Origin of the sequence: Streptomyces mutabilis (assembly GCF_046628145.1) — a bacterium.
Taxonomy (GTDB): domain Bacteria; phylum Actinomycetota; class Actinomycetes; order Streptomycetales; family Streptomycetaceae; genus Streptomyces; species Streptomyces mutabilis.
This window is the reverse complement of record NZ_CP176874.1, coordinates 2,883,847-2,939,647: the sequence shown is the minus strand read 5'-3', so window position 1 is coordinate 2,939,647 and position 55,801 is coordinate 2,883,847. Positions and strand designations below refer to the sequence as shown.

The following is a 55,801-nucleotide window of genomic DNA, read 5'->3' as shown; positions in this document are numbered from 1 at the left end:
GCAGATGCGCGGCCTCGAAGCTGTCCAGCAGGGGATGGTCCGCGGGGTTGTGGATGTACGTCATGGTGACTGCCTTTCTCGGTGCTCGGCGTTACAGGGCGAATGTCGTCAGGGCCTGCCCGAAGCCGAACGTCTGCATGACCGGACCGTGCGACGAGATCCGCCGGCTGGTGACGGTCCGCAGGAACGTGCGGCGGCCGGCGGCGAGGTCCTGGAGGTCGCGGTAACGGATCCGGACGACATGGGTGGGCGCCGCGTCCGTCACGGCTCCCTGCGGGTCCAGCGTGAGCTCGACCTCCGGGTCGGACACGACGAAGCGGACGGTCGCGCCCGCGGCCTGCCAGGCCGGGGAATCCTTCGCAGCCGCGGACAGCGAGCGCGAGACCTCTTCAGCCGATATCGGCATGCGTTTTTCCTTCGCTCAGTAAGAGAGGGCCGAGGTGACCGATCGCCGTCCCGTAGGTAAAAAGTGCGGGAATTCACGCGGAGGCCGGCCTGTTCTGGCGGCGCCGTCTTTCTTGTTCCCGGCGATCGAACACGTGTGAATCTATCGACCGCATCAGCCCCTGTCCATGAAGTCATATACCCTTCCTCGACCGAGGAAGCGGGTGATCAATGGACGGTAATCGACTGTCCTTTCGGTGGCATACGGATATCCCCCGCCCGCTCCCCGGGACGCCTCCGGGCCGCCCCGCGAGGGCGGCGATACGGAGGTGCCGGCAACGAAAAACGGGCTCGCAGCGAAGTATGCTGCGAGCCCATTCGGTGAATCTGAAACTAATTATGGTGACGCGATTTTCCGGCCGGTCCGGATTGGGAAACGAGTCAGGACGCGGCGGCGGCCGCACCAGGGGTGCGCGTCAGGCTCCGCAGAACGAGGGCGAGCACGATGGCGACGGCGGAGCAGATGGCCAGGGCGAGGAAGCCGCTCGCGACCCCCTCGCCGGTGGCCGCGGCGACGGTGTCTCCGGCTGCGCGGCGGCTGTCGACGGAGGTGGCGAGGACGGTTCCGATCACGGCGATGCCGAGGGCGGCCCCGGTCTCGTTGAAGGTGTTCAAGAGGCCGGAGCCGACGCCGGACTCCTCCACCTTGACGTGTGAGGTGCCGATGCCGAAGAGCGGGACGAAGCAGGCGGGCAGGCCCGCACCGATGACGGCCAGCGCGACGATGGTCAGTGTGACGCTGTCGGTGCCGACGGCCAGCACCCCCGCGCCCGCGAGTTGGAGCGCGGTGCCGGTGACGTACATCCCGCCGAGTCCGAGGACGTTGGCGACCGAAGGGGCGGCCAGGGCCACGACCAGTGCGGCCAGGCCCATGGGGAGCAGCGCGAGGCCGGTGGCGAAGGCGCTCATGTCGTGGACGCGCTGGAAGTACATGCTGCCCAGGTAGGTGCTGCTGATCATCACGGACGCGACCAGGAGCAGTCCGATGCTGGAGAGCCAGTAGGTGGGCTTGCGCAGCAGATGCAGCGGCAGCAGCGGGTCGTCCTGGCCGAGTTCCATGAAGGTGACCACGGCGAGCAGGGCGGCGGCGACGGCGATGCTGACCCAAGCGGCCGTGTCGCCGAAGCCCTCGTGCAGGCGGATCAGGCCGTAGGACAGGCTCGCGAGGCCCGCGGTGGACACGAGAGCGGAGGGCAGACGCAGCTTGCGTCCGATGCCGGCGTTGAGCGCGGGCATGCTGCGCAGAGCACCCGCGAACGCGGCGATGCACACCGGGATGTTGATGAGGAAGGCCCAGCGCCAGCTGATCGCTGTGACGATCAGGCCGCCGAGCACGACGCCGATGGTCGCCCCGATCACGCCGAGGCCGCTCCACGCGGTCAGTGCGATCTTGCGCTGCGCCTCGTCCTGGTAGACGGCCAGGATGATGGACAGGGCCGCCGCGGAGAGCAGCGCGGCCCCCACACCCTGAGCAGCGCGGCCGGCGACGAGGACCTGCTCGTTCGGCGCGATGCCGCACAGGACCGACGCGGCGCCGAAGAGGGACAGCCCGCCGAGGAAGGTGCGCCGCCGGCCGAAGACGTCGGAGACCCGGCCACCGAAGAGCAGCAGACTGCCGAACAGGAGGACGTAGGCGCTGATGGTCCACTGCAGGGCCTCCTGGCCTGCGGGGAGCTGCGTGCTGATCGACGGCAGCGCGACGTTCACCACCGTCGAGTCCAGCATGACCATCAACTGGGCGACGCCGACCACGGCCAGCGTGGTCCACGGTGCCTGGGTCGTGGCCGGTTCCGTCGATTGCCTCTCGGACGTCAGCATGTCCTCGGACACTGTGCCTCCTTCGTCTGGTATGTCCGCGTGAGCGCCTGGATGTGTCGCCCGAGCACCCGAAGCCTTATTCATTCGTATGAATCGATCGCACCCTACATACATGTGCATGGATCGACAAGCGGCCCGGGCCGCCATAGGCTTGGTGGCGTGACTGATACCGCTCTGACTGATCGCTGGCTGACCATGCTCCGTGCCTGCGCGCAGATCTCTCAGGTCGCCGAACGCGAGCTGTCCGAGCGCTACGGCCTCTGCGTCAGCGCCTACGAGATCATGGACGTGATGTCCCAGGACCCCGGATGGGCCCGGGTGGGGGAGCTCAGTGTGCGAGCGGCCCGCAGTCAGCCGCAGGTCTCGCGCCTCCTGGCGCAGATGGTCGACGCCGGGTATGCGGAGCGTAAGCCTTCCCTCACTGACCGTCGGGGCTTCGAGGTGAGGCTCACCCCGGCCGGCGAGCAGGCGTTCGCCCAGGCTGTCGGCACGATGGGCGACGTCCTGCGCGCGGTGGCCGGCGAGAGCGCCGACGTGCGCAGCGCGATGGGTGTGCCCGCTCCCGAGCCGCAGTAGACGGCGGGTGTGCATCCCGCCGGCATGGGGTGATCGATCAGGTTCACGTCAGACGGCTAGGCTGGCCGACGGTGGAGGCTGACCAGAGGGGTGGATGTCCGGCCGGAAGGAGCCGGTACGCGCAGGGCATGAGGTCCTCCCTCCTGCTGGTCACAGGAAGCTTCCGTGCGACGCTCACATGTATGGGGGAAACATGCCTGAACGAGTCTTGCCGCGGGGGGATGCCTACGGCTTCCCGGTCCGCCAGCACTCCGAGCAGCACGACAGACGGCACCCGACGAGGCGCAAGAAACAACCGGACACGACGGCGGTGGCCGGCCTGCCGGTCCGGCGGATGCCGTCTTCCGGCTCGCCGGTCCTGGGGACATCCGAGGGGATGCCCTCACGGCAGAGAATCGCATTCCGCATACTCGGACCACTTGAGATCGTCACCGAGAAGGGCCCTCTGCCTCTTCGCGGAAAGAATCAGCGGGCGGTACTCGCGTATCTCGTCCTGCACGCCAACCAAGTGGTGTCCATCAGCGATCTCATGAACGTGCTGTGGCCGGAAAACGCGCCGCCCACCGCACGAAAGGTCTTGCAGAACGCGATTTCGGCGCTGCGCAAGGTACTCATGCGCCTCGGCACGCCCGGGCAGCCGGCGGCCTCGTTACTTAGCCAGGAACCGGGATACGTCCTGCAGACTTCGTCCGAGAACATAGATGTGACCCGATTCCGGCTGCTCAATCAGCAAGGCCGCATCGCGCTCGAATCCGGCCAACCGGAGAAGGCCGCCCGCGCTCTGAGTGCCGCCTTGGGAATGTGGCGGGGACCGGCTCTGCAGGACCTCGCCGACTCCGGGGTCGACTGGCCCGAACTCTCGGTTCTCGACAGCGCCCGCACCGCCGCGCAGGAGGACTACTTCGAGGCCGAACTGCTCTCGGGAAGACATCAGGAGATAGCTTCCCAGCTCTCGACCGAGGCCGCCAAGAAGCCTTCGAGGGAACGCACCTGCCGACTCCTGATGCTCGCGCTCTACCGCTGCGGCCATCAGGTCGAGGCACTCGACGCGTACGACCGGCTGCGGCAGCAACTGGATGCCGATTTCGGCGTCGAGCCCAGCCGCGCTCTGCAGGATCTGCGCCACGCCATACTCCGGCAGGATCCCGCCCTCGGCCTGCGTGCTGCCACGACCGGCACGACCAGGCCCCCGGCATCCGCGGTGCTGCCACCGGCCGACCCCGAACTCAACCTGCTCCTGTCTCTGCGGGAGCTGGTGCAGAGCCGCCGGCGTCCCCACGTGGTCACGCTCGTCGGCAGTCTGCAGGGGCGGACGGGCCGTCTGATCCCGGACCTGCTGGAGCACCTGAGCCGGGACAGGGAAGTCACGGTGTGGGACGCCCATGCGGGCGCCGACGGCGCAGACCTCGCCGACGACCTGCGAGCCGCACTGCGTCGCGCATCGCCGCACCAGACCCTGGTCGTCACCTGCGTGGATCTTCACCGGACCGGGGGGCCGGTCGCGCGATGCGTCGGCGAGATCGTCCGGGCCGCCGGCGACATACCCCTGCTCATCGTGCTCACCGCCGAGTCCGACCCCGAACACCTCTGGCCCGGCTGGAGCTCCGCCGTCCCACAGTCCACGACGATAACGGTCTGACCTCGGGCCCGCGAAAGAGAGGCAGGTGTCCCGCGCGACGCCTGCGCTCGAGGATCCTTTGCACGCCGGACGTCGACACCGGCGTGCCCTGGCGAAGACCCTGGCGATACACCCGTTCGGCGTACGCCGGCCCCCGCGCAAGATGCGGGGGCCGGTGCCGCGCGGGAGCCTCCAGGTAACTGGAGGTACACGATGGGCTCACTGAAAGTCACTCTCTGTACCGGAGCGGCGGCGGTCGCGGTGCTGGCCCCGATCGCGCCGCTCGCCTCGGCCGCACCCGCCGCCCGCACGGCGGACGGAGGGGGCGTCTCGGTGTCACCGTCCTCCCCGGCGCCCGGCAGCGACGTCAGGCTCCGCGTGCCCGACTGCACCGAGAAGACGGCCGTCGCCGTGTCGGCGGCGTTCGTCTCCGACGCGAAGCTCTCCCTGTCCAGCTCCGACGGCGTCCTCGTCGGGGCCGGCACGGTCCGCTCCACCGTGGAGGCCGGCGCGTACGTCGTGCGGGTCAAGTGCGGCCAGGACGCGCGCGAGGGCACCGTCACCGTCGCCGAGCGACGGCGCCCGGCGGCACCCGCCTCGCCCGTCGCCCCCGTCGACGCGGGCGGCGGCGGCACCGCACGCCTCGCCGCCTCCGACACCCGCGACGAGGCCCGGCCCCAGCCCCCCGGCACGGCGCACACCGTGACCGGCCTGGTGCTCGCGGGCATCGCCGCCGTCGCCGTCGCGCTGCGCGGTGTCCGCAGCCGGAGCCGCGGGACGGACTGACCATGTCCGAACAGGACCAGCGACGCACCGCCGGCTCCGGCCGCCTGGTGACCGGCATCGCCTGGACGGTGCTGCTGCTCGGGCTGTGGCTGTGGGGCCGCGAGGCCACCGACGTGCGCGAGGGCATATCCGTGCCGACCACCGGCGACATGGCGGCGGCCGGCCGACCGCCCGACGTACCGCTGCCGCCCGCCCACGAACCCCTCGACGACGCCCTGCCGCAGCGCCTGGACATCCCCGGACTCGACGTCCGGGCCCCGGTCCTCGCCAGCGGCCTCGACACCAAGGGCGCCATCGAACCACCGCCCTTCGACCGCCCCGGCTCCGTCGGCTGGTACGCGGACGGCGTGACGCCGGGAGCGGCCGGGACCGCGCTCATGGTCGGCCACGTCGACACCGAGACCCGGCCCGCCGTCTTCTACGAGGTCAGCACCCTGGAACCCGGCGAGACGATCCGCGTGGTCCGCGAGGACGCCGAGGTCGCCGAGTTCACCGTCGACGACGTCCAGGTCCTCACCCGCGACGGCTTCGACGCCCAACAGGCCTACGGCCCGCGGGACACCGGCCGCGCCGAACTCCGCCTGATCACCTGCGGCGGCACCTTCGACCCCGCCACGGGCGGCTACACGGCCAACGTGGTCGTCTCGGCGTACCTCACCGGGACGGGCGGCTAGCCCGTTCCCCGGGCCCTCGTGGGTGCCGGAGGCGTATGTCAGGATTGAGCCTCGGAACAGTGCACCCAGGGGGGTTGGATGTACGGCAGCAGGGGGGCCGGAAAGATGTCCACGAGGCGGGCGTCCGCGGTGGTGCTGGGGGCGGCGCTGCTGCTCGCGGGCTGCTCCTCGTCGGGGGACGGGGACGACGAGGGCAAGGCCAAGGACGCGGGGGCCGGGATCACGCAGCAGCCGAAGGAAGCGGACCCGTTCTGGGTCAACCCGGACGGCAACGCGGCCAAGCAGCTGGCGGCCCTGGAGAAGTCCGACAAGAAGGACCAGGCCGAGCAGATCCGCAAGATCGCCCAGCAGCCGACCGGCGAGTGGATCAGCCCGGAGAACCCCGAGGAGCAGGCCCGGGGCTTCACCGAAGCAGCCGACGAGGCGGGCCGCACCGCGCTCCTCGTCCTCTACAACATCCCGCACCGCGACTGCGGCCAGTACTCGGGCGGCGGCGCCGCCGACGGCAACGCCTACCGCGACTTCATCGACGGTGTGGCCAAGGGCATCGGCGACCGTTCCGCCACGGTCATCCTGGAGCCGGACGCGGTGCTCCACCTGGTGGACGGCTGCACCCCGGAGCAGTTCCACGAGGAGCGCTACGACCTCCTCAAGGGAGCCATCGCCAAGCTCTCCGCGCTGAAGAACACCAAGGTCTACCTGGACGCGGGCAACGCCGGCTGGGGCCACCCCGACCAGATCTTCGAGCCGCTGAAGTGGGCGGGCATAGACCAGGCCGACGGCTTCTCGGTCAACGTCTCGAACTTCTACACCACCGAGGACTCCATCGCCTACGGCAAGCAGCTCTCGGCCAAGGTCGGCGGCAAGCACTTCGTCATCGACACCAGCCGCAACGGCAACGGCCCCTACACCGAGGGCGACCCGGGCGAACGCTGGTGCAACCCGCCGGGCCGGGCCCTCGGCGAGACCCCGACCACGAAGACCGCCGACCCCCTGGTCGACGCCTACCTGTGGGTCAAGCGCCCGGGGGAGTCGGACGGCGAGTGCAAGGGCGGTCCCAAGGCCGGCGAATGGTGGCCGGAGTACGCCCTGAAGCTGGCGCAGGGATAAGAAGACCCGGGGGCGCGGGACCTGCGCGACAAGCCACAGCGCTCCCGCACCCCTGGGCACCACCTGCGGGAGCGCTACGGGACGTGCACCCACTCCGCCTTGCTCGGCGTGCCCTCCCCGTCAGTCACGAACATCATGTACCACCCCGACTGAACCAGGTTCTTGTTCTCCGGCACCGTCACCGTCAACTTGTCCCCGTCCGCCTTGAAGTCCAGCGCGATGGACCGCTGGTCGACATCCGTGACATGCGTCGACGCGCTCGGCCTGATCAGCCGCACCTTCTTCACCGACCCCGCCGCCCGGGACGTGAACGTCCCCGACTCACCACGCTCGATGGTCTGCGGCCCTCCGGAGAGGTCCGGCCGGGAGTCCCGGTAGAGATACGGCGGCGTGTAGATCTCGATGCGCTGCTCGAACTTGCCGGGCTTGGTGTTCGCCTTGTCGGCGTAGAGCGAGTCCGACCCGAAGAACATCAGGCGCCCGTCGGGCAGCAGGATCGAACCGGAGTGGTAGTTGCGGCCCACCAGCGGATCGGCGACGCGCTCGAACTCGTTCGTGTCCGGCTGGTACAGCCGGGCCTCGAGGATCTTGGAGTCGCCGCGGCCCCGGTAGTCCTCCGAACCGCCGGAGACCAGCACGCTGTCGTCGGGCAGGATCGAGGCCTGCGGGTACCGCGTGCCCTTGTCCAGCGACGGCCCGTCCACGAACTTCGGGTCGTCGGCCTTCAGATCGACGATCCGGGTCTTCTCGCTGGACAGCTTGGACTCGCCGACCCCGCCGCCGCCGATCACCATGTACTTCTCGTCCTGCGCCGGCGGCAGCAGCACCGTGTTGGCGGTCTCCAGCATGTTGGCGTCGCTCATGCCGGGGACCTTGGTGAACTTGTAGGTGTCCAGGTCCCAGATGCCAGGGTCGCGGCCCACGTCGGCGGGGCCGTAACCGGCGTTCGCGCCCGAGTAGAAGATCTTGCCGTTCTGCATGAGGAACAGCGCCGGGTACGTCGGGAACTGGCGGACCTTGCCGGTGTACTCCCACGTCTTGGTCTCGGGGTCGTAGACCTCGTTCTTGCCCGGAACGATCTGGCCGATCTCGTCGAGGCCGGAGACGCTGAGGATCTTGCCGTCGCTCAGGGTGGTGAGCGTCGGGTACCAGCGGGCCTCGTTCATCGGGTCGACCTTGATGTACTTCTCGGCGACCGGGTCGAACTCGAAGGCGTCCCGGATGCCCTGGAAGTCCTTCTTGTCGAGCGCGAGCTTCTCCGCGATGCCGTACGTGTTGCGCGCGTCGTCGCCCTTCAGCCCCGCGACGGTGTAGTTGTCCTGCGTGCCCGTCTCGTACTTGGCGCCGCTCTTCTCCGCCTCGACGTAGATCCGGCCGAGGCCGGGGTCGTTGCGCAGGAACTTCCCGGTCTCCTTGTCGAAGACCTTTTCGGCCCGGGGCACCAGCACCGGGTCCTTGGAGACGAAGGTCTTGCCGTTCTCCTTGCCGGTGAACTTCGTGCCCGCCGGCAGGGTGATCGGCTTGTCCGGGTTCTCGTTGTGGACGATCATCAGGCCGCCGGCCTTGGTGACGTCACCCTTGAGCTTCTCGTACCGCTTGGTGCCGCCCGCGATCAGCAGATTGCCGTTGGCGAGCTGGGTGTGGCCGGTGCAGAACAGGTCGGTCGGCGTCGGCACCTTCTTGATGGACCCCTTGACCGGGTCCCAGATCCGGGTGTCGTACTGCTTCGCGTCGAAGTTGTCCTGGTTGTTGCCCGACCCCGCGACGAGCAGCACCTTGCCGGTGCGCAGCAGCGCCGCGTGGATGGTGTTCTGCCGGTACTCCTCGGGAAACTCGACGATCTCCCACTTGCCGTTGGCGGCCTTGTACTCCGGCTGATTGATCTTGTACTGGTGGTATTTCTCGGTTCCGAAGCGGTAGAGCCACGGCCCGTTCATCCCGGCCAGCGCGACTACCACCGCCGTGCCTATCGCGAAGCGACGGGCCCGGCGGCGGCCGGCACGGTCCTTCATTCCTTACGTCCCCCAAGTCCACCAAGGGCGATCTGCATGGTCTGGTCGTTGCCCCCGTCGGAGGGGGCCGCCCAGCTGGGCTTCTGCTGCGGCGCGTGCGAGGCGTGCGGCGCATGCGGGCTGTACGCCTGCTCCGGCGCCGACTGCTGCGACGGGACCCGGGGCTCGGGCTCCGCCGCCACGACCGGCGGTTGCTTCTTCGCCTTCCGCAGTTCGTGGCGCCACGCGAACATCGGCGACGCGGTGATCAGCAGCGCGAACGTCGCCCAGATGATCATCGCGGGGTGCGAGTGGCCGAGGACGAAACCGGCCGCGATCGAGGCGCCGAAGATCACGATGAAGTACCAGTGGTACCGGAAGGTCCCGAACCACGTGTCCGGGCTGGCGGAGTCGCCCTTCGGGGTCACCACGAACTTGCTCTTGCGGCGCAGCACCGAGTCGATGAGCGCCTTCGCGTACAGCGGCGCCGAGAGCGCGGACATCACCATGCCGGCCACACCGCCGGAGCCCTCCGGCTCGTGCGGGGACACGTTGTGGCGGCGGTTCCAGACGTACAGGCCGATCTGCAGGGCGGAGGCGTTGCCGTAGAGCATCAGCCAGACCGTCGGGTCGATGTTGACACCCGAGGCGCCGGCGCCGAGGAACAGCGCGCAGCTCAGCGCGGCCAGGATCCAGTTCAGGGCCGACATCGGGTAGAAGATGATCATCATCGTGTAGTTGAAGAGCTTGCTCGGCGGCAGCGAGTACCAGCCCTTCCAGTACTGCTTGAGGATCGTCTCGTACGTCCCTCGCGACCAGCGCATCTGCTGGGTGAAGAAGTCCGTCCAGGCGTTCGGGCCCTCACCGACCGCGAGCACGTCCGGGGTGTAGACCGAGCGCCACTTGCGGCCGGTGGCCGGGTTCTTGTGACGGTGGATCTCGAAGCCGGTCGCCATGTCCTCGGTGATCGAGTCGTACAGACCGCCGATCTGCTTGAGCGCCTTGATGCGCACCGCGTTCGAGGTGCCCACGAACATGGGGGAGCCGTAGCGGTTGCCCGCGCGCTGGATCAGGGCGTGGAAGAGGAACTGCTGCGACTCGGCGGCCTTGGTGATCGGGTTGTCGTAGTTGCCGTAGACCTGCGGGCCGATGACGAAGCCGACGTCCGGGTCGCGGAAGAAGCCGAGCATCCGCTCCAGGTAGTTGGGCAGCGGCACGTGGTCGGTGTCGACGGAGGCGAAGAAGTCGTAGTCGTCGCCGTGCGCGTCCAGCCAGGCGTTGTAGTTGCCGTGCTTGGTCTTGGCGCGGTGCGGGCCCTTGGGCATGTTCCACTTCGCGACGCCCTTGCGGGAGAAGTGGTGCACGCCGAGGCGCTCGCAGACCGCCTTCACCTCGGGGTCGTCGCCCTCGTCGAGGAGCCAGACGTGCATCAGACCGCGGTGGCGGATCTTGACGGCCGCCTCCAGGGTCTTCGTCACCATCTCCAGCGGCTCCTTGCCGGGCACGAAGGAGGTGAGGAAGGCGACCCGGGTGCCGGTCTCGGGCACCACCGGGATCGGGTCCCGGGCGACCAGCGTCGCGTGCGCGTTCGACAGCACGTTCAGGCAGCGGAACAGCTCGATCAGGCCGATCGACACGAGCATCACGATGTCGAGCGTCGGCAGCCAGTCGAAGGCCGGGTAGTCGCGCTCGGTCCAGTGCGTGGGCTGGAGCAGCCAGACCAGCAGCACGACCGACAGCAGCGGGGCGGCGGCCAGCATCAGGGCGACCCGGATGCGGTGCGGCTCCTGCGAGATCAGCGAGCGGTACTGGACCTTGTACGGCTTGTTCGGGTCCGGCTGGGTGAGGGGGCCCGCGAGCCGGCTGTAGTGCTCGTAGTCGTACCTCGGCAGCGTTTTCCGTATCCGGCGGAACGAGCCGGTGTTCCAGGTCCGATGCGCAGGCACTCTGAGCTGCGTGGTCTGGGACGGGTCGTGGTCCTGCCCGGCGCCCGTCGGCGTCGACGTCATGAGTCATCCCCCCACACGCGCGTCACGCGTGTTTCGTCGCTTCCGTCGTCCGCTCGGGTCCCCCTCGACCTTCACGGACGTAACAGTGGTGGGTTGCTGTCACCACGGCATCCACACCTTATATAGACATGGGACAGCGACCCCCGGTTGCATGATGCCCCCCTCGGCATCCATCCCCCGAACCGGACCAGGGTTCTACGGTGTTCGTCATGATCGCAAGACGCCCGTCGGCCGGGTACGCCGAAGGCCCCCCGCGTGCTACGGGGGGCCTTCGACCGTCTGTGCGCCGCCAGGGACTCGAACCCCGGACCCGCTGATTAAGAGTCAGCTGCTCTAACCAACTGAGCTAGCGGCGCCTGCTGACCTGCACAACTCTACCCGATGCCGACCGGTGCTCCGGACCGCGCCGAACGGCCCGGCGGGAGCGCCCGGGCGCCGTGTACATCATTCGGACCGTCAGCATGCGCGTGTGCGGGACAGTTGAGAAACTGTCCGGCATGTACCGAACTGTGCCGTCGCGGAGTTTTTCGCCGGGAGTGTGAGGGGAATCGCATGGAGGCTGCTCCCGTGTTCGAGGAATTCGACCCCCCGGGCGACTGCGACTGTGCCGGCTGCCGCCACTGGCGCCGCGTCCTGCCGCGTTCCCGTACCGGCCGCGCCGGCGCCCACCCGGCGGCCCGCCGTGCGCTGATCGTGGCCACCGCCGCGGCGTCCGCGCTCGGCGCGGGCGGCGTCGTGGCGGTCCCGGCCGCCGCCCACGCGGACCACCGGCCCGGCGTTCCGGCCACGGACGTGCCCGACACCCCGCAGGGGCCGAGGGCGCCACTGTACGGTCCGGCCGGTCTGCCGGTGATGCCCCCGGCCGGTACGCCGCTGGCCGGGATCACCCGCACGGAGATCATCGAACGGGCCCAGACCTGGGTCACCGCGAAGGTGCCCTACAGCCTGACCTCCTACTGGTCCGACGGTTACCGGCAGGACTGCTCGGGTTATGTCTCGATGGCCTGGAAACTGCCCACCAACGAATGGACCGGCAGCCTCGGCACCTTCGCCGACCGCATCACCAAGGAGGAGCTCCAGCCCGGCGACATCCTGCTCTTCCACAACGCGGCCGACCCCCAGACCGGGTCCCACGTGGTGATCTTCGGCGGCTGGACGGACGGTACGCACACCTCCTACCTCGCCTACGAGCAGACCCCGCCGCACACCCGCAAGCAGTCCACGCCCTACGCCTACTGGAGCGATTCGGCCAAGTACCTGCCCTACCGCTACAAGGGCGTCACCGCGACGGCCGCGACCGGCACGCGGGAGCCGGCCCCCGCACCCGGCGCCGCCCCGGCCCCCGCCTCGCACGGGGTGGCCGGCTACCCCGGACGGGCGATGTTCCGGCCGGGCGCGGAGAACCCGTACGTCACCCGGCTCGGCAGGCAGCTGGTGAAGAAGGGATTCGGCACCCACTACACGACCGGACCGGGGCCGCGCTGGGGCGAGGCGGACCGGCGGGGCGTCGAGGCCTTCCAGCGCGCCCAGGGCTGGCGCGGCGGGGCGGCGGACGGCTACCCGGGCCCGGAGACCTGGCGGCGGCTCTTCTCCTGACCGTCCACCCGGTGATCACCCGTCCACGACGTTCATGACGCATCTGGCGCGGAGGCTGGAGCACGCATGAGTACGACCTCTTCCACGAATCCGGACACCATGCCGCCGGCCCCCCAGGGGCCCCCGGAGCCGGGCGGCCCGGCGGAGACCGGCCACCGGTCCGCCCGCCTCATCCACAACGAGGCCACCACCGAGATCCCCGTCCACCTGCTCTTCCGCGACGACCCGGATCCGTCGCCGGTGCCGCTGCGGCCCGCGGTCGTCGCCCGCCGGCAGGGCACGGGCGAGCAGCCCCGTGCGCGCCGCCCGGTCGCCGCGCGCACGGTGCCGGCGGTACGGATCGACCCGGAGCTGACGGAGCGTCCGGCGCGGGTGCTGCCCGGTGCCGCGGGCGTGGCCGCCGGGGCGTGCGGGGCGGCGGGCTGCGCGCTCACCTCCTGGTGGGCCGGGCTCGTGCCGCCGCTCGCGGCCGAGGCGCTGGGGCTGCCGGCGTACGCCGGTGCCGGGCTCGGGCCCGCGCAGTGGGCGGCGTACGCGGCCGCCGGGGCGCTGGGGCTGTTCGGCTTCGGCGGGCTGGCCCGGGGCCGCACCGGGCGGGCCTGGGTGCTCGGCCTGTTCGGCCGCTACCGGGGCACCGTGCGGCGCACCGGCCTGATGTGGGTCAACCCGCTGCTGCTGCGCCGCCGGGTCGACGTGCGGCTGCGGCACTGGCGCAGCGAGCCGATGCCCGCGGCCGACGGCAACGGGGTCGCGCTGAGGGCGGTGACGCTGGTGGTGTGGCGGGTGCGGGACACCGCGAAGGCCACGCTGGGCGTCGAGGACCACGAGGCGTACCTGCGCGAGTGCGTCGAGGCGGCGCTGGCCCGGGTGCCGGTGGAGCCGCCGGGCACGGTCCGCAGCTCGGCCGACGTGGCGGGCGAGACGCTGACCCGGCTGGTGGCGGCGGACGCGGCGCCGGTCGGCCTGGAGGTGTTCTCGGTGCGTCCGGTCCGGGTGGAGTACGCCCCCGAGGTCGCCGCCTCCATGCACCGGCGCCGGATCGCCGCGCTGGACGCCGCGCAGCGGGCCAGCGTGCTCACCTCGGTCGTGGACTCGGTGGAGGACACGGTGACCCGGCTGACCATGCGCGGGCTGGTCGAACTCGACGACTACGAGCGCAAGGTGCTGGTGAAGGACCTGACGGTGGCGTTCTGCGCGGGGCGCCGGGAGGCGGGGGCCTGACCCGGGGACGGGCCGCGACCGGGTTCCGCGATTGGTATGGACATGTTCAACTAACGGCAATAATCTGGGACTTGGTCTAGACCTGCAAGGCTCACTGAACCTCCCCCACGTCACAGGAGCAGCAGCATGCGCACAAGGACCAAGTTGTATGCCGCCGCCGTGGGCATGGCGACCACCGGAGCCCTCGTGCTCTCGTCCGGCGGCGCCAGCGGCCACGGCTACACCGACCTGCCGGTCAGCCGGCAGAAGCTCTGCCAGAACGGCGGGGTCAGCAACTGCGGCGCCATCCAGTGGGAGCCGCAGAGCGTCGAGGGGCCCAAGGGCTTCCCGGCGGCGGGACCGGCCGACGGCCGGATCTGTTCCGCGGGCAACACCGGGTTCGCCCAGCTGGACAGCCCGAAGACGCCGAACGGACAGGCCTGGCCGACCACCAAGGTGAACGGCGGGCAGAGCTACACCTTCCGCTGGCAGTTCACCGCCCGGCACGCCACGACCGACTTCCGGTACTACGTCACCAAGCCGGGCTGGAACCAGAACCACAACCTGGCCCGCTCCGACCTCAACCTCACGCCGTTCTTCACCGTGCCCTACGGCGGCAAGCAGCCCCCCGCCACGCTCTCCCACACCGGCACGCTGCCGTCCGGGCTGAGCGGGCACCACGTGATCCTCGCGGTGTGGACGGTCGCCGACACGGGCAACGCGTTCTACGCGTGCTCGGACGTGACCTTCTGAGCGGGAGCGTCTGAACGGAAGCCTCTGGACGGAAGCCTCCGAACGAGCGGAGGGCCCCCTCGCCTGGGCGAGGGGGCCCTCCTGCTGTGCGCCGCCAGGGACTCGAACCCCGGACCCGCTGATTAAGAGTCAGCTGCTCTAACCAACTGAGCTAGCGGCGCATGACTCCCGCCTTCCGCTTCCCGCGGTCGGCGACGACGAAAATACTACCCGGTCTTCGGGGGTGCTCGTGACCACCGGTGCGGGAGCCCGGAGCCGGCGCCTAGATCGCCAGCGACAGCAGGACCGGCGCCGCGTTCCGGTTCAGCTCGTCCGCGGCCCGGCGCAGCCGGTGGGCGTGCTCGACCGGCAGGGACAGGGCCAGGCAGCCCACCGCGGAACCGGCCGTGATCGGGACGGCCGCGCAGACCGTGCCCACCGCGTACTCCTGGAGGTCCAGCACGGGCACGGTGGGCGGCTGGGACTCCAGCCGGGACAGCAGCAGCTTGTCGCTGGTGATGGTGCGCGAGGTCAGGCGGGCCATCTTGTGCCGGGCGAGGTGGTCGCGGCGGCCCGCGTGGTCCAGCTGGGTCAGCAGGCTCTTGCCGACCGCGGTGGCGTGCGCCGAGACCCGGAAGTCCACCCACTCGTTCACCTTGGGCGTGGCCGGGCTGTCGGCGTACTGGGTGACGCTGACCTCGCCGTCCACGTACCGGCTGATGTAGACGGCGGCGCCCACCGAGTCGCGCAGCCGGTCCAGGGTGCGCTGGAGCTTGTCGCGCAGCGCCTCCTCACGGCCGTGGGTCGAGCCCAGGCGGGCCAGTGCCTCTCCGGTGACGTACGCGCCGTCGGCGCTCTGCTCGACGTAGCCCTCGCGGCGCAGCATGCGCAGGAGCGGGGTCAGTCGCTCCCGGTCCAGGCCGGTGTGCCGGGCGATCTCGGTGTCGGTGACTCCGGTGGAGTGCCGCGCCACGGTCTCCAGGGCGCGCAGGGCGTCCTGGGCAGAGTGGTGCGGCGCGGTCGGCTTGTGCTGCAGCGCCACGGTGGTCTCCCCCTGCGCTTCGCTGATAGGCCCCTGCCCCTGTCCCTGCCTGTGCCCCCGACCGGACAGCGGATGCCTTTCACGATAACCGTCAAAAGGGGCCGTGTGACGGGGTGTTGGCGAACTTCCGGGGGCCCTGGGCTGCGGGGCTGACCCACTGGCATATGCCAAAGGCACGCCCCAGCGCCACGACCTCGGGCGATGGGGCGTGCCTGCGTGCCGTCGGGGTCACAGCACCGCGCTGAGGAATTCCCGCGTCCGATCGTGCTCCGGCTCGCTGAAGATCTTCTCCGGCGGACCGGCCTCGATGACCCGGCCCGAGTCGAACATCAGGACCTGGTCCGAGATGTCCCGCGCGAAGTTCATCTCGTGGGTGACGCAGAGCATGGTGATGTCCGTGCTGCGGGCGATGTCCCGCAGCAGGTCGAGGACGCCCGCGACCAGCTCCGGGTCCAGGGCCGAGGTCACCTCGTCGAGGAGGAGCACCTTCGGCCGCATCGCCAGCGCCCGCGCGATCGCCACGCGCTGCTGCTGGCCGCCGGAGAGCTGGGCCGGACGGGCGTCGCACTTGTCCGCCAGGCCCACCATGTCGAGCAGACCCTCGGCCCGCTCCACCGCCTCGTCCTTGGACATCCCGAGCACCGTGACCGGCGCCTCGGTGATGTTGCGCAGCACGCTCATGTTCGGGAACAGGTTGAACTGCTGGAAGACCATCCCGATCTGCTTGCGGGCCTCGCGGCGCTCCTTCTCGGTCGCCGGGAAGAGCTTCTGCCCGTCCACGGTGATCGTGCCCTCGTCGGGCTTGAGCAGCGTCATCAGCAGCCTGAGGATCGTCGTCTTGCCCGACCCGGAGGGGCCGATCAGGGTGACGTGCTTGCCGGCGTCGACGGAGAAGTCGAGGTGGTCGAGGACGGTGTTGTCCCCGAACCGCTTGGTGACCTGCTCCAGGCGTATCAGCTCGCCGGAGCTGCGCTCGGGGCTCTTCTCGGGATTGGGGAGAGTGTCAGTGGGCAAGGCGTCGCTCCAGGGCTCGCAGGGCAAGGGAGGCCAGGTAGGAGATGACGATGAAGGCCACGCCGATCACCGTCAGGGGCTCGGTGAACTGGAAGTTCTGCTGCGAGAACAGCCGCGCCTCGCCGAGCATCTCCAGCACCGTGATCGCCATCAGCAGCGGCGTGTCCTTCAGCATGGAGATCACGTAGTTGCCGAGGGCGGGCACCACGCGGCGGATCGCCTGCGGCAGGATCACCGCGGTCCACGTCCGCCCCATCGGCAGGTTCAGCGCCGTCGCGGCCTCCCACTGGCCGACCGGCACCGCCTCGATGCCGGCCCGGTAGACCTGCATCGTGTACGTCGAGTAGTGCAGCCCGATGGCGAGCACACCGGTGGTGAGCGCCGAAGCGGTCACACCCCACTCGGGCAGCACGTAGAAGAGGAAGAACAGCTGCACCAGCAGCGGGGTGTTGCGCACGAACTCGGTGACCACCCCGACGGGCCAGGTCACGAAGCGGGACGGCACCCGCATCAGCAGCGCCCACACCAGTCCGAGGACGAACGACACCAGCGACCCCAGGACCAGGATCTGCAGGGTGACCAGCAGACCGTCCCAGAAGTGCGGCATGAAGTCGGAGACCGCGCTCCAGTCCCACTTCATCGGACACCCCCCAACCCGGCCGGCTCAGGAGCGGCGGCCTCGCGCTTCGGCGCCGCCTTCCCCACGCCCGCCTTCAGCTTCTTCTCCAGGCCGCGCATCACCCGCGTCAGCAGGAACGCGATCACGAAGTAGATGAGCAGGATGTACGTGTAGATCTCCGCGCTCTCCTGGAGAGCCAGGCGCACCAGATTGCCGCTGAAGGCCAGGTCGCCCATGCCCATGATCGACACCAGGGCGGTGCCCTTGAGCAGCTCGATCAGCAGGTTGGAGAAGGGCGGGATCATCTCCGGCACGGCCTGCGGCAGCAGGATCAGCTTCATCCGCTGCCAGGGCGTGAAGCTGAGGGCGATGCCGCCCTCCTTCTGCGCCGGGTCGACCGCGGCGAGCGCGCCGCGCACGATCTCGGAGCCGTACGCCCCGTAGGTCAGGCCCAGCGCCAGCGTGCCCGCCCACATGGGTACGAGCTGCCAGCCGAAGGCCGGCGGCAGCACGAAGAACACCCAGAAGATCATCACCAGCGCCGAGGTCCCGCGGAACACCTCGGTGTAGAAGCCCGCCAGGAAGCGGACGATCCACAGCCGGTGGGTGCGGCCGACGCCGACCACGAAGGACACGGCGGTGGCCAGCAGCGCGCTGAAGAAGAGCAGCTGGACGGTGACCCAGACGCCCTGGAGTACGAGTTCCCACAGTCCCGAGGTCATCCGCCGCACAGCTCCTTCGCGGTCAGATCGGTCATCTCGTTCTCGGTGAAACCGAAGGGCTTGAGGATGCGCAGCAGTTCGCCGCTCTTCTTGAGCTTCTGCAACTCGACGTTGAAGGCGTCCCGCAGGTTGGTCTCGGTGGGCCGGAAGGCGAAGCCGCCGCCGTCGACGTGCGGTTCGCCGTCGACGATCGGCGCGAACGCCTCGGTCACCTCGGCCTTGCTGGACTTCTTCACCACTTCGCGGGTGGTCAGGGCCGTGCCCGCGAAGACGTCCACGCGCCCGGACTCGACGGCGTTGAGTCCGGCCACCTGGTCGGGGACGATCAGGATGTCGTCCTCCTTGTACCCGTGCTCCACCGCGTAGGCGATCTCGGCGTAGCCGGTGCCGGTCGCGAACTTGGCCTTCTTCTTGACGACGTCCTCGTAGTTGCGCAGCCCCATCGGATTGCCCTTGCGCACGATGAACGCGTCGAGCATCTGGTAGTCGGGGTCGGAGAAGATGACCTGCTGGCAGCGGTCGGGGTTGATGTACATCCCGGCCGCCACCACGTCGAACTGCTGCGACGCCAGACCCGGGATGAGGGAGCCGAACTCCGTCGGCACCGGCTGCACGCGGTCCACTCCGAGCCGCTTGAAGATGACCTTCGCCAGCTCCGGCGCCTCGCCGGTCAGCTCACCGTTCTTGTCGATGTACCCGAAGGGGATCTCGCCGGCGATGCCGAGCCGGGCCACGCCCTGTGCCTTGAGCCGGTCGAGGAGATCGCCGCCTTCCACGCCGGACCCGGCGGCCACCCGGGAGCAGCCGGCCGCCCCCAGTGCGCCGAGCGCCGCGACCCCCGCGAGCAGCGACCGGCGAGTGGGCCCGGCTGTCCTGGTCCTTTGGTCGGATATGCCCCATGGAGGGGTTCTGTGTGGTGGAGCCATGGGCGCGCAGCTACCCGAAGCCGGTCGGGTTATGCCGATCTTTTTCAGTCCGATACCTCGGCCCGGCGCCCTTGACCGGGGGCCCCGGGGGCACTGCCATGGAGGCATGGCCGATCGCTACATCGAAGTCTCGCTGGTCAAACGCGGAATCACGTGCAGGGCCCAACTGCTGGACGACCGGGCCCCGATCACCTGCGCGGCGGTCTGGGACGCGCTCCCTCTCGGCGGCGACGTGTATCACGCCAAATACGCACGCAACGAGATCTACGCCCTTTTCCCGCCCTTCGCGGCATCCGAACCACCCCTGGAGAACCCGACCGTGACGCCCATCCCGGGCGACCTGTGCTATTTCGCCTTCGCGGGCGCCGAGTTGGGCACCAAGGCGTACGGCTACGACCGCGAGGTCCGCGCGGGCACCACCCTCGTCGACCTCGCCCTGTTCTACGAGCGCAACAACCTGCTCCTCAACGGCGACGTCGGCTGGGTGCCCGGCACCGTCTGGGGCAGCGTCGTCGAGGGCCTCGACGAGATGGCCGAGGCCTGCAACGACCTGTGGCGCACCGGAGCCGCGGGGGAGACCCTCAGCTTCCGGCGGGCCTAGGCGAGGCGGGCACGCCCGCTCCGTACAGCGCGTGCGCGGCCCGCAGGACCAGGTCGTCCCGGTGGCGGGCCGCCACGAGTTGCAGGCCGATCGGCAGCCCGTCCCCGTCGGTGCCGACCGGGACGGTCGCCGCCGGCTGCTGGGTCAGGTTGAACGGATAGGTGAACGGCGTCCACCCCGTCCACCGCCGCAGCCCCGAACCCTTCGGCACCTCGGCGCCGGCCTCGAACGCCGTGATCGGCAACGTCGGCGTCACCAGCAGGTCGTACGCCTCGTGGAATCGGCCCATCCGCCGGCCCAGCTCCATCCGGACGTCCACCGCGGCCAGGTACTCCATCGCCGAGTACCGCGCCCCCGCGCCGACGATGTCCCGCAGCCCCGGGTCGAGCAGTTCCCGCTGCCCCGCCCTGAGGTGCTGCACCACGCGGGCCGCCCCGCTGAACCACAGCGTGTGGAAGGCCTCCACCGGGTCCGTGAAGTCCGGGTCCGCCTCCGTCACGTACGCGCCCAGCTCCGCCAGCCGCTCCACGCCGCGCCGCACCGCCGACGCCACCGCCGGGCGCACCGCCACCTGCCCGCCGAGCGAGGGCGAGTACGCCACCCGCAGCCCCCGCACCCCTTCGGCGAGGGCGTCCGTGTACGACCCGGGCGCCGGGCCCAGCGCCGACCAGTCCCGGGCGTCGGGCGTGCCGATCACGTCCAGCATCAACGCCGCGTCCGCCGCGTCCCGGGTCATCGGGCCGACGTGCGCGAGGGTGCCGAACGCGCTCGCCGGGTACAGCGACACCCGGCCGTACGTCGGTTTCAGGCCGAAGATCCCGCAGAAGGAGGCGGGGATGCGCACGCTGCCCCCGCCGTCCGTACCGAGCGCCAGCGCGCCCGCCCCGCGCGCGACGGCCGCCGCCGCGCCCCCACTGGAGCCGCCCGCCGTGCGGGAGGGGTCGTGCGGGTTGCGGGTGACACCGGACAGCGGCGAGTCCGTGACGCCCTTCCAGCCGAACTCGGGCGTCGTCGTCTTGCCGACGAACACCGCGCCGTGCTCGCGCAGCCGGGCGACGGACGGCGCGTCCTCGTCCCACGGACCGTCCGGCGACACCGCACGGGAGCCGCGCAGGGTCGGGTGACCCCGCATCAGCAGGATGTCCTTCACGGTGACCGGCACCCCGTCCAGCCGTCCGCCCGGCTCCCCGCGCCGCCACCGCTCCTCGGCACCCCGGGCCTGTTCGAGCGCCTCTTCGCCGGTCAGCCGGACGAACGCGTTCAGCTCCGGCTGGATCCGCTCGGCCCGCTCCAGGGCCGCCCGGGTCACCTCGACGGGGCTGAAATCGCCCTTGCGGTAGCCGACGACGAGCTGCACCGCGGTCAGCTCCGTGAGGTCGGTCATGCACCCTCCCGTTTCCAGGGACGTCAGTGTCCGGGCACGTATCCACGCTTCTTGTCGACCACGTTCGCCAGCGGCTCGCCCGCCGCCCAGCTCTCGAACAACTCCACGAACTGCGCGCCCAGTTCGTCGCGCCAGCCGACGGTGTCCCCGCTCATGTGCGGGGAGACGATCAGGTCCGGGACGTCCCACAGCGGGCTGTCGGGCGCGAGGGGCTCGTGGACCAGGACGTCCAGCGCGGCGCCCCCGATCCAGCGCCTGGTCAGGGCCTCGGCGAGGTCGTCCTCGACGACCAGCTGACCGCGCCCCACGTTCACGAAGCGCGCGGAGGGCTGCATCGTCCCGAACCGCCGGGCGTCGAACATGCCGCGCGTGTCGTCGGTCAGCGGCGCCGCCGCGACCACCCAGTCGGCGCGCGCCAGCAGCCGGTCCAACTCGCCGGGCCCGTGGACACCGGGGCGGGCGGTGCGGCCGACCAGCGCGGTCGTGATGCCGAGCGCCTTCAGCGTCCGGGCGATGGCCCTCCCGATCGGTCCGGAACCGACCACGCAGGCACGCGTTCCGGCCACCCGCAGGGACTCGCGGTGCCGCCAGGTCCGCTCGCCCTGCAACCGCAGCGTGGTGGGCAGATCCTTGGCCATCGCCAGGACGAGCGCGGCGACGTACTCGGCGATCGGCTGGTCGAAGACACCGCGCGCGTTGGTCACCACCGTGTCCGACCCGGCCAGCTCCGGGCACATCAGATGGTCCACGCCGGCGCTCGCGGTGTGCACCCACCGCGGGCGCGGGCCGTCACCCGGCCACGCCTCGCGTACGGCGTGCGAGGTGAAGTCCCACACGAGCAGCACGTCGGCGTGCGGCAGCCGCTCGGCGAGGGTCGACTCGTCGGCGTGCTCGATCCGCGCCCGGCCGGTCAGCCGGCCCAGTCGGGGCAGGGGCTCGGCGTCCAGTACGAGCAGGGTCGGCGTGGACGGGGGCGTGGAGGTGGTCATCGGCGGGTTCGTCTCCGGGGGCGCGCGGGGGTGCTCGGAACGGGTTGACGGTGGACTCAACCGGCTGTTGACCTGGTGGTGACGCGGGCGGATTGACCACGCTCGCACCAGAACCTACCTTCGTCAACACGGCCGTGCGTACGGTGCGTTGTCCTCCCCTCTCACAGTGTGAGGTCGGTGCGTGCCATGGACATCTCCTTTCTGGGCGGACCAGCTCCGCAACGCGGGGTCGGCGTGGTCGCCCCGTTCGACTTCGCACTCGATCGCGAGCTGTGGCGATGGGTGCCCGACGAGGTCTCGCTGCACATGACGCGGACCCCTTTCGTGCCCGTCGAGGTCAGTCTGGACCTCGCGCGCATGGTCAGCGAACACGAGACCCTCGGCGAGGCTGTGCGCACCCTCAACGCCATCGCGCCCGAGGTCGTCGCCTACGCCTGCACCTCGGGCAGCTTCGTCGGCGGCGTCGCCGGCGAACGCGCGACGTGCGAGGCGATGACCTGGGCGGGCGCGGTCCCGTCCGTGACCACCTCCGGCGCGCTCCTGGACGCGCTGGCCGAGCTGGGCGTACGCCGGGTCGCGCTGGTGACGCCGTACACCGTGTCGGTGACGCGGGCGCTGGAGGCGTACATCGCCGAGGCCGGCGTCGCGGTCACCGGCTGCGCCTTCATGGGGCTGACCCGGCACATCTGGAAGGTCCCGTACCGGGACGTGGCCGACATGGCGCGCCGGGCGGTACCGGCCGAGGGCGCGGCCGACGCCCTCTTCATCTCCTGCACCAATCTCCCCACCTACGACGTCATCCCGCAGCTGGAGGCCGAGCTGCGGATCCCGGTGATCTCGGCCAACCAAGTGACGATGTGGGCGGCGCTGCGCCGACTGGGTACCCGTGCCGTGGGGCCGTACCAGGCGCTGACCGACCCGTCGGCGCGCACCGGCCCCCTGGTGCCGGGGCCGGCCGACCCCGCGGTGGCGGGTCCGGTCGGTCCGCCGGTGGCGGACATGCCGGGCGTCCCGGAGGCGCCCGACGCGGAACAGCAGCAGGAAGGGTGGACATGACAGCACTGGGATTCCTGTACCCGGGCCACTCCGGCGAGGACGACTATCCACGCATCGAGCAGCTCCTGGGCAGCGACATCCGGGTGGACCTGGTGCACACGGACATCGGCGAGGACGCGCACCGGGTGGACGCGCTGCTGGAGATGGGCTCACCGCGGCGGCTGGCGGCCGGTGTGGAGGAGCTGCGGCTGGCCGGCGCGGACGCGGTGGTGTGGGCCTGCACCAGCGGCAGCTTCGTGCACGGCTGGGAGGGCGCCCAGGAGCAGGTGCGCGCGCTGGCCCGGTCGGCGGGGCTCCCGGCCTCCTCGACCTCCTTCGCCTTCGTGCACGCGGCGAAGGAGATCGGGGCGCGGCGGGTCGCGGTCGGCGCGACCTACCCGGACGACGTGGCGCGGCTCTTCGCGGGCTTCCTCGGCGCCGCCGGCATCGAGGTGACCGACGTCGTCAGCTCCGGGATCATCACGGCCGCGGAGGTCGGCACCTGGACCGAGCCGGAGGTGCTGGCCCTGGCCCGCTCCGCCGACCGTCCGGACGCCGAGGCGGTCCTCCTGCCGGACACGGCCCTGCACACGGTGGCCCACATCCCGGCCCTGGAGAAGGAGCTGGGCAAACCGGTCCTGACCGCCAACCAGGTCACCGTCTGGGAGGGCCTGCGTCTGGCGGACCGCCGGGTCAACGCCCCGGAACTGGGCGCGCTGTTCACGCGGGAGCCGGTGGTGCAGGCCTGAGGCAGGGCCGGGGAGGCCCCGGCCGACACGGAAGAACCCCGGTCCCGCTGAGCGGGGCCGGGGTTCTCGTCGAGCGCTGGGCAGGCCTTGCACCTGCATTTCCCCACGGGAAGTGGGGCGTCTTTCCTTGGACCACCAACGCATTGCCGTTCGCGGGGAGTTGGCCTCCCTGAGCAGCAAGATGATCGTACCGCAGCTCCGGCCGGGGTGCACATCGGCAGGGAGCGCGGGTGGGTGCGTCGGCCAGATGTTCATGTGGAAGAGCCGTGTTCTTCATCGTGAACTTACCTGAACCCTTGTCAGGTCCGGGGGTGGCCCCTATTCTCGCGGCGAGAAAGCGCTTTCCCGCCTGGTCGGATTGACATGATCAGGACAACTAGTTCGTTCCGGCATGTGAAGACGAATGGGGAGACCGAGGATGAGACGACCAGTCGCGCTGCGACTCCACGCCGCGCTGGCCACGATGGCCGTCGCGGCGGCGACCGGTGTGGTGCTGTCGATGCCCGAGGCGGCGGCAGCGGCCAGTGGCGCCACCGGGTACGCGACCCAGAACGGCGGCACGACCGGTGGCGCCGGCGGCCAGACGGTCCGGGCCACCACCGGGACCCAGATCCACCAGGCCCTGTGCGGCCGGGCCAGCAGCAGCACCCCGATCACCATCGAGGTCGAGGGCACCATCAACCACGGCAACACCACCAAGGTGTCCGGGGACAGCTGCAGCACCGCGGCCGACAAGATCGAGCTCAAACAGATCAGCAACGTCACGATCGTCGGTGTCGGAAACGGCGCCGTCTTCGACCAGCTGGGCATCCACATCCGGGAGTCCAGCAACATCATCATCCAGAACGTGACGGTCCGTAACGTCAAGAAGTCCGGCTCGCCCACCTCCAACGGCGGCGACGCCATCGGCATGGAGAGCGGCGTCCGCAACGTCTGGGTCGACCACGCCACCCTGGAGGCGTCGGGCGGCGAGTCGGAGGGCTACGACGGCCTCTTCGACATGAAGGACGACACCAAGTACGTGACCCTGTCCTACAGCACCCTGCGCAACTCCGGCCGCGGCGGCCTGATCGGCTCCAGCGAGAGCGACCGCTCCAACGGCTACGTCACCTTCCACCACAACCTGTACGAGAACATCGACTCCCGCGCCCCCCTCCTGCGCGGCGGGATCGCCCACATGTACAACAACCACTACAAGAGCCTGAACGAGTCCGGCATCAACTCCCGGGCCGGCGCCAAGGCCAAGGTGGACAACAACTACTTCGAGGACTCCAAGGACGTCCTCGGCACCTTCTACACCGACCAGGCCGGCTCCTGGCAGGTCAGCGGCAACATCTACGACAACGTGACCTGGTCCGAGCCGGGCGAGGACAACAACCCGGCGGGCCCTGACCCGCAGTCCAACACCACGGTCTCCATCCCGTACCCCTACACCCTCGACGACGCCTCCTGCGTGCCCGACGTGGTGAGCAGCACGGCGGGCGCGGGCAAGGGTCTGCGGGTCTCCGACGGCAACTGCTCGCCGCAGACGCCGACGCCGGGCCCGAGCGACCCGACGCCGAGCCCCACCGACCCGACGCCGGACCCGACCGACCCGCCGGACCCGACCGACCCTCCCGGCGGGACCAACCTCAGCATCGGGGCCGGCTCCGACGGCACCAGCAAGGCCGACGGCACCAGCTACGGCAACGTCCGGGACGGTGACATGAGCAGCTACTGGTCGCCGGCCGGCTCCACCGGCTCCGTCTCGGTCAAGTGGGGCTCCGCCACCACCGTCTCCAAGATCAACATCCGGGAGGCGGCCGGCTCCGAGGGCACCATCGGCTCCTACCGGGTCGTCGACCACGGCACCGGCGCCGTGCTGGCCTCCGGCAGCGGAGCGGGCGTCATCACCTTCCCGGCGGTCTCCCTGGAGAAGATCACCTTCCAGATCACCGGCGCGTCGGGTACCCCGAAGGTCGCCGAGTTCGAGACCTACGCCGGTTAGCGGCGGCGTTCCTCCTTCCGCGTCCGGCCCGGCGTCCGTCGGGCCGGACGCCCACTTGCGCGGGCGCGGGACAATGGACGGTGGCCCACTCCACCGGGGTGCCCCCGCCCGAGCGGGGAGGGCCGTCGCACCGTACGAGGAGGAGAAGACATGGCGGAGCCCACGCCGCGTCGGAACGAACCGCGGCTACGCCCCGCGCCCCTGCTCTTCGAGCCGGCGGAGGCGTCCGCCGACCCGGAGCACTTCTTCGACCTCGAGTCGATCGACGACCCCCGGGCACTGCTCGACCGGGCCACCGAGCTGACGCAGGCGTTCCGGGTGGCCGCGGACCGGGCGATGGAGTTCCAGGCGATCGCGGCGGCCCAGCTGGCCGACCCGCGCCGCTTCGACCGGCTGACGACCGCGGACATCGCCGCGCGGGCCGAGTGGACCGAGGACTACGCCAAGAAGATGGTGGAGTTCGGGCGGGACCTGATGCGCGGCGACGATCACTCCGACTAGCCCAAGCGCATATGCCGCGCGGGTGGGCAAGATACTCCTCGCCACCTCCTTCTGTCCCGGTTTCCCGCAACCCACAGGAGCCGGATCCTCACGCGGGGTAGATGTATGCGTCATGAGCAGCAGCACGCGCAACGTCACCCTCAACGCCGCACCCCACGCATCGGACGTCACCTCCGACGGCGCCGCCTGGCTGGCCTCGGCGGGCGCGTACCCGCGCAGCACGCTCGCGCTCTGGGAGGAACGGCCCGAGGCTCCGGTCGTCCTGCCCTGCGGCTCCGCCTTCGACGTGGTGAGCGCCCCCGCGATCTTCGGCCGCCGGATGCTGGACCGCCTGTGGGACGAAGGGCCCGGCTCGGGCCCCGTCGCCGAGTTCCGGGGGCGGATGCTCCTGTTCGCCGCGCCCGGCACGGCCCAGCGGCTGCCGTCGCTGCTGGAGTGGGAGGAGTGGGGTGCGCGGGGCCGGGAGGGCGGCCGTACGGGCGCGGTGCCGCCGCTGCTGTGCCACGGCGCCGGCGACGCGGTGACGGTGCCGGCTCCCGCGGGCGAGCCCGCCCGCTCCGGCTCCCGCTGGCTGGTGGCGCCGGACACGCGCCTGCCCTGGCTGCCGGGTCCGGAGATCTTGCTGTGGGCGGCGGTGAGGGCCGCGCGGTCCGCGGTGCGGATTTCGATTTTTCCTCCCGCCGACCAGGATGCTAAGGTCTACGACGTCAGCAGGCGCCGCTAGCTCAGTTGGTTAGAGCAGCTGACTCTTAATCAGCGGGTCCGGGGTTCGAGTCCCTGGCGGCGCACAGACGACGAAAAGGCCCCTCACTCAGGTGAGGGGCCTTTTCGCATGCTCAGGGACAGCCGGACGGGGCGGCTCACCCGGGCGTGACCTGCACCGTCCACGCCCCCGACGCCGTCCGTCCCGCCACCTCGACCCGTACGCCCTCGCCCGGCACCGTGAAGCTCTCGCCGAGGGCGACCGGGGCGTCGGCGAGGGGAGGGTAGACCGACTCCTCCCAGCACGCCTCGGTGTCCGGGTGGGCGTCGACGACCTCGATCGGCCCGTCCCCGGACCGGGCCCCGCCGTGCACCCGGTACACCAGCACCCCCGCCCGGCAGGCGGCGGCGTCGTTGCCGACCGGCCCGCGCGCCTCGAAGGCCAGCACGGTGTCCGTCCCGGTGCGCACCACCGCCAGCTTGGTGCCGCGCCCGAGGCCGAAGGCGGGCGCTCCCGCGGCGCCGGTCACCACCACTCCCGGCCCCGCCCCCAGCGGCTCCAGCGTCAGACGGACCGGCTCGCCGCCCCGCACGCACGCCACCTGCCGGGGCTCCAGCCAGCCGAGCTTCCACTTGTGCCAGCCGAAGAGGTCCGGGGCCAGTCCGAACTGGCTGCCCATCAGGTCCCAGTCGCCGACGTGGGTGTCCCAGTCGCCCTCGTCGTCCTCGGGCCGGTGGTAGAGGTCGGGCAGGTCGAAGACGTGCCCCGTCTCGTGGGCCAGGACCAGCCGGTCCGGCGGATGGTTCTCGAAGACGGTGACGACCCGCCGGATGTCCGTGTCGTCGGCCCGCAGCGGAGTGTTCAGGTTGACGACCTTCGTGGCGTCGGAGTCCACGCCGGGCGCGTCCGGGTCGGCGACGAAGTACACGATGTCGTAGCGGGAGAAGTCGACGTGCCGGTCGGCGGCGTCGAGGGCGTCGCGCAGGTAGGCGGCCCGGTGCTCGGGGCTCCAGTCGCGCTGTATGTCGTACGCCGTCGACGGCCGCGGCATGGAGATCCAGCCGGGCAGCGGGTGCGGACGCAGCGTGAACCTGCCGTAGGAGGCGCGCTGGAAGAAGCGGGTGGTGGCGGGGAAGTGGTCGGCGGCGAGCTCGGCCGGTGCGGTCAGCGGCTGGGAGTCGGGGAAGGACAGGAAGACCATCACCGCGTCCAGGGCCCGTTCGGGCTTCGGGTACGCGGCGTTCCAGGTGCTCAGTCCCTCGGAGTGGTGCACCTCGGTGCGCTGGAGGGCGCAGGGCTGCGGGGAGAAGGGCTCGGCGACCGAGGGTGCGGTGATCAGGGAGGTCGCGGCGAGCGCCGACATCGTGGTGCACACCGCCGCCGTACTGCGCAACCTGGGCCGGGCGGCTCCCGTCACCCTGCGGTCCGCGTCGAGCCCCTCGAGGGCCTCCCGGGGAAGTCGCCTCAAGGGGAGCTGGCGCGGCACATGGACCTCCGGGTGCGGTTGACGGGACACCGCACCCAGCTTGTGGGTGATTGTCGTACTACGCCCTGTTCACGTGCGCCGGATGGGTGAGCCGTCCCGAATTTCGGCGGACGTCGCCGGTGGGGCACTCGGAAGTCACTTACGCAACGTCACAACTGGTCGGGGGCATGAAGAAGTCGTCCAGGTGCGAGCAGAAACGATCTGGCGCGGGCGTCAGCCGGTCGGGAGCGTGGGGCGGCGGCTGGAAGGGCTTCGTGTCAGCCTCTATGATCGGCACACTTTCCTGCACGAACAGAGCACGAACAGAGATCGAGGCACTGCGGGAGCGAGCGGTGAACGGAACCTCCGAAGGGCCGGCGCCCGCGGCAGACTTCGACCGGTCCGCCGTCACGGACAGTGACGCCGAGCTGGCTCCACGTGCGCCGTGCGCGGGGTCCCCGGCCTACCGTTCGGCGTTCACGGCCGCGCCCCTCGCCATGGCCGTCGTCGACACCGAGGGCCTGGTCGTCAGCGCCAACGACACGCTGGGCACCCTGCTGGGCACCGGCCCGCAAGCGCTGGCCGGCCGCCCCGCCGCCGACCTCGTCGACCTCGCATCCGACGCCGGCACCTGGCAGGCGTACCGCGAGGTGCTGGACGGCCGCCGGTCCCGGCTGCGCTGCACCCGGCGCCTGAAGGGAGCCGACGGGCGCTCCCTGTGGGCGCAGGTGACGGTCGAGCCGCTCGCCGAGGCCGAGGGCGCTCCGGGGCTGCTGCTGTCGGTCGCCGACATCAGCGCCCGGCGCGAGCTCCAGGCCCGGCTGCGCCACCTCCAGATGCACGACCCGGTGACCCGGCTGCCCAACCGCGCCCTGTTCTTCGAGCGGCTGACGGCGGCGCTGGAGGCGGAGTCGTACGAGCACGGCGGCACCGGCCGGATCGGCCTCTGCTACCTGGACCTGGACGGCTTCAAGGCCGTCAACGACACCCTCGGCCACCGGGTCGGCGACCGACTGCTGGCCGCTGTGGCCGAACGCCTCACGCGCTGCGCCGAGGAGGCCGCGGACTCCCGGTCCGGCACCCCGCTGGTGGCCCGGCTCGGCGGCGACGAGTTCGCCCTCCTCGTCGAGGACTCCACGGGTACCGACCAGCTCGCCGACCTGGCCGAATCCGTGCTGGCGGCCCTCCAGGCGCCCTTCGAGGTCTCCGACCGCCGCCTCTCGGTCACCGCCTCCGTCGGCGTCGTCGAGCGCCACACCGCCGGTACCACGCCGACCGCCCTGATGCAGGCGGCCGACACGACCCTGTACTGGGCCAAGGCCGACGGCAGGGCCCGCTGGACCCTGTTCGACCCCGAACGCAACGCCAACCGCATGACCCGCCAGGCGCTGGCCGCCACCCTCCGTCCCGCCATCGACCGGGGCGAGTTCGCCCTGGAGTACCAGCCGCTGGTGGGCATGGAGGACGGCCGGGTGCGGGGCGTCGAGGCGCTCATCCGCTGGAATCATCCTCAGTTCGGCGTACTTGCGCCGAATCGGTTCATCGCACTGGCGGAGGAGGACGGTTCGATCGTTCCCCTGGGCCGCTGGATCCTGCGCACGGCCTGCCGGCAGGCGCGGCGCTGGCAGCTGGCCCACCCGGACGACCCGCCGATCTTCGTCAGCGTCAACGTGGCGGTCCGCCAGGTCTGGGACTCCGACCTGGTGGCGGACGTGGCGGCGACGCTGGAGGAGACGGGCCTGGCCCCGGAGCTGCTCCAGCTGGAGCTGACGGAGTCGGCGGTCATGGGCTCCGCGGGCCGTCCGCTCCAGGCCCTCAAGGCGCTCAGCGACATGGGCGTCCACATCGCCATCGACGACTTCGGGACCGGCTACTCGAACCTGGCCTACCTCAGCCGGCTGCCGGTCTCGGTGCTCAAGCTGGACGGCGCCTTCGTACGGGGCTTCCAGTACGACGCGGGCCGGGACGGCGGGGCCTCGGACGCGGGGGCCTCGGACGCCGGGCCTTCGGATGCCGGGGCCTCGGATTCCGGGCCCTCGGACACTGGGCCCGCGGATGCCGGGGCTTCGGACGCCGGGGCGGCCCCCGGGGCCGGCGCGTCCGCGGCGAGCCCGGCCGACGAGGTCATCGTCGAGGCGATGGTCCAGCTCGCCCACCGCCTCGGCCTCACCGTCACCGCCGAGTGCGTGGAGACCTCCGACCAGGCGACCCGCCTGCGCCGCATCGGCTGCGACACAGGTCAGGGCTGGCTGTACTCCCGGCCGGTGGCGCCGGACCGCATCTCGGCCCTGCTGGGCTCCGCCGCCGGGCCCGGCGCGGCCGGGATTCAGGCGGGCGCCGGCAAGCCGTAGGCGTCGGCGATCAGCTCGTAGGAGCGCAGGCGCACGTCGCCGCCGTGGGCGTTGGCGGTGAGCATCAGCTCGTCGGCGCCGGTGCGCTTGCGGAGATCGTCGAGGCCGGCCCGTACCTCCTCCGCGGTCCCGTGGATCACGTTGGAGTTCCAGGACTGGACGAACTCCTGCTCCATCGGGCTGAAGTCGTACGCCTCCGCCTCCTCGGGCGTCGGCACGAGGCCGGGGCGCCCGGTGCGCAGCCGGACCATGTTCAGCGCGGCGGCCAGCACCTGCCGGCGGGCCTCCTTCTCGTCGTCGGTGGCGAGCGCGGAGACGCCGATCAGGGCGTAGGGCGCGTCGAGGACGGCGGAGGGGCGGAAGGACTCCCGGTACAGGTCCAGCGCGGGGATCGTGTTCTGAGCGGAGAAGTGGTGCGCGAAGGCGAAGGGCAGCCCCAGGGTGCCGGCCAGCCGGGCGCTGAAGCCGGAGGAGCCGAGCAGCCACACCGGCGGCCGGTGGGCCGACTGCACGCCACCGGGCGACGTGGCCTGCACGGGGCCGGGCACGGCGTGGATGCGCCGGTACGGATGCCCGTCGGGGAAGTCGTCGTCCAGGAACCGGATCAGCTCGGCGAGCTGCTGCGGGAAGTCGTCGGCGCCCTCGTTGAGGCGGTCGGTGCGGCGCAGGGCGGCGGCAGTGGCGCCGTCGGTGCCGGGGGCGCGGCCGAGGCCGAGGTCGACGCGGCCGGGGGCCATGGCCTCCAGGGTGCCGAACTGCTCCGCGATCACCAGCGGCGCGTGGTTCGGGAGCATGACACCGCCCGAGCCGAGCCGGATGCGGTCGGTGTGGGCCGCCAGGTGGGCCAGGATCACCGCGGGGGAGGAGGAGGCGACGCCGGGCATCGAGTGGTGCTCGGCGACCCAGTACCGGTGGAAGCCGCGCCGCTCCGCGAGGCGCGCGATGTCCACGCTGGTGCGCAGGGCGTCGGTGGCGGTCCGGCCGGCGCCGACGGTCACCAGGTCCAACACGGAGAGGGGGACGGGTGCGGTGCCGTGGGCGGTGCCCCGGATCTCCTCTGCGGCGCCTGCGGCGTCTGGGGCCATGATGGGATGCCTCCTGTGGTTCTGGTGTCACGGTCGCTGTGGTGCGCTGTCGTTCGCTGCGCGACGTAACAGGAGGCAGTCTCCGGTTATTCCCCGGCGGGGGTCCGGCGGGGGCCCGTCCGCCGGACGGTCCCTAGTCGACCGGAGCCACCCTGATCAGGTTGCCGTCGGGGTCCGCGACGACGAAGGTGCGGCCGAAGACCTCGTCGTGCGGCGGTTCGACCACGGTGGCGCCCTTGGCGGTCCACGCGGTGTGGAGGTCGTCGATGGCGGAGGCGGGACCCGGCAGCATCAGGCCGATCTCCGAGGTGCGCGGCGTCTGCGGGCCGAGCCGCTCCTTCTGGCCGCTCCAGAGGGCGAACACCACTCCGGGCGCGACCTCGAACGGGATGTAGCGCGGAGTGACCATGATCGGCTTCATGTCGAACAGATCGGTGTAGAAGGCGGTCGCGCGCTCGGCGTCGGTGACGTAGACGAGGAAGAGGTTGGGTGCGGACGGTGCGGACATGGGTGGCTGGCTCCTTCCGGGCCGGACGGTTCCGGCCGTCGGTGTCAGCCTCGCGTGGGAACATGACAGGACCTGTCCTGTTCGAGGAAGAGTGCGGCTCATGGGGCGACCGCAGCGTTTGATCGAGCTGCTGGCGGCGTTGCAGGCGCGTCCGCGGACCACCGCCGAGGCGTTGGCCGGGGAGCTGGGGGTTTCGAAGCGGACGGTGCTCCGGGATGTGCGGGCGCTGGTCGACGCGGGCATCCCCGTCTTCACCGAGCGGGGCAAGTACGGCGGCATCAGTCTGCTGCCCGGGGACCAGGCCGATCTGTCGAAGCTGACGACCGGCGAGGCGGACCTGCTGCGGGCCGTCGGGCTCGATCCCGACCGGGCCCGCCGGGTCGGCGGCGAGGCGGCCGCCCGCTCGGCGCTGCGCAAGCTCACGCCGCGCCGGTCGCCACCGCCCGCCCGGGATGACCTGCCGCTGTCGCTGGCGGACGTGATCGCGATCGACAACCGGCCCTGGTTCGGGGAGGCCACGCCGCTGCCCGACGTCGCGGCGCTGGTGCGGGACCTGCGGAAGGGGAGGCGGCTGCGCATCGGCTACCGGCCCAGTGGCGCGGCTGCCGCCGAGGACTTCGTGGTCGATCCCTACGGGCTGGTGGAGCGGGCCGGGCGGTGGTACCTCGTGGGCGACCGGGACGGGCGTCCGCGCATGTTCGCCCTCACCCGCCTGCGGGACTGGACGGTGCTGGACGCCGACCGCCGGCTCCGGCCCGGCGCCGATCTCGTCGGTACGGCACGGGAGTTGGGCGAGGCGTTGGAGAGCAGGCAGGACGTCATCGTCACGGCGCGCGTCGATGCCGGGAGCATCGACCTGGCCCGCCGCATCCTGGGCGCCCGGCTCCGGACGGTGGGTGACCGGCTGGACGGGGACGGGCGGGTCGAGATCACCGTGGCGTACGGCGGACTGGACGGAGTGCGGCAACTGCTCCAGTTCAGCGACCACATCGAGGTCGTCGCTCCGGAACCGGCCCGCCGGCTGATCCACCGGCTCGCGGCCCGCATCGCCCACACCCACCGCCCCGCAATCGTGAACACTTCCGCCGAAACTATTCACCCGCCTCTCATGTGAGCCCAAGGACAAATTCGCCGCAAGTGTTCACGTCGTTGCGTGAGGCACCCACCCCCGCGGGCCTCGGTGGCGGCACGCTACGGCGCGACGTCCTCCAGTGTCCGCCCGCTCGTCTCCTCCGCCCCGACCGCAGCCGACAGCGAGCCGACGAGGGCGACGGCGGCCAGGGTCACGAACACCGTGCCGATGGCGCCTCCCGCGTAGATGGCGCCGACGACGATCGGGCCGAGGATGACGCCCAGGCGGTTCATCGCGCCGCCCACGCTGGAGCCGAGCGCCCGGATCCGGGTGGGGAAGAGTTCCGGTGTGTAGAGGTAGAGGCAGATGTTGGAGCCGAAGAGGAAGACCGAGGCCAGGGACGTCCAGGCCAGGACGCCCTCGGCGGAGTCGCCGGCCAGCAGGCCCAGGAGCAGCAGGCAGAGTGCCGCGGCCGCCATGCACCAGATCACGGTGTTGCGGCGGCCGACCCGGTCGACGGTGAGGGCGACGACCAGGCAGCCGGCCAGGCCCGCGCAGCTCGTCACGGTCGAGTAGAGGAGGGCCGTGGACAGGCTGAGGTCGAAGTGGCCCTCGTAGATGGTGGGCAGCCAGGACGTGATGCCGTAGTTGGCGAAGTAGCCGGTGAACCACAGCAGGCCGATGACGAGGGTGCGTTTGCCGTACCTGCCGGTCAGCAACTCGCGCAGGCCGCTCTTGTGCGGCGCGGGCGGGACGGGGCGCGCCGGGGCGGGGTCGGGGAGCGGGGCGCCGGTGATCCTCTCGACCTTCTCCTCGATCGACGCCATCGTCGCCAGGGCCTCGTCGTGCCTGCCGTGGTCGGCGAGCCACCGCGGTGACTCCGGTACCCAGCGAGCGAGGGCGAAGCACAGCAGGCCGGGGACGGCCGCCAGGGCGAACACCCAGCGCCAGCCGAGTACCGGCACCAGCCAGGCGGCCAGGAGGGCGCCCGCGGTGAGGCCGGCCGGGAAGACCAGTTCGTAGAGGAGGACGAAGCGGCCGCGCTGGTGGGCGCGGGTGATCTCCGCGATGAAGGTGGCCGCGATGGGCACCTCGCCGCCGATGGCCATGCCCTGGACGAAGCGGATCGCCATGAACGGTTCGGGGGAGGTGCACAGGGTCAGGGCCAGGTTGCAGATGCCGGACAGCGCGATGCAGCCGGCGATGACCTTCACCCGGCCGATCCGGTCCGCGAGCCTGCCCGAGGCCAGCGCGCCGATCAGCATGCCGATCGAGCCGACCGTCATCAGGGCGGTGACCTGCGTCGTGCCGAGGTGCCACTCGTCGCGCAGGTCGGGCAGGGCGTACGCGATCAGGAGCTGGTCGAACGCCTCGAAGAAGGTGACGGCGCCGACGACGAGCCGGACCATCACCTGCCAGCGGCACAGCGGCAGGCGTTCGAAGCGGGCGCCGATGGAGGCCGCCAGCGCGGCCGAGTCGTCCTGTCGGCCCGGGGTGGCGCGGGCTGCGTCGAGCGTCATGGGTGTGTTCTCCGGTCCGGGACACACGGCACGGCGGAGCAACCGCGTGCCGGGCGGCGATGAGTGCTGGAGAGGTGCGGCGAGGACGAGACGGGAGCGGGCCGGGCGGGCGGTGCCGCCGGTCCCGGTTATGTAGGCGCTGAATGTCTCAGGGCTTAAGTTCTACCGGTAGCCCGCCGAGGTTAGGCAAGCCTTACTCCTGACGTCGCGAAAAATTCATCGGCCGCGGTCCCTTGCGGGCCAATTAATTAAGCCCTTAGATTTCTAGTGCTTAGACACGGCGGCTCGGGCAACGCCCCCGCCCTGTCCGCGAGTTCCCGCACCGTCCCTTTCCGGAGGCCCCCATGCCGCGCATCCCAGCCGACGAGATCCTCATCGCGGGGCGCTGGCGGCGCGGTGGCGGTCTGCCGATCCACACCGTGGACCCGGCCGACGGCAGCCTCATCACCACCGTCCACGCCGCCTCCCCGGCCGACGTGGACGAGGCCGCGCACACCGCCGCCGAGGCCGCCGCCGCACCCGAGTGGCGGGACCTTCCGCCCCACCGGCGGGCCCGCGTCCTGTACCGGATCGGCGACCTGATCGAGGAGCACGCCGACGCGCTGTCCGCCCTCCAGACCGCCGACACCGGCAAGACCCTCGGCGAGACCCGCGCCCTCGCGCTGAGCGCCGCGGGCACCTTCCGCTACACGGCCGCCGCCCTGGAGACGGCCGAGGACGCGCTCACACCCCCGCGCGGCCCCTACGTCACGATGAGCACGTACGAACCGATCGGTGTCGTCGGCGCCGTCAACCCCTGGAACTCGCCGATCGCCTCCGACGCCCAGAAGGCCGCCCCCGCCCTGGCCGGCGGCAACGCGGTCCTGCTCAAGCCCGCCGAGTGGACCCCGCTGGTCTCCCTCGCCTTCGGGCGCCTGGTCCACCGGGTCCTCACCGAGGAGCGGTTGCCCACCGCGCTGCTCGCGGTGCTTCCGGGCAAGGGCCGCATCGTGGGCGACGCGATCGTCCGGCACCCGCTGGTCGGCCGGATCGGCTTCACGGGCGGCACCACCACCGGCCGCGCCATCGCCCGTGCGGCCGCCGACAAACTCGTCCCCGCCTCGCTCGAACTGGGCGGGAAGTCCCCGACGATCGTGCGCGAGGACGCCGACACCGAACAGGCCCTCGCGGGCGTGATGTACGGGATCTTCTCCTCCAGCGGCCAGTCCTGCATCGCCGGTTCACGGCTGTTCGTCCACGCCTCGCGCTACGACGCCTTCGTCGGCGAACTCGTCGAACGGGTGCGCAAGCTGCGTGTCGGGCCGGGCACGTCCCCCGGCACGCAGGTCGCGCCGCTCGTGCACCACGCGCACCGCGACGCCGTCGCGGCGGCGGTCGACCTCGCCCGGAAGGAGGGCGGCAGGGTCCTGTGCGGCGGCTCCGCGCCCGAGGGCGAGCGCTACGCGAAGGGTGCCTACTACCTGCCGACCGTGATCGACTCCCTGCCGAACTCGGCCCGCGCCTGCCAGGAAGAGATCTTCGGCCCGGTGCTCGTAGCGCTCCCCTACGAGGACGAGGACGAACTCGTCGCCCAGGCCAACGACTCCGTCTACGGGCTCGCCTGCGGTATCTGGACCCGCGACGCGCGGGCCGCCTGGCGGCTCGGACGGCGGATCGAGGCCGGGACCGTCTGGATCAACACCTACAAGCAGTTCTCCATCTCGACCCCCTTCGGCGGGATGAAGGACTCCGGGCTCGGCATCGAGAAGGGCCGCGACCTGATCCGCGCCTACCAGCGGCAGAAGTCCCTGTACTGGGGCACCGACTCCACGCCCCTGCCCTGGGCCAACTGACCCACCCCTCGGGAGATTCCGCCATGAACCACCCCCCGACCGACTCCGCCACGACCCACCCCCCGATCGGCCGGCTGCGCGCCCTGCGCTCGGTCGAACTGCTCACCCCGAACTTCGCCGACGCCGTCGACTTCTACGAGGAGGTCTGGGGCCTCCAGGTCGTCGAGGCCGAGCACAGCGCGAGCTGGCTGCGGGGCACCGGCGAGGAGCACCACGCCCTGCGCCTGACCCGCTCCGACCGGATCGGCCTGGGCCGCCTCGTCTTCGCCCTCGCCACCCCCGCCGAGATCGACGAGGCCGCCCGCCGCCTCCGGGCCCGCGGCATCGCCCTCGTCACCGAACCCGGCCCCCTCGACCAGGTCGGCGGCGGTTACGGCCTGCGCTTCCACGACCTCGACGGACGGCTCGTCGAACTCTCCGCCGACACCTGGGCGGTCACCGAACGCAACCGGGACGTCTCCCTGCCCGTCGGCGTCACCCACGCCGTCCTCAACACCCCAGACATCGACGCCTCCGTCGCCTTCTACCGCGACGTGCTCGGCATGCGCGTCTCGGACTGGTCCGAGCACCAGATGGCGTTCCTGCGCTGCGGCTCCGACCACCACTGCGTCGCCTTCAACCAGGCGCCGTGGGTCTCCCTCAACCACGTGGCCTACGAGATGACCTCGATCGACCACTTCATGCGCGGCCTCGGCCGGCTCCGGCACCACGGCATCGCCCCCGAGTGGGGCCCCGGCCGGCACGGCCCCGGCAACAACACCTTCTCCTACTTCACCGACCCCACCGGTCTGGTGTGCGAGTACACGACCGAGGTCGCCCAGGTCGTCGAGGACACCTGGATCTGCAAGGTGTGGCGGCGCACCCCCGAACTGTCCGACCTGTGGGGCACGGCCGGCCCGCCGTCGAAGCGGATCCGCGCCCACATGACGGGCACGCCCGACGGCAGCCCGGTCGTCGCCCCCGTGGACGCGCCCGCCGCCACGAACCCCGGCCCCGGCTCCGGCACCGAAGGAGCCGCGGCATGAACGCCCACACGCGCAAGGTCGGCCTCATCGGCTGGGGCGCCATCGGCCGGACCGTCGGCACCGCGCTCGCCGCGGGCGACGTGCCGGGCGCCGAACTCGTCGGCATCGTCGACAACCGGCCGCTCGGCGACGCCGTCCCCGCCCCGCAGCTCACCGTGGAACAGGCCCTCGCCTCCTGCGACCTGATCGTCGAGGCCGCCGGACAGGGCGTCGTACGCGAATGGGGCGAGACGATCCTCGCGTCCGGCACCGACCTGCTCGTGGCGTCCACCGGAGCGCTGACCGACGAGGAACTGTCGAAGCGGCTCCTGGCGGCCGGGCCCGGCCGGGTGTACTTCACCGGCGGCGCGGTCGGCGGACTCGACCTGCTCCAGGCCGTACGCGCCATGGGACCGCTCGGCGAGGTCACGCTGACCACCACCAAGCTGCCGTCCACCCTCGAACAGCCCTGGATGGACGAGGAGACCCTCGCCCGGCTGCGGGCCACGACCACCCCCGTGGAAGTCATGCGCGGCACCGCACGCGACGTACCGGTCAAGTTCCCGAAGTCCACGAACGTCGCCGCCTCGGTGGCCCTGGCGGTCGGCGACCTCGACGCCGTACGGGTACGGGTGGTCGCCGACCCGGCGGCCTCGCACACCTCACACGTCATCGAGGCGAGCGGACCGCAGGGCGCGTACCGCTTCGAGGTGCGCCACGTCCCCGACGCGGCCAACCCGGCCACCAGCCAGGTCGTCCCCTACGCCGTGCTGCGCTCGCTCGCGGCCCTGGCCGGACGCCGGGGGCAGATCCTGTGACCGCGTACGACCCCGCCGGGCTGCACCTGGAGGAGAACGGGGACGACGGGCCGCTGGTGCTGTGCCTGCACGGCATCGGCTCCTCGTCCGCCGCCTTCGCCCCGCAGACCGAGGCGCTCGCCGCCGCCCACCGGACGGTGGCCTGGGACGCCCCCGGATACGCCGGGTCGGCCGACCCGGAGCACGACCTCACCCTCGACGACTACGCCGACACCGCCGCAGAGGTCATCCGGGCACGCGACACCGAGGCCCACGTCGTCGGCGTCTCCTGGGGCGGCGTGATCGCGCTGCGGCTCGCCACCCGCCACCCGGACCTCGTCGCCTCCCTCACCGTCGCCGACTCCACCCCCGGCTCCGGTACGAGCCCCGAGAAAGCCGCCGCGATGCGCGCCCGCGTCCCGGAACTGGAGAGCCTCGGCCCGCGCGCCTTCGCTCAGCGGCGCGGGCCCCGGCTCCTGTCCCAGGACGCGCCGCCCGAGCTGGTGCGACGGGTCGTCGACACGATGGCCGACTCGATCCGGCTGCCCGGCTACGCGTCGGCGGCCGAGTCCATGGCCCGCACCGACCTGCGCGGCGAACTCCACCGGGTCACCGCGCCCACCCTCGTCCTGTGCGGGGAGAAGGACCGGATCACCGGCCCCGACGCCTCACAGGTCCTGGCCGGCGGACTCCACAAGACCGCCTACGTGATCGTCAAGGACGCCGGTCACCTGGCCAACCAGGAACAGCCCGAGCGCTTCAACGCCTGGCTGCTCTCCCACCTGCACATCGTCACCGACACCCGCACCACGAAGGGCTGATCACCATGCCGCTGACCACCACCGACTACGACAACGGCGGGGACCTCGCCAAGTACACCGACTCCCTGATCGCCTCCAAGGACTCCCGCGAGCCGGACTGGGGCACCCTCTCCTTCCAGGAGAAGGCCGGCCCGCAGTACAAGCGGGCGCAGATCCGCTACGTCGGTTCCGGCGCCACCGGCAACCACGAGAACGACGGCCGCATCATCCCCTCCGGCGGCTTCACCTTCTCCAACATGCTGCTGCCGCCCGGCGCCGAGGGCCCCGCCCACACCCACCACGACGTCGAGGAAGCCTTCTTCGTCCTGGAGGGCCAGGTCCGCGTCGGCATCCACCGCGGCCCCGAAGAGACCGAGTACCGCACCCTCGGCTACCGCGACATGATCGTCGTGCCGGCCGGCGTGACCCGCTCGCTGAAGAACGAGGGCGACACCGACGCCCTGTTCTGCGTGATCATCGGCACGCAGAAGCCGCAGGTGCCGACCTACCCCGAGTACTCCCCGCTGTACGGCGTCACCCGTGACTGACCCGGCCGGCGGGCGCCGTACGGTCGTCGTGACCGGCGCGGGCCGTGGCCTGGGGGAGGCCATGGCCCGCCGGGCGGCGGACGACGGGTACCGGGTCGTCGTCGCCGAGCTGAACGAGGAGTGGGGCTCCCGCACGGCGGCGGCGATCCGCGAGGCGGGCGGCACGGCCGAGTTCGTGCCGCTGGACGTCGCCGATCCGGCCTCGGTCGAGGCGCTGGCCGCGCGTGTCGCACCCGGCGGCCCCGTGTACGCGCTGGTCAACAACGCGGCGCTCGCCAACGGCGTGGGCGGCAAGGAGTTCCAGGACATCGACGTGGAGACCTGGGACCGGCTGATGACCGTCAACGCGCGCGGTCCCTGGCTCGTCGCCAAGCATCTGCTGCCGCTGATGTCCGGCCCCGGACGGATCGTCAACATCGCCTCCGACGCCGCCCTCTACGGCTCCCCGCGCCTCGCCCACTACATCGCCTCCAAGGGCGCCGTCCTCGCCCTGACCCGGGCGATGGCCCGCGAACTGGGCGAGCGGGGCATCACCGTCAACGCGGTGGCGCCGGGCCTCACCGAGGTCGAGGCGACCGAGACCGTACCGGCCGAGCGGCACGCCCTGTACGCGGCGAACCGCGCGATCCCCCGGCCGCAGCGCCCTGACGATCTGGTGGGCCTCGTCTCCTACCTGCTCGGCGAGGAGTCCCGCTACCTGACCGGGCAGGTGGTCGCCGTCAACGGCGGCTTCACCATGCACTGAACCACCCTCCCCAGCGTCTAGGAGTACCCATGGATCTCGGCCTCGCCGACCGCACCGTCCTGGTCACCGGCGGCAGCTCCGGCGTCGGCCTGGCCACGGTCCGCGCCCTGCTCGCGGAAGGCGCCCGCGTCGCGACCTGCGGCCGGGACGCCGACCGGCTCGCCAAGGCCGCCGCGGGCCTCGGCGCCGGTACCGACCGGCTGTACACCGGTGTCTGCGACGTCCGGGACGCCGACGCCGTACGGGACTTCGCCGAGTACGCCGCCGCCCGTCTCGGCGGACGGCTCGACGGACTCGTCAACAACGCGGGCCAGTCCCGGATGAAGTCCCTCGACGAGACGACCGAGGACGACTGGCGCGACGAGCTGGAACTGAAGTTCGCGGGCGTCCTCAACCCTCTGGGGGCCGTCCGCGCTCACCTCCGCGCCTCCGACGCCGCCGCGGTCGTCAACGTCAACGCCGTCCTCGCCAAACAGCCCGAGACCCGGCTGATCACGACGAGCGCCGCCCGCGCCGGCATCCTCAACCTGTCCACCTCCCTGGCCCGCGAACTCGCGCCCGAGGGCATCCGCGTCAACTCCGTCTGCCTCGGCCTGGTCGACACCGGCCAGTGGACCCGCCGCCACGCGGCGGCGGACAGCGGACTCACCTACGAGGAGTGGCAGGCGGAGATCGCCGCCGACCGGGGCATCGCGCTCGGGCGGCTCGGCCGCGCCGAGGAAGTCGCCTACGCGATCGTCTCGCTGCTCTCGCCGCGCGCCTCCTACATCACCGGAACCAGCATCGACGTCTGCGGCGGAGTCGGCCGCGGCATCCTCTGAGGAGTACGCATGCGCTACGACAACGGCGGCGGACTCCTCGCCGCCCACCTCAAGTCCCTCGGTGTGGACACCGTCTTCGGCATCGTGTCCGTGCACAACCTGCCGCTGGTGGAGGCCGTCGAGGCCGACCCGGAGCTGCGGTTCGTGCCGGTGCGGCACGAGGCGAGCGCCGTCAACGCCGCCGACGCCCACGGCCGGGCCCGCGGCTCGATCGGCTGCGCCCTCACCTCCACCGGCACCGGCGCCGGCAACGCCGCCGGGTCCCTGATCGAGGCGCTGGCGTCGGGGACGTCGGTGCTGCACATCACCGGGCAGGTCGAGTCGGCGTACCTCGGCAGCGGATGCGGCTTCATCCACGAGACCAAGGACCAGCTCGGCATGCTCGCCGCGGTGTCCAAGTACGCCGCGACCGTCACCTCCGCCCGGGACGCGGGCCGCGTCCTGCGCGAGGCGTCCGCCGCCGCACTCACCGCGCCGGGCGGGCCCGCGAGCGTCGAGTGGCCGATCGACCTTCAGTACGCGGTCCAGGAGGACGACGGGCAGAGCGCACCCGCCTTCGAGGTTCCGGTGCCGGACGCCTCCGCGCTGGCCGGCGCACGCGAGCTGCTCGCCACCGCCCGCCGCCCGCTGATCTGGGCCGGCGGCGGCGCGAACACCGCCCGCGACCAGCTCCTCGCCCTGCTGGAGACGACCGGCGCCGGCCTGCTCACCTCCAACTCCGGCCGGGGCTCCGTACCCGAGGACCACGACCAGGTCATCGGCAACTTCGCCACCACGCCCGCCGCCCGCGCCCTGCTCGCGGACGCCGACGTCGTCGTCACCGTCGGCACCCACTTCCGCTCCAACGAGACCGCCGACTACGGACTCCGCCTCCCCGAGGCCCACATCCAGATCGACGTCGACGCCGCCGCCCTCGGCCGGGTGTACCCCGCGTCGCACGCCCTCCACGGCGACGCGGGCGCGGTCCTGCCGAGGCTCACGGAGGTCGCCGTACCGGCCGACGCGGAATGGACGGACCGGGTCCGGCGGGTACGCGAGCAGGTGCGGGCCGCCCTGCACGACGGCATCGGCCCCCAGGCGGCCGTCTGCGACGCCCTCGCCGCCGCCCTGCCCCGCGGCGCCGTCGTCGCCCGGGACGTCACCATCCCCTCCTCGGCCTGGGGCAACCGCCTCCTGCCGATCCACGACCCGCGGGCCAACGTCTTCCCGCGCGGCGGCGGCATCGGACAGGGCCTCGGCATGGGCATCGGCGCCGCCCTCGCCCGCCCCGACGAGCCCACCGTGGTCATCGCCGGGGACGGCGGACTCGCCGTCCACCTCGGCGAACTGCTCACCCTCGCCCAGGAACGGCCCCGGCTGACCCTCGTCGTCTTCAACGACGGCGGCTACGGCGTGCTGCGCAACATGCAGGCCACCTACACCGAACGCCGCTCGGGCGTCGACCTGTTCACCCCCGACTTCGCCCGGCTCGCCGCCGCCTGCTCGCTCCCGTACGCGCGGATCGGCGACGCGAGCGAGGCCGCGAAGGTGATCGACGCGGCCGTCGCCTCCGACGGGCCGACCCTCGTCGAGGTCGACCTGGCCGCGCTCGGCCCGATGAAGAACCCCTTCACCCCGCCCGTCAAGATCCCCGCCCGGTAGGGAGGCCCGCCGTCATGAGCAGCACCGAAGAGCAGGAACTGGACCTCCTCGTCCACCGCACGACCTGGGAGGCGGACGGAGTCCTCTCCGTCGAACTGGTCCACCCGGACGGCAAGCCGCTGCCCACCTGGACCCCGGGCGCCCACCTGGACCTGCACGTGGGCGGCCACGTCCGCCAGTACAGCCTGTGCGGCGACCCGGAGGAGACGGGGTCGTACCGGCTCGGCATCCTCAACGAGCCGGCGTCACGGGGCGGTTCGCGCCACGTGCACACCAAGGTGCGGCCCGGCCAGACTGTGCGGGTGGCCGGGCCGCGCAACCACTTCGCCCTCGAACCGGCCGCCTCCTACGTCTTCATCGCCGGCGGCATCGGCATCACACCGATCCTGGCCATGGCCCGCCGCGCCGAGCGGGACGGCATCCCGTACCGGCTGGTCCACGGCGGCCGTACCCGCGCCTCGATGGCGTTCGGCGGCGAACTCGCCGCGCTCGGCGGCGGCGAGGTGACCCTCGTACCGCAGGACGAGCAGGGGCACATCGACGTGGCGGGCGTCCTCGCGGATCTTCCGCCCGACGCGCTCGTGTACTGCTGCGGTCCCGAGCCGCTGCTGAAGGCCGTCGAGGAGGCGGCGCCCGAGGGACGGCTGCGCACCGAGCGCTTCGCCGCCCCGGCCGTGGCACGCGACGACGGCGACGACAGCGCCTTCGAGGTCGAGTGCCGCACGTCGGGCGTGACCCTGAGCGTGGGCCCCGGCACCTCCATCCTGGAGGCCGCCGAGAACGCGGGCCTCCCCGTCACCTCCTCCTGCCGGGACGGCATCTGCGGCTCCTGCGAGACCCGCGTCGTGGCCGGCACCCCCGACCACCGCGACTTCCTGCTCAGCGACGCCGAGCGCGCCACCGGCGAGACGATGATGATCTGCGTCTCGCGCTGCGCCTCGGACCGCCTCGTCCTGAACCTCTGACCACTGACGGAGAACGCCGTGCCCGAGACCACCTGGCCCTTCCTGGACCCCCACCAGACCCGTGACCACGAGCCCACCCCGTACGAGACCAAGCTCGCGCGCACCCTCGAGGACATCTTCACCAAGGACGGTCACGAACTGTCCGACGTGATCGACGGCCTCAACTCCCGCCAGCTGCGCACGCCCACGGGCGAACCCTGGACCGAGGAGTCCTTCCGCGCCGAGATGCACCGCCTGGGAGCCTGACATGACCCTCTCCACCCGCGACACCGCCGAGCACATCTACGCCCACGGCCTGCGCAACCAGTGGCACCCCGTCGTGCCGTCCCGCTTCGTCGAGCCCGGCGGCATGCGCCGGGTGACGGCCCTCGGCGAGAACTGGCTGCTCTTCCGCAAGTCCGACGGCGCGCTCTCCATGCTCGCCGACCGCTGCCCCCACCGCGGGGCGCCCCTGTCCCTCGGCAAGCACCTCGGCGACCGGGTCGCCTGCTGGTACCACGGCGTCGAGGTCGACGGCGCCGGCACGGTCACCTCGGTGCCCGGCCTGCCCGGCTGCAACCTGGAGGGCAAGACCCTCGTCACCTCGCTGCCCGTGCGCGAGGCCGGCGGCGCGATCCTCGCCTACTTCGGCGACGAGGAGCACCCGGAGCCGGTGGAGCTGGCCCTCCCCGAACCGCTGGCCGACGAGGAGATCTCCGCGTTCCTCTGCTACGCCGAGTGGAACGTGCCGTGGCGGTTCGCCATGGAGAACCTGCTCGACCCGATGCACGGCGCGTTCCTGCACTCCGAGTCGCACACGATGTTCGCCGGTGACACGTCCGCCAAGTTCCGGATCCGGGAGACCGAGCGCGGCTACTTCTTCGAGAAGACCGACCAGCGGGGCGTCAACTTCGACTGGGTCGAGCTGTGCCACACCGGCGTCGACTGGGTCGACCTGTCCATCCCCTACCCGCCGTCGGCGGGCCCCGGCGGCCCCTTCGGCATCGTCGGCATGGCCTGCCCGGTGGACGCGGGACGCACCGGCGTCTTCTTCTGGCGCTACCGCAAGGTGAGCGACTGGCAGCGCGACACCTGGCGGTTCCTCTACAAGACCCTGATCGAGGCCCGCCACTGGGAGGTCCTGGAGCAGGACCGCGTCATCCTCGAAAGCATGCCCGCGGACGCCGACCAGCGGGAGAACCTCTACCAGCACGACCTGGGCGTGGTCCGCCTGCGCCGCCTCTACCAGGCGCAGGCCGGGCGGCAGTCGAAGGCTCAGCCGGTCCCGGCGGCTCAGCCGGTCTCGGCGCGCTGAGCGGGGATGTCGTCGGAGTCCACGATGGAACGCTCCAGCTTGGACAGCAGACGGCCCAGCTGACGACGCTCGGCGGGTGAGAGCCCGTCGAGCATCCGGCGTTCGTTCTCCAGGTGTTCGGCGAACACCTCGTCCACCTTCGCCAGCCCCGCCTCGGTGAGCCGCGAGTACACCACCCGCCGGTCACCGGCGTCCCGCTCGCGCACCAGCAGGCCGTCCTTCTCCAGCCGGTCCAGACGCAGGGTCACCCCCGCGGAGGAGATCAGCCCGGAGTCCGCGAGCTGCCCTGCGGTCAGCCGGTACGGGGCTCCGGCCCGGCGCAGCGCGGTGAGCACGTCGAACCCGGCGACGGACAGTCCGTGCTCGTCGAGCCGCGAGGTCATCCGCGACTGGTACTGGAGATACGACCGGTGCAGCCGGGCCAGCACCTCCAGCGGCGACGTGTCCAGCTCGGGCCGCTCCCGCGCCCAGTCCTCGACGATCCCCGCCACGGCGTCCGGCCGCTTCGCCGCCCTGCCCTGAGCCATGTCTTCCCCTCGCGGCACGTGTTCGGTGTTGAAATCTTAGCCCTGAGGGAAACCGCGACCCGGCACGGGACGGACGCTCAGGCCCGCCAGGGCACCCGGTGTTCCGCGAGGTGTGCGAGCACCGCGTGGTTCGCCTCCCAGCCGTCCGGGCTGTGTCCATCGGCCGCCTCCGGCGGCGTGCCGGACTTCGTCCGGCGGGTCGGGGCGTCGGAGTGGTCGTGTGTCCGAGGGCACGGGACGGACGCTCAGGCCCGCCACGCCACCCGGTGTTCCGCGAGGTGTGCCAGCACCGCATGGTTCGCCTCCCAGCCGTCCGGGAACTTCACCAGCGTGCCCAGCTGGACCGGCTCCGTGGACGGGTAGTCGTCCAGCAGCTCGCCGACCCCTTCCCGGCAGACCACGATGCACGCGTGCCGGTGGCGGGAGGCCAGGACGCACAGGCGGCCCGTCTCCAGGTGGAAGGCGGTGGCGTCGGGGCGGCCCGACAGCGGGTGCAGGACGACCGTGACGTCGTACTCGCGGCCCTGGAGCCGGTTCGCCGTGTCGACGGTCACCTCGGTCACCCCCAGGTCGGCCAGCGCCGCCCGTACCGCCGCCGCCTGGTCGCGGTGCGCCGTGCCGACGGCGACGCGGTCGGCGGTCAGGGGGACGGGGTCCGGGGAGCGCTCGGACGTCGCCCGGCCCTCCCGGTCGACGAGCCGCCGGACCACCTCAGCCACCGCCCGCACCGCCTCCGGGTCGGTGCGGGGCGTGTGCCGCGCGGGCAGCTCCAGCAGGCCCCACCCCGAGCGGGCGGCCTCGTCGATGACCCGGTCGGCGCCCGAGCCGTCCGAGGGCACGGCGAAGGCCAGATGCCGGTCGTCGTGGTCCGTGCCGCTGCGGAACGGCGTGTACGGGTAGAACGCGTCGGAGACCAGCGGCGCCGCCGACGCCGGGAGCCGCCACGACACCGGCAGACGGTGCTGCGGCAAGGACGGGTTGTGGGCCAGGAGCGTCGTCACGGCCGAGGCGGACGGGTCGTACGACAGGCCCGCCCACTGCTCACTGCCCACCGTCGCGAACGGGTCCAGCTGACCGGGGTCGCCCACGAACAGCGCCCGCTCGAACAGCCCGGCGACCGCCAGCAGCGAGTCGGAGCGCATCTGGTACGCCTCGTCGACGATCGCGTGCCGCCACGGCTCGTCCACCTTCACGTGCGCCCACTTCGCGGCCGTGGACAGGACCACGGCCTGCCCGGCGAGGTCGGCGGCCTTCGCCGACTTGCGCACGTTCGCCAGGTCGTCGAGGGCCTTGTCGTACGGGTCGGCGTCGCTGCTGTGCAGGCGCCCCACCGGCAGGTCGGGGTTCTTCTCGGCGAGGCGCAGCACCAGGTCGTCCACCTGGGCGTTGGTCTGCGCCACGACCATGAGGGGCCGGCCGGCCTCGGCCAGCTCCAGCGCGGCCCGCACCACGAGCGTGGACTTGCCGGCGCCGGGCGGGGAGTCGACGACGACACCGCGCTCGGTGCCGTGCAGGGTGTCGTGGAGGATCGCGGCGGTGGCGCGGGCGGCCTCCCCGCCCGGGTCGAAGACCGGGACGGCGGGCGCGTCGACGGCGGTCGTGATCGCCTCGGTCACAGGACGTCCTCCTCGGTCTGCGCGTCCGGGGCCTCCGGTACGGCGGCCGTCTCACCGGGCGGCCCGCCGTGCGTCCACGGGGTCTGCTCCGGATCGGGGAGCCCCGCCCCTCCCCGCTGCTCGTGCTCGAAGAGGGTGAAGCAGACCCGGTCGCCCTTCTCCGGCACCGACCCGGCCTCGGGCTCCTTGCCGCGGCCCATCTTGTCCAGCACGCGAAGCACCAGGACCCCCTCGTCCTGCTGCTCGACGAACTCGGCCGCCTGCGGCTTGCCGCCCAGCGACCGGTACACCTTCGCCCGCTCGCCCAGGTGGGGCCGGTCGTCCGTGCGGACGGTGACCAGCGGGCGCGGGCTGGGCCGCTTGCTCTCGCTGTACGCCATCACGACGTCCGTGACCTCCCCGGCGAACGCCTCCCCGGCCAGCCGTCGCCCGGCCATCACCAGCGGGTCGTCCAGGGCCTCCTGGGCCTCCAGCCGGGCCTGCTCCCGCTCGCGCGTGGCGAGCTTGTTCGCCGCGGTGACCGCGTCGTCGCGGCGCGGCTGCGGGGGCTCGCCGGCCAGGACGCGGTCGCGGTGCGAGGTGAACGACCAGCGGTCGCGGGTCCACCGGTCCTCGACGTGGGCCCCGGCGGGCAGCTCCCGCAGCAGGTCCAGGCCGCGCCAGACCGCGTCCCAGGTGGGGCGCGTACGGCTCTCGACCAAAGCGCGGATCTCCCGCTCGGCGGCGGTCAGCGCGCCCAGCCGGTCGTCGGCCTCCAGGCCGTCCTCGGCGGCGGCGAGCGCGGTGCGGGCACGGTCGTAGCGCTCGATGGCGGGGGCGAGCAGCTTGTTGTCGAAGGCCGGGTCGGTGGCCGGGCCGGCGGGCGGGCACAGCAACTGGCCGTCGGCGTCGCGGGCCAGCTCGGCCCGGCGGGCGGCCTCGGCGCCGGTCAGCTCCTCGTCGTCCGGGGCGATCCAGGCGAGCAGCGCGCCCAGGTGCTGGTCCTCCAGCGTGGACTGCCCGGTCGCCCAGTGCCGGCCCAGCAGGTCGGTCATGGCGAGGAGCAGCGAGGAGCCGGGGACCCGGGCCCGTTCGCCGTAGTGGGTCAGCCACCGGCCGAGCAGCGGCACCCTCGGCGGCGCGGGGTGCGGAGTCTCCGGGTCCTGCTCCGCCGTACGCCGGAACCGCATGGACCGGCCCAGCAGCCGCACGAAGTCGACGCCCGCGCGGGACGGCACGATCAGCTGCGCGGCGTCCGCGCACAGGTCGACCTCGACCTTGACCCGCTTGCCCGTCTGCGGGTCCACCTCGGTGCGCTCGGCGGGCTCGACGCTGTCCGCGTACGCCTCGACGTGCGGCAGAACGATGCCGGCCAGCTCGGCGAGGAACGCGAACCGCAGGTCGCGGTCGCGGGGCTGCGGGACGACCAGCAGATGCGGCGCGTCCCGGTCGGTGCCGACCAGGGCGCCGAGCGGGGCGCCCGCCTCACCCGCGGTGATCAGCGGCACGAAGACCAGCGGCCGGTCGGACAGGTGCCGGTGCCGGACGGTGGCGGCGGGCTGGGCGCGGCCGGCGCGCACGGCCTCCAGCCGGGCGAGCGTGGTGATCAGAGACATACGGCCGCCTCCTGCGCGGCGGCCCCGGCCGCCGCGAGGGCCTCCGCCCGCAGCTCCGCCGCCCGGCGCAGGGCCGCCACCGCCGGGTCGTCCGGGTCACCGGCCTCGCCGCGGGCCGCCGCCAGCACCTCTTCGACCGTCGAAAGGCCGCCCAGCTCGGCCCGGACCGGGCGGCCCAGCGAGGTCACCGCGCCGGCCTCGCGGGAGCGGGCACGGCAGTGGAAGGCCAGCTCGCAGGCGGACAGGCACTCGGGCGCGTACGTCGCCGGAACCGCCTCGACCGCGGCCGTCAGCTCCTCGGCCGGCAGCTCGGGGGAGAAGCAGACACCCTCGGGGAGCGTGTCCGCGATGTCCTCGATGCGGGTCAGCCGGGCCAGCTGCCGGTCGGTGACCGCGCGCTGCTTGCGCACGTCGACGGCGGAGGCGGTGGGCAGGTTGGAGAAGTCCTTCGGGCAGACGAGGAGGACGCGGTCGCGCACGCGCGGGGCGGGGTCCAGCCGGGCGGCGACCCGCTCCAGGGCCAGCACGTACACCGCCGCCTGCCGCGCGGCGGCGCCCACCTTCGCCGGGTCGGCGGAGCCGTCCAGCATGGGGAAGGACTTGATCTCCACGACCGTCCAGCTGCCGTCCGGATGCACCACCACGGCGTCCGGCTCCAGGTAGGCGGGGGAGCCGGCGACGTCCAGGGCCAGCATCGGGTGGTCGAGGAGCGTCCAGGTGCCGGGGGAGCCGGTGGCCTCCCGCAGTGCCAGCGCCGTCCGGGCCGCGCGGCCCTCGGGACCGGTCGCGGACAGGTCGGGCACGTGCCCGCCGACGGGCGGCTCGGCGCCCCGGTCCAGCTTCTCGTGCACGAGCCGCAGCAGCTCGGCGCCGCCGTCGGCCTTGACCCGCGCCTCGAAGGCGTTGCCCCGCGTGAAGGCGAACTGCGACTGCCCGAACACCGACGGCGAGCCCAGCGCGCTCGCCAGGGACGCCTTGTCGACTCCGGCACCGTCGAGGATCGCGCGCCGCCGGCAGCCCGGGTTGGCGGCGAGGGCGGCCAGCGCCCGCGCGTCCAGCGCCTTGGCCGGCACGTCCGGGCCGCGCAGCTCAGCGAGCCGGTGCCGGAGTCTCGTCCCCCGCGTCCGAGGGGGAGGTGTCCGGCTCGGCTCCTGGTTCCAGCCGCTGCTCGCGCTGCCGTGGAAATCGCTCACCCGCGGAAGTCTGGCATCCGCCACTGACAATCGGGGAACCCGCGCCCTCGGTGACCGGTGCGTCAGGTACGGCGGGCGCGTCGGCGGTGACGGCGGTGCCGGACGCGGTGCGCTTGGTGAAGCGCGCCACGAGCAGGGCCCGCGCCCGGTCCGAGGTCCGCATCACGTACGGCGTCAGCAGCAGACCCGCGCCCATCACGGCCGCGCCCGCGACCGCGTCGAGGAAGTAGTGGTTGGCGGTCCCCATCACGACGATCGTGGTCACCAGCGGGTAGACGACGCCGGCCACCTTCGTCGCCCGCGTGCCGCCGTAGCGCCACAGCATCACCCCGCACCACAGCGACCAGCCCACGTGCAGGCTCGGCATCGCCGCGTACTGGTTCGTCATCCCGCCCAGGCCGCGCGGCGCGCTCGCCTCGCCGCCCCACCAGCCGTACGAGCTGTAGTACGCCATCGTGTCGACGAAGCCGTGGCTCGCGTCCAGCAGCCGGGGCGGGCAGGTGGGCAGCAGGGTGAAGCCGATGAGACCGATGAACGTGGAGGTCATCAGCCAGGTGCGGGCGGCCCGGTAGCGCACGGTGCGCGAGCGGAAGATCCAGATCAGGAGCACCGGGGTGACCAGGTAGTGCAGCGACGCGTACCAGAAGTCGGCCGGTACGCCGAGCCAGGGCTCACGGGTGAAGAGGCGGTTGAGCGGGTGCTCCGCGTTGAGGAACAGCGCCTTCTCTATGCGCAGGATCGCCAGGCCGTGGTCGACGGCATCGGAGACGTCGCCCCGTACCATGAGGCGGCCGGCGGAGTAGCAGGCGTAGACGAGGACGATGAGCGGCAGCTCGGTCCACCAGCGCAGCCGAGTCTTCGGGGTCGCCGGGATCGCCTCGGTGCCCGGTGGCTCGGTGTGCCGCAAACCGATCGCCCTCCCCCTTCTTCCCGCCTGCGCCTCGTTGGACATGGACGTGCCACTCTACGGCCTGTGCGCGCCCGCTTCACGGAACGCCCTCGGCCCTGATAGACGCCCAGATCGCCCCCCGGGTTGCCCGCGTGCGGCGTGCGCGATGATGGAGGCGTCCGCTCAGACATTTCTCCCGGAAAGGCCCCCTTCATGGCACCGCGCATCCTGCTGGCCCGGCACGGACAGACCGAGTGGTCGCTGTCCGGCAAGCACACCGGCAGGACCGATGTGCCGCTCCTCGAGGAGGGCCGGCGCGGTGCCAAGCTGCTCGGCGAGCGGCTGCACCGGGCGCCGCTGGACGGGCTGCCCGGCGTCGAGGTGCGCACCAGTCCGCTCTCCCGCGCGCGCGAGACCTGCGAACTCGCCGGCTTCGGCGAGCGCGCCCGCGCGTGGGACACGCTGATGGAGTGGGACTACGGGGCGTACGAGGGCATGACGCCGGCCGAGATCCAGGCCGTCCGGCCGGGCTGGCTGATCTGGCGGGACGGGGTACCGCGCGGGGAGAGCCTCGCGGACGTCACCGCGCGTGCGGACGAGGTCGTCGCGTGGGCGCGGGAGGCGGACCGCGACGTCCTGGTCTTCGCCCACGGGCACATTCTGCGGTCGATCGGGGCGCGGTGGCTGGGCCTGCCGCTGGACTTCGCGGCGCGGATACGGCTGAACCCGACGTCGCTGTCGGTGCTGGGGTGGGCCTACGGGGAGCCGGCGGTGGAGAGCTGGAACGACCTGGGGCACCTGGCGGGCTGACCGGAAGGGCCGGCGCCGCCGCGCAGGGGGCCGCCGCGCACGGGGCGGGTGCCGGTGCCACGTCGCCGGGGACAGCCGTACGCCGTCGTGGCCGTGGCGGAGGTCACGGGATTCTCGGCAGCGAGGCGTGGCGGTCGAGGAAGGCCGACACTCCCGATGCCCTCCGGTGGGGGAGGAGGACCCGGGCCGTGCCCGCCAGCATCGTGTGGATGCGGGAGGACTGGACCTCGGCGAGGAGGTCCAGGACCCGCATGCCCGCCCCCGCCGCCTCGTCGGGGCGGCCACCGCGGGCCAGGTCGTCCGCCAGTTCGGCCGAGTACAGCGCGAGGTTCCGGGTGAAGTGCGGGTCCTGCAGCCCGGCCGCCCGGCGTGCGTGCCGGGCCGCCCGGGGCCAGTCGCCCAGCGTGGACCAGCACTGGGCCTCCAGCCCCTCCAGCTCCGCCTCGCCGTAGAAGCTCATCCACTCCGGATCGGCGTCCGAGGGGCCCTGTCCGAACAGTGCCTGCGCCCGGGTCAGCGCCTGCTCGCAGCCCGTCCGGTCGGCGAGCCCCGCCCAGCCGCCCGCCTCGCGCAGGGCGAGCAGGGACATCAGCCGGGCCGAGCCCAGCGGGCGGGCGGCGCGCTGTGCGGCCTGCGCCGCCCGCACCGCCTCGCGCGGACGTCCGGCGTCGCGGGCCAGGAACGCCATGTTGCAGAAGGCGTGCGCCTCCAGCGCGGGGTCGCCGGTCATGCGGGCGGTGGCGAGGGCCTCGGCGTAGTGGGAGCGCGCGTCGTCGAAGCGACCGGAGTCGTGTGCCAGCCAGCCCACGGAGATCGCGAGTTCCCCCGCCCCGGCGTACAGCCGGTCCGCCGTCGCCTGCCGGGTCGCGCCGGCGTCCAGCAGCGCGTACGCGGTGCGCAGCGGGGCCGCCGCGCGCCGGTAGAGGCCGTCCGCGCCGTGCCGGTCGTCGAGCAGCCTGATCCGGCGGACGGCTTCTTCCAGCGCGCCCGCGTGGCCCGCCCCGGCCCGGCGCAGGGGGTGTCCGGCCGCCGCGGCGTCGTGGGCGAACCCCAAGGGGCCCAGTGAGGCGGCGGCCACCGTGGCACCGCTCGTCATGAATGCGCGACGCAGCACGTCGCTCTCCTCGTTGTTGTCGTGCCTGTCGTACGGGTACTGCGTGGTCCGTGTGGTCTGCGTGTCATACGGCTCGCGCGCCCCTCGCGTCTCAGTTGTGGCGCGCGGCACCCGGTCTGTGCGCGCCGGGGGCGCGTCCTCGGCGGCGCGCGCCTGGCGTCCACGTACCGACGAGCGGGGCGCGAACCCCAGGTCGGTGAGCGTGCGGCCGGGGAACATGTGCAGGAACACCCGCTCGTACGCGTAGTTGGGGCAGCGGATCTCGCCCGCCTCGACCCGGCCGACGTAGCGCGCGTCACAGCTGACCCGCTCGCCGATCTCACGCGCGGCGCGGCGCACCGCCGCCGCGAACTCGGCCGGCGAGCGCTTCCCGCGCAACCGCCGGAAGGCGAGGTTGGGCCGAGGTGGCCGGTCGGGCTGGGCGGAGGTCACCGTTGACGACGCCATGGCCGGGTCCTCTCGTGCGAACCGTCGAACCATGCCGGGAAAAGGGGGACGTGCGGTTGTTCCTCCGTTTGCCATCCCTGTTTCCGGCGAGCAAGAACGTACCTGCTGTGACGGAACGATCACGCGGTGTTTGGCTACAAACCGGATATCTCATCCACGATCTGCCATGAAGTGCCATCCTTTGCGGCTGACTTTCGCCGTAGCCGTTGACGTTCCGCCGCGTTGAACCCTGTGGACCGGGAGGCTCCCGACTCCCGACCCGCTCGTCCGAGGAGGAGTTCCGTGGTGGAGGCCGGGATGGATACCAGAGGGATCAGCGAGCCCGTCCGCGACGCCTGCGACGTCGTCACCGTGCCGACCCGGCAGGGCCTGGAGGCGGTCGACATCCTCAGGCGCGGCACCGGTGACGGGGTGGGCCCCGTGATCCACGACGACGGCTGCGACACCCTGGGCTTCCTGGTGCCGTCGGGCACGGCCGCCGCCTGGGACGTGCCGGGAAGCACCTGCACGGAGACGGACGGCCGCGGACTGCGCCTCGACCCGGAGCCGGCGCCCCCGGTGGAGGGGTCGGACTGGCTGCTGCCGCCCGGGGAGGCCGACCTGGCGACCGACCCCGCCGTACTGAGGGCCGCGCTGGGCGAGGCGGCCCGGCTGATCGAGGCCGCGGACAGCTGCCGCTGAGCGGGACACGGTCCGGGCACGGGCCTCGGCCTGTCCGGCACGCATGCCGGGCGCTCGGTCCGGCACGCTGGGCACGAGCGCGGCCCGGCATCCGTCGGGCACGGGCTTGCTCCGGCATCCGTCGGGCACGGGCTTGGTCCGGTGCGCGCCGTCACGGGCTCGGCCCGGCGCACCGAGTACGGGCGTGGTCCGATAATGGGCCGATGGGAAAGTCCAGGAACACCCGTCGTGGGCGCGCGGCCGTCGAAGCCGTCGTCGAGGACGTCGACGGCGGGCGCGCCGAGCTGGTCCCCGACCGGGAGCGGCCCAGGGCCTGGACGCTGCTGATCGACGGCGCCCCGCAGTCGCACGTCGACCTCGACGACCCGGCGTACCTGTCCTTCGAGTACCAGCGCCGTATCGGCCACGTCATCGACCTCGCCGCCCCGGCGGGCAGGCCCGTGCGCGCCGTGCACCTCGGCGGCGGCGCGTTCACCCTCGCCCGCTACGTCGCCGCCACCCGGCCCCGCTCCACCCAGCAGGTCGTCGAGCGGGACGCCGGCCTCGTCGAGCTGGTACGCCGAGAGCTGCCCCTGGACCCCGGCGCCCGGATCCGGGTGCGGTCCACCGACGCCCGCGCCGGGCTGGCGAAGGTCCCCGACGGCTGGGCGGACCTGGTCGTCGCGGACGTGTTCGGCGGGGCCCGTACGCCGGCCCACCTGACGTCCACCGAGTTCCTCGACGAGGTCCGGCGCGCGCTCGCGCCCGGCGGGGTCTACGCCGCCAACCTCGCCGACGGCCCGCCGCTCGCGCACCTGCGCGGCCAGATCGCCACCGCCGCCGCCCGCTTCCCGGAACTCGCCCTCGTCGCCGACCCGGCCGTGCTGCGCGGCAAGCGCTTCGGCAACGCCGTCCTCGTCGCCTCCGACCATCCGCTGCCGGTCGCCGAACTCACCCGGCGTGCCGCCTCCGACCCGCACTCCGCGCGCGTGGAACACGGCCGCGCGCTGAGGGACTTCACCGGCGGAGCCGCACCCGTGACGGACGCGGCGGCGGTGGACTCGCCCGCGCCGCCGGCCTCCGTCTTCCGGTGAGGCGTCACCGTAACGCGACCCGGGCGCCTCAGTAGCTACCGATCTCCACCCGCGGCGGCCCGTCGTGCCACGTGCAGAAGACCGACACCCGGTCCGTCCCCGAGGTGAACTCCACCCGGATCCACGACTCCGTCTTCCACACCTGCATCGACCAGCCCGCACCCGGCGTCGCCGACACCAGGGACGCCGAGGTCGTCCCCAGGTCGAAGACGGCACGGCCGCCGGCGGTGTCGTAACTCCTGACCCGGCCGGAGGTCGTGGGGGACGGGTCGGGGGCGGGAGCGGTGGGTGCGACCGTCCGCGACGGCGCGGGGTCCGGCTCGCGGGGCGAACCGCTCGGTGCGGGCGACGCGCTGCCCGACGGCGAAGGCCGCCTGGTGGAGGAGGCCGACGACTCCGACTCCCCGCCGTCCGGGGAGTCCCCGGAGCCTTCGACGTCCCGGGCGTCGCGCACCTCCGCGTCGGCCGCCGTGATCGGCAGGGCGCGGGGCGCGTCGTAGGCCGTCCCCGTCATCACCGTGTGCACGCCCCACCACGACAGCGAGACCGCCGCGCCGGTGGCGAGCAGCCAGGCGAGTACGT

The 55,801-nt window shown here is 72.2% G+C and carries 53 protein-coding genes and 3 tRNA genes (2 of these 56 running past the window's edge); 31 read left to right on the top strand and 25 right to left on the bottom strand.

The window, feature by feature from the left end:
• The 3 genes from ACLIN4_RS13050 to ACLIN4_RS13040 all read right to left on the bottom strand — a co-directional run.
• On the bottom strand, window positions 1-64 hold the 5' end (the start) of the coding sequence (locus tag ACLIN4_RS13050) for an acyl-CoA dehydrogenase family protein (RefSeq protein WP_107479146.1). 1,148 nt of this gene lie to the left of the window's left edge; 64 of the gene's 1,212 nt are visible here — the first part of the coding sequence; its start codon is at window positions 62-64; its stop codon lies beyond the left edge, outside the window.
• A gap of 27 nt (window positions 65-91) precedes the next feature.
• Complete coding sequence (locus ACLIN4_RS13045) at window positions 92-406, bottom strand: hypothetical protein (protein WP_107479147.1); 315 nt, start codon at window positions 404-406, stop codon at window positions 92-94.
• 419 nt (window positions 407-825) lie between these two features.
• The gene (locus ACLIN4_RS13040; RefSeq protein ID WP_289903084.1) at window positions 826-2,274 is read right to left on the bottom strand and encodes an MFS transporter; all 1,449 of its coding nucleotides are present in this window, start codon (window positions 2,272-2,274) and stop codon (window positions 826-828) included.
• A 147-nt stretch (window positions 2,275-2,421) separates the two neighbouring features.
• Between ACLIN4_RS13040 and ACLIN4_RS13035 the strand changes: the two genes are divergently transcribed.
• From ACLIN4_RS13035 to ACLIN4_RS13015, 5 genes are all read left to right on the top strand, one after another.
• A complete protein-coding gene (locus tag ACLIN4_RS13035; protein ID WP_179342611.1) occupies window positions 2,422-2,838 on the top strand; it encodes a MarR family winged helix-turn-helix transcriptional regulator in 417 nt (138 codons plus the stop codon).
• Between the two features lie 193 nt (window positions 2,839-3,031).
• Window positions 3,032-4,477 (top strand): AfsR/SARP family transcriptional regulator, encoded by a 1,446-nt coding sequence (locus ACLIN4_RS13030; protein ID WP_179342612.1) that lies wholly within the window; start codon window positions 3,032-3,034, stop codon window positions 4,475-4,477.
• Window positions 4,478-4,669: 192 nt separating this feature from the next.
• On the top strand, window positions 4,670-5,242 hold the full coding sequence (locus tag ACLIN4_RS13025) for a hypothetical protein (RefSeq protein WP_289903085.1): 573 nt from the start codon (window positions 4,670-4,672) through the stop codon (window positions 5,240-5,242).
• Between the two features lie 2 nt (window positions 5,243-5,244).
• On the top strand, window positions 5,245-5,916 hold the full coding sequence (locus ACLIN4_RS13020) for a class F sortase (RefSeq protein WP_100049348.1): 672 nt from the start codon (window positions 5,245-5,247) through the stop codon (window positions 5,914-5,916).
• 78 nt (window positions 5,917-5,994) lie between these two features.
• Window positions 5,995-7,026, top strand: coding sequence for a glycoside hydrolase family 6 protein (locus ACLIN4_RS13015; protein WP_179350600.1), 1,032 nt, complete (start codon window positions 5,995-5,997; stop codon window positions 7,024-7,026).
• Window positions 7,027-7,100: 74 nt separating this feature from the next.
• Here ACLIN4_RS13015 and ACLIN4_RS13010 read toward each other — a convergent pair whose 3' ends face one another.
• The 3 genes from ACLIN4_RS13010 to ACLIN4_RS13000 all read right to left on the bottom strand — a co-directional run bounded on the left by ACLIN4_RS13010 (window position 7,101) and on the right by ACLIN4_RS13000 (window position 11,382).
• Complete coding sequence (locus tag ACLIN4_RS13010) at window positions 7,101-9,038, bottom strand: galactose oxidase-like domain-containing protein (protein ID WP_411575802.1); 1,938 nt, start codon at window positions 9,036-9,038, stop codon at window positions 7,101-7,103.
• Window positions 9,035-11,026 carry a glycosyltransferase family 2 protein gene (locus ACLIN4_RS13005; RefSeq protein WP_289903087.1) on the bottom strand — a complete coding sequence of 664 codons (1,992 nt, stop codon included), beginning with the start codon at window positions 11,024-11,026 and terminating at the stop codon, window positions 9,035-9,037. The genes ACLIN4_RS13010 and ACLIN4_RS13005 overlap by 4 nt, the downstream gene beginning before the upstream one ends.
• A 282-nt stretch (window positions 11,027-11,308) precedes the next feature.
• Window positions 11,309-11,382 (bottom strand) — tRNA-Lys (locus ACLIN4_RS13000).
• A 196-nt stretch (window positions 11,383-11,578) separates the two neighbouring features.
• On the opposite strand from ACLIN4_RS13000, the gene ACLIN4_RS12995 reads away from it, so the two are divergent.
• From ACLIN4_RS12995 to ACLIN4_RS12985, 3 genes are all read left to right on the top strand, one after another.
• Window positions 11,579-12,622: a peptidoglycan-binding protein gene (locus ACLIN4_RS12995; RefSeq protein WP_307652766.1), complete on the top strand. Its 1,044-nt coding sequence runs from the start codon at window positions 11,579-11,581 to the stop codon at window positions 12,620-12,622.
• A 66-nt stretch (window positions 12,623-12,688) separates the two neighbouring features.
• Window positions 12,689-13,843 (top strand): SPFH domain-containing protein, encoded by a 1,155-nt coding sequence (locus ACLIN4_RS12990; protein WP_290012923.1) that lies wholly within the window; start codon window positions 12,689-12,691, stop codon window positions 13,841-13,843.
• Between the two features lie 126 nt (window positions 13,844-13,969).
• Window positions 13,970-14,575 carry a lytic polysaccharide monooxygenase auxiliary activity family 9 protein gene (locus tag ACLIN4_RS12985; protein ID WP_100049751.1) on the top strand — a complete coding sequence of 202 codons (606 nt, stop codon included), beginning with the start codon at window positions 13,970-13,972 and terminating at the stop codon, window positions 14,573-14,575.
• Window positions 14,576-14,662: 87 nt separating this feature from the next.
• Here the strand turns inward: ACLIN4_RS12985 and ACLIN4_RS12980 are convergent.
• The 6 genes from ACLIN4_RS12980 to ehuB form a co-directional block, all read right to left on the bottom strand.
• Window positions 14,663-14,736, bottom strand: a tRNA-Lys gene (locus tag ACLIN4_RS12980).
• A 101-nt stretch (window positions 14,737-14,837) separates the two neighbouring features.
• The gene (locus ACLIN4_RS12975; protein WP_107480117.1) at window positions 14,838-15,596 is read right to left on the bottom strand and encodes an IclR family transcriptional regulator; all 759 of its coding nucleotides are present in this window, start codon (window positions 15,594-15,596) and stop codon (window positions 14,838-14,840) included.
• 228 nt (window positions 15,597-15,824) lie between these two features.
• Window positions 15,825-16,610 (bottom strand): ectoine/hydroxyectoine ABC transporter ATP-binding protein EhuA, encoded by a 786-nt coding sequence (gene ehuA, locus ACLIN4_RS12970; protein ID WP_107480116.1) that lies wholly within the window; start codon window positions 16,608-16,610, stop codon window positions 15,825-15,827.
• Window positions 16,600-17,250 (bottom strand): ectoine/hydroxyectoine ABC transporter permease subunit EhuD, encoded by a 651-nt coding sequence (ehuD, locus tag ACLIN4_RS12965; RefSeq protein WP_043372633.1) that lies wholly within the window; start codon window positions 17,248-17,250, stop codon window positions 16,600-16,602. Before ehuD ends, ehuA begins: the two co-directional genes overlap by 11 nt.
• Window positions 17,247-17,951, bottom strand: coding sequence for an ectoine/hydroxyectoine ABC transporter permease subunit EhuC (gene ehuC, locus ACLIN4_RS12960; RefSeq protein ID WP_100049181.1), 705 nt, complete (start codon window positions 17,949-17,951; stop codon window positions 17,247-17,249). The genes ehuD and ehuC overlap by 4 nt, the downstream gene beginning before the upstream one ends.
• On the bottom strand, window positions 17,948-18,877 hold the full coding sequence (gene ehuB, locus ACLIN4_RS12955; RefSeq protein ID WP_100049182.1) for an ectoine/hydroxyectoine ABC transporter substrate-binding protein EhuB: 930 nt from the start codon (window positions 18,875-18,877) through the stop codon (window positions 17,948-17,950). Before ehuB ends, ehuC begins: the two co-directional genes overlap by 4 nt.
• Window positions 18,878-18,983: 106 nt before the next feature.
• Here ehuB and ACLIN4_RS12950 point away from each other — a divergent pair, with 106 nt between their 5' ends.
• Complete coding sequence (locus ACLIN4_RS12950; RefSeq protein ID WP_043372639.1) at window positions 18,984-19,478, top strand: DUF3830 family protein; 495 nt, start codon at window positions 18,984-18,986, stop codon at window positions 19,476-19,478.
• Here the strand turns inward: ACLIN4_RS12950 and ACLIN4_RS12945 are convergent.
• Together ACLIN4_RS12945 and ACLIN4_RS12940 are read right to left on the bottom strand one after the other, a co-directional pair.
• The gene (locus ACLIN4_RS12945; RefSeq protein WP_411575801.1) at window positions 19,459-20,862 is read right to left on the bottom strand and encodes an amidase; all 1,404 of its coding nucleotides are present in this window, start codon (window positions 20,860-20,862) and stop codon (window positions 19,459-19,461) included. The genes ACLIN4_RS12950 and ACLIN4_RS12945 overlap by 20 nt on opposite strands.
• Window positions 20,863-20,885: 23 nt before the next feature.
• Entirely contained in the window at window positions 20,886-21,851 is a 966-nt protein-coding gene (locus tag ACLIN4_RS12940; protein WP_107478236.1) for a D-2-hydroxyacid dehydrogenase, read from the bottom strand.
• Window positions 21,852-22,037: 186 nt separating this feature from the next.
• On the opposite strand from ACLIN4_RS12940, the gene ACLIN4_RS12935 reads away from it, so the two are divergent.
• The 6 genes from ACLIN4_RS12935 (at window position 22,038) to ACLIN4_RS12910 (ending at window position 26,911) form a co-directional block, all read left to right on the top strand.
• On the top strand, window positions 22,038-22,907 hold the full coding sequence (locus ACLIN4_RS12935) for an aspartate/glutamate racemase family protein (RefSeq protein ID WP_290012928.1): 870 nt from the start codon (window positions 22,038-22,040) through the stop codon (window positions 22,905-22,907).
• A complete protein-coding gene (locus tag ACLIN4_RS12930; RefSeq protein WP_100049186.1) occupies window positions 22,904-23,635 on the top strand; it encodes a maleate cis-trans isomerase family protein in 732 nt (243 codons plus the stop codon). Before ACLIN4_RS12935 ends, ACLIN4_RS12930 begins: the two co-directional genes overlap by 4 nt.
• Window positions 23,636-24,053: 418 nt before the next feature.
• Window positions 24,054-25,622, top strand: coding sequence for a pectate lyase family protein (locus ACLIN4_RS12925; RefSeq protein WP_381941316.1), 1,569 nt, complete (start codon window positions 24,054-24,056; stop codon window positions 25,620-25,622).
• 150 nt (window positions 25,623-25,772) lie between these two features.
• Complete coding sequence (locus ACLIN4_RS12920) at window positions 25,773-26,123, top strand: hypothetical protein (RefSeq protein ID WP_100049188.1); 351 nt, start codon at window positions 25,773-25,775, stop codon at window positions 26,121-26,123.
• A gap of 112 nt (window positions 26,124-26,235) precedes the next feature.
• Window positions 26,236-26,847, top strand: coding sequence for a bifunctional DNA primase/polymerase (locus ACLIN4_RS12915; protein ID WP_107478237.1), 612 nt, complete (start codon window positions 26,236-26,238; stop codon window positions 26,845-26,847).
• A tRNA-Lys gene (locus ACLIN4_RS12910) sits at window positions 26,838-26,911 on the top strand. The genes ACLIN4_RS12915 and ACLIN4_RS12910 overlap by 10 nt, the downstream gene beginning before the upstream one ends.
• A gap of 72 nt (window positions 26,912-26,983) precedes the next feature.
• On the opposite strand, the gene ACLIN4_RS12905 is transcribed toward ACLIN4_RS12910, so the two are convergent.
• The gene (locus ACLIN4_RS12905) at window positions 26,984-28,342 is read right to left on the bottom strand and encodes a M6 family metalloprotease domain-containing protein (RefSeq protein WP_289903094.1); all 1,359 of its coding nucleotides are present in this window, start codon (window positions 28,340-28,342) and stop codon (window positions 26,984-26,986) included.
• 302 nt (window positions 28,343-28,644) lie between these two features.
• Between ACLIN4_RS12905 and ACLIN4_RS12900 the strand changes: the two genes are divergently transcribed.
• A complete protein-coding gene (locus tag ACLIN4_RS12900) occupies window positions 28,645-30,642 on the top strand; it encodes a putative bifunctional diguanylate cyclase/phosphodiesterase (protein WP_307652768.1) in 1,998 nt (665 codons plus the stop codon).
• On the opposite strand, the gene ACLIN4_RS12895 is transcribed toward ACLIN4_RS12900, so the two are convergent.
• Both ACLIN4_RS12895 and ACLIN4_RS12890 read right to left on the bottom strand, forming a co-directional pair.
• Window positions 30,618-31,727: an LLM class flavin-dependent oxidoreductase gene (locus ACLIN4_RS12895; protein ID WP_289903096.1), complete on the bottom strand. Its 1,110-nt coding sequence runs from the start codon at window positions 31,725-31,727 to the stop codon at window positions 30,618-30,620. The genes ACLIN4_RS12900 and ACLIN4_RS12895 overlap by 25 nt on opposite strands.
• Before the next feature lie 133 nt (window positions 31,728-31,860).
• Complete coding sequence (locus tag ACLIN4_RS12890) at window positions 31,861-32,235, bottom strand: VOC family protein (protein ID WP_107478239.1); 375 nt, start codon at window positions 32,233-32,235, stop codon at window positions 31,861-31,863.
• 100 nt (window positions 32,236-32,335) lie between these two features.
• Between ACLIN4_RS12890 and ACLIN4_RS12885 the strand changes: the two genes are divergently transcribed.
• Window positions 32,336-33,349, top strand: a complete 1,014-nt coding sequence (locus ACLIN4_RS12885; protein ID WP_411575800.1) for a helix-turn-helix transcriptional regulator — start codon at window positions 32,336-32,338, stop codon at window positions 33,347-33,349.
• A gap of 77 nt (window positions 33,350-33,426) precedes the next feature.
• Here the strand turns inward: ACLIN4_RS12885 and ACLIN4_RS12880 are convergent, their stop codons facing one another.
• Window positions 33,427-34,827, bottom strand: coding sequence for an MFS transporter (locus ACLIN4_RS12880; RefSeq protein WP_107478241.1), 1,401 nt, complete (start codon window positions 34,825-34,827; stop codon window positions 33,427-33,429).
• Between the two features lie 344 nt (window positions 34,828-35,171).
• Here ACLIN4_RS12880 and ACLIN4_RS12875 point away from each other — a divergent pair, with 344 nt between their 5' ends.
• The 11 genes from ACLIN4_RS12875 to ACLIN4_RS12825 are packed head-to-tail and all read left to right on the top strand — an operon-like array spanning window position 35,172 to window position 45,274.
• A complete protein-coding gene (locus tag ACLIN4_RS12875) occupies window positions 35,172-36,659 on the top strand; it encodes an aldehyde dehydrogenase family protein (RefSeq protein ID WP_107478242.1) in 1,488 nt (495 codons plus the stop codon).
• Window positions 36,660-36,682: 23 nt separating this feature from the next.
• Entirely contained in the window at window positions 36,683-37,684 is a 1,002-nt protein-coding gene (locus ACLIN4_RS12870) for a VOC family protein (protein WP_382087581.1), read from the top strand.
• Entirely contained in the window at window positions 37,681-38,481 is an 801-nt protein-coding gene (locus ACLIN4_RS12865) for an aspartate dehydrogenase domain-containing protein (protein WP_382087578.1), read from the top strand. The genes ACLIN4_RS12870 and ACLIN4_RS12865 overlap by 4 nt, the downstream gene beginning before the upstream one ends.
• Complete coding sequence (locus tag ACLIN4_RS12860) at window positions 38,478-39,281, top strand: alpha/beta fold hydrolase (protein WP_289903101.1); 804 nt, start codon at window positions 38,478-38,480, stop codon at window positions 39,279-39,281. The genes ACLIN4_RS12865 and ACLIN4_RS12860 overlap by 4 nt, the downstream gene beginning before the upstream one ends.
• 5 nt (window positions 39,282-39,286) lie before the next feature.
• Window positions 39,287-39,808, top strand: coding sequence for a cupin domain-containing protein (locus ACLIN4_RS12855; protein ID WP_290012938.1), 522 nt, complete (start codon window positions 39,287-39,289; stop codon window positions 39,806-39,808).
• Window positions 39,801-40,553 (top strand): SDR family oxidoreductase, encoded by a 753-nt coding sequence (locus tag ACLIN4_RS12850; protein WP_289903102.1) that lies wholly within the window; start codon window positions 39,801-39,803, stop codon window positions 40,551-40,553. The genes ACLIN4_RS12855 and ACLIN4_RS12850 overlap by 8 nt, the downstream gene beginning before the upstream one ends.
• Window positions 40,554-40,582: 29 nt before the next feature.
• Complete coding sequence (locus ACLIN4_RS12845) at window positions 40,583-41,374, top strand: SDR family oxidoreductase (protein WP_411575799.1); 792 nt, start codon at window positions 40,583-40,585, stop codon at window positions 41,372-41,374.
• A gap of 9 nt (window positions 41,375-41,383) precedes the next feature.
• Window positions 41,384-43,015, top strand: a complete 1,632-nt coding sequence (locus ACLIN4_RS12840) for a thiamine pyrophosphate-binding protein (protein ID WP_411575798.1) — start codon at window positions 41,384-41,386, stop codon at window positions 43,013-43,015.
• Between the two features lie 14 nt (window positions 43,016-43,029).
• Complete coding sequence (locus ACLIN4_RS12835; RefSeq protein WP_289903104.1) at window positions 43,030-43,980, top strand: PDR/VanB family oxidoreductase; 951 nt, start codon at window positions 43,030-43,032, stop codon at window positions 43,978-43,980.
• Between the two features lie 18 nt (window positions 43,981-43,998).
• Complete coding sequence (locus ACLIN4_RS12830; protein ID WP_100048119.1) at window positions 43,999-44,226, top strand: recombinase-like helix-turn-helix domain-containing protein; 228 nt, start codon at window positions 43,999-44,001, stop codon at window positions 44,224-44,226.
• A gap of 1 nt (window position 44,227) precedes the next feature.
• On the top strand, window positions 44,228-45,274 hold the full coding sequence (locus ACLIN4_RS12825; protein WP_107478246.1) for an aromatic ring-hydroxylating oxygenase subunit alpha: 1,047 nt from the start codon (window positions 44,228-44,230) through the stop codon (window positions 45,272-45,274).
• On the opposite strand, the gene ACLIN4_RS12820 is transcribed toward ACLIN4_RS12825, so the two are convergent.
• The 5 genes from ACLIN4_RS12820 to ACLIN4_RS12800 form a co-directional block, all read right to left on the bottom strand.
• Window positions 45,253-45,801: a MarR family winged helix-turn-helix transcriptional regulator gene (locus ACLIN4_RS12820; RefSeq protein ID WP_179342501.1), complete on the bottom strand. Its 549-nt coding sequence runs from the start codon at window positions 45,799-45,801 to the stop codon at window positions 45,253-45,255. The two genes, ACLIN4_RS12825 and ACLIN4_RS12820, sit on opposite strands and share 22 nt — an antisense overlap.
• A gap of 245 nt (window positions 45,802-46,046) precedes the next feature.
• On the bottom strand, window positions 46,047-47,405 hold the full coding sequence (locus ACLIN4_RS12815) for an AAA domain-containing protein (RefSeq protein ID WP_107478247.1): 1,359 nt from the start codon (window positions 47,403-47,405) through the stop codon (window positions 46,047-46,049).
• 8 nt (window positions 47,406-47,413) lie between these two features.
• Window positions 47,414-49,012 (bottom strand): hypothetical protein, encoded by a 1,599-nt coding sequence (locus ACLIN4_RS12810; protein WP_411575797.1) that lies wholly within the window; start codon window positions 49,010-49,012, stop codon window positions 47,414-47,416.
• Entirely contained in the window at window positions 49,003-50,205 is a 1,203-nt protein-coding gene (locus tag ACLIN4_RS12805; RefSeq protein WP_411575796.1) for a hypothetical protein, read from the bottom strand. Before ACLIN4_RS12805 ends, ACLIN4_RS12810 begins: the two co-directional genes overlap by 10 nt.
• A complete protein-coding gene (locus ACLIN4_RS12800) occupies window positions 50,102-51,112 on the bottom strand; it encodes a phosphatase PAP2 family protein (protein WP_290012956.1) in 1,011 nt (336 codons plus the stop codon). Before ACLIN4_RS12800 ends, ACLIN4_RS12805 begins: the two co-directional genes overlap by 104 nt.
• Before the next feature lie 195 nt (window positions 51,113-51,307).
• Here ACLIN4_RS12800 and ACLIN4_RS12795 point away from each other — a divergent pair, with 195 nt between their 5' ends.
• On the top strand, window positions 51,308-51,904 hold the full coding sequence (locus ACLIN4_RS12795; protein WP_100048631.1) for a histidine phosphatase family protein: 597 nt from the start codon (window positions 51,308-51,310) through the stop codon (window positions 51,902-51,904).
• A gap of 103 nt (window positions 51,905-52,007) precedes the next feature.
• Here the strand turns inward: ACLIN4_RS12795 and ACLIN4_RS12790 are convergent, their stop codons facing one another.
• Entirely contained in the window at window positions 52,008-53,465 is a 1,458-nt protein-coding gene (locus tag ACLIN4_RS12790; protein ID WP_290012942.1) for a hypothetical protein, read from the bottom strand.
• A gap of 297 nt (window positions 53,466-53,762) precedes the next feature.
• Between ACLIN4_RS12790 and ACLIN4_RS12785 the strand changes: the two genes are divergently transcribed.
• Both ACLIN4_RS12785 and ACLIN4_RS12780 read left to right on the top strand, forming a co-directional pair.
• A complete protein-coding gene (locus tag ACLIN4_RS12785; RefSeq protein WP_179350529.1) occupies window positions 53,763-54,146 on the top strand; it encodes a hypothetical protein in 384 nt (127 codons plus the stop codon).
• Between the two features lie 203 nt (window positions 54,147-54,349).
• Window positions 54,350-55,219, top strand: a complete 870-nt coding sequence (locus ACLIN4_RS12780) for a spermidine synthase (RefSeq protein WP_100048634.1) — start codon at window positions 54,350-54,352, stop codon at window positions 55,217-55,219.
• Window positions 55,220-55,247: 28 nt separating this feature from the next.
• Here the strand turns inward: ACLIN4_RS12780 and ACLIN4_RS12775 are convergent, their stop codons facing one another.
• Window positions 55,248-55,801, bottom strand: the 3' portion of a protein-coding gene (locus ACLIN4_RS12775; protein WP_411575795.1) for a hypothetical protein. The gene runs 19 nt beyond the window's last position; the window shows 554 of its 573 coding nt (coding positions 20-573); its start codon lies off the right edge, out of view — the gene reads right to left on this strand; it ends in the stop codon at window positions 55,248-55,250.

Coding starts and splice junctions, on each gene's coding strand:
- ACLIN4_RS13045 (WP_107479147.1), bottom strand. CDS start 406: ATGCCGATATCGGCTGAAGAGGTCTCGCGCTCGCTGTCCGCGGCTGCG.
- ACLIN4_RS13030 (WP_179342612.1), top strand. CDS start 3,032: ATGCCTGAACGAGTCTTGCCGCGGGGGGATGCCTACGGCTTCCCGGTC.
- ACLIN4_RS13025 (WP_289903085.1), top strand. CDS start 4,670: ATGGGCTCACTGAAAGTCACTCTCTGTACCGGAGCGGCGGCGGTCGCG.
- ACLIN4_RS13020 (WP_100049348.1), top strand. CDS start 5,245: ATGTCCGAACAGGACCAGCGACGCACCGCCGGCTCCGGCCGCCTGGTG.
- ACLIN4_RS13015 (WP_179350600.1), top strand. CDS start 5,995: ATGTACGGCAGCAGGGGGGCCGGAAAGATGTCCACGAGGCGGGCGTCC.
- ACLIN4_RS13010 (WP_411575802.1), bottom strand. CDS start 9,038: ATGAAGGACCGTGCCGGCCGCCGCCGGGCCCGTCGCTTCGCGATAGGC.
- ACLIN4_RS13005 (WP_289903087.1), bottom strand. CDS start 11,026: ATGACGTCGACGCCGACGGGCGCCGGGCAGGACCACGACCCGTCCCAG.
- ACLIN4_RS12995 (WP_307652766.1), top strand. CDS start 11,579: ATGGAGGCTGCTCCCGTGTTCGAGGAATTCGACCCCCCGGGCGACTGC.
- ACLIN4_RS12990 (WP_290012923.1), top strand. CDS start 12,689: ATGAGTACGACCTCTTCCACGAATCCGGACACCATGCCGCCGGCCCCC.
- ACLIN4_RS12985 (WP_100049751.1), top strand. CDS start 13,970: ATGCGCACAAGGACCAAGTTGTATGCCGCCGCCGTGGGCATGGCGACC.
- ehuD (WP_043372633.1), bottom strand. CDS start 17,250: ATGAAGTGGGACTGGAGCGCGGTCTCCGACTTCATGCCGCACTTCTGG.
- ehuC (WP_100049181.1), bottom strand. CDS start 17,951: ATGACCTCGGGACTGTGGGAACTCGTACTCCAGGGCGTCTGGGTCACC.
- ehuB (WP_100049182.1), bottom strand. CDS start 18,877: ATGGCTCCACCACACAGAACCCCTCCATGGGGCATATCCGACCAAAGG.
- ACLIN4_RS12950 (WP_043372639.1), top strand. CDS start 18,984: ATGGCCGATCGCTACATCGAAGTCTCGCTGGTCAAACGCGGAATCACG.
- ACLIN4_RS12945 (WP_411575801.1), bottom strand. CDS start 20,862: ATGACCGACCTCACGGAGCTGACCGCGGTGCAGCTCGTCGTCGGCTAC.
- ACLIN4_RS12940 (WP_107478236.1), bottom strand. CDS start 21,851: ATGACCACCTCCACGCCCCCGTCCACGCCGACCCTGCTCGTACTGGAC.
- ACLIN4_RS12935 (WP_290012928.1), top strand. CDS start 22,038: ATGGACATCTCCTTTCTGGGCGGACCAGCTCCGCAACGCGGGGTCGGC.
- ACLIN4_RS12930 (WP_100049186.1), top strand. CDS start 22,904: ATGACAGCACTGGGATTCCTGTACCCGGGCCACTCCGGCGAGGACGAC.
- ACLIN4_RS12925 (WP_381941316.1), top strand. CDS start 24,054: ATGAGACGACCAGTCGCGCTGCGACTCCACGCCGCGCTGGCCACGATG.
- ACLIN4_RS12920 (WP_100049188.1), top strand. CDS start 25,773: ATGGCGGAGCCCACGCCGCGTCGGAACGAACCGCGGCTACGCCCCGCG.
- ACLIN4_RS12915 (WP_107478237.1), top strand. CDS start 26,236: ATGAGCAGCAGCACGCGCAACGTCACCCTCAACGCCGCACCCCACGCA.
- ACLIN4_RS12895 (WP_289903096.1), bottom strand. CDS start 31,727: ATGGCCCCAGACGCCGCAGGCGCCGCAGAGGAGATCCGGGGCACCGCC.
- ACLIN4_RS12890 (WP_107478239.1), bottom strand. CDS start 32,235: ATGTCCGCACCGTCCGCACCCAACCTCTTCCTCGTCTACGTCACCGAC.
- ACLIN4_RS12885 (WP_411575800.1), top strand. CDS start 32,336: ATGGGGCGACCGCAGCGTTTGATCGAGCTGCTGGCGGCGTTGCAGGCG.
- ACLIN4_RS12880 (WP_107478241.1), bottom strand. CDS start 34,827: ATGACGCTCGACGCAGCCCGCGCCACCCCGGGCCGACAGGACGACTCG.
- ACLIN4_RS12875 (WP_107478242.1), top strand. CDS start 35,172: ATGCCGCGCATCCCAGCCGACGAGATCCTCATCGCGGGGCGCTGGCGG.
- ACLIN4_RS12870 (WP_382087581.1), top strand. CDS start 36,683: ATGAACCACCCCCCGACCGACTCCGCCACGACCCACCCCCCGATCGGC.
- ACLIN4_RS12865 (WP_382087578.1), top strand. CDS start 37,681: ATGAACGCCCACACGCGCAAGGTCGGCCTCATCGGCTGGGGCGCCATC.
- ACLIN4_RS12855 (WP_290012938.1), top strand. CDS start 39,287: ATGCCGCTGACCACCACCGACTACGACAACGGCGGGGACCTCGCCAAG.
- ACLIN4_RS12845 (WP_411575799.1), top strand. CDS start 40,583: ATGGATCTCGGCCTCGCCGACCGCACCGTCCTGGTCACCGGCGGCAGC.
- ACLIN4_RS12840 (WP_411575798.1), top strand. CDS start 41,384: ATGCGCTACGACAACGGCGGCGGACTCCTCGCCGCCCACCTCAAGTCC.
- ACLIN4_RS12835 (WP_289903104.1), top strand. CDS start 43,030: ATGAGCAGCACCGAAGAGCAGGAACTGGACCTCCTCGTCCACCGCACG.
- ACLIN4_RS12825 (WP_107478246.1), top strand. CDS start 44,228: ATGACCCTCTCCACCCGCGACACCGCCGAGCACATCTACGCCCACGGC.
- ACLIN4_RS12820 (WP_179342501.1), bottom strand. CDS start 45,801: ATGGCTCAGGGCAGGGCGGCGAAGCGGCCGGACGCCGTGGCGGGGATC.
- ACLIN4_RS12810 (WP_411575797.1), bottom strand. CDS start 49,012: ATGTCTCTGATCACCACGCTCGCCCGGCTGGAGGCCGTGCGCGCCGGC.
- ACLIN4_RS12795 (WP_100048631.1), top strand. CDS start 51,308: ATGGCACCGCGCATCCTGCTGGCCCGGCACGGACAGACCGAGTGGTCG.
- ACLIN4_RS12790 (WP_290012942.1), bottom strand. CDS start 53,465: ATGGCGTCGTCAACGGTGACCTCCGCCCAGCCCGACCGGCCACCTCGG.
- ACLIN4_RS12785 (WP_179350529.1), top strand. CDS start 53,763: ATGGATACCAGAGGGATCAGCGAGCCCGTCCGCGACGCCTGCGACGTC.
- ACLIN4_RS12780 (WP_100048634.1), top strand. CDS start 54,350: ATGGGAAAGTCCAGGAACACCCGTCGTGGGCGCGCGGCCGTCGAAGCC.